Origin of the sequence: Flavihumibacter solisilvae, from assembly GCF_000814475.1 — a bacterium.
GTDB lineage: Bacteria > Bacteroidota > Bacteroidia > Chitinophagales > Chitinophagaceae > Flavihumibacter > Flavihumibacter solisilvae.
Map to the genome: position 1 here is coordinate 1 of NZ_JSVC01000029.1, position 42581 is coordinate 42581.

General features: G+C 46.1%; 34 protein-coding genes and 3 tRNA genes. 18 read left to right on the plus strand and 19 right to left on the minus strand.

Features of this window, described 5'->3' with window-relative positions; genetic code table 11:
* Positions 1-19 precede the first annotated feature (19 nt).
* The gene (locus OI18_RS24025) at positions 20-736 is read right to left on the minus strand and encodes an FkbM family methyltransferase (RefSeq protein ID WP_052273458.1); all 717 of its coding nucleotides are present in this window, start codon (positions 734-736) and stop codon (positions 20-22) included.
* A gap of 87 nt (positions 737-823) precedes the next feature.
* Between OI18_RS24025 and OI18_RS21160 the strand changes: the two genes are divergently transcribed.
* The 4 genes from OI18_RS21160 to OI18_RS24035 are packed head-to-tail and all read left to right on the plus strand — an operon-like array spanning position 824 to position 4507.
* A complete protein-coding gene (locus tag OI18_RS21160) occupies positions 824-1534 on the plus strand; it encodes a methyltransferase domain-containing protein (protein WP_052273459.1) in 711 nt (236 codons plus the stop codon).
* Positions 1513-2688: a glycosyltransferase family 4 protein gene (locus tag OI18_RS21165; protein ID WP_072039059.1), complete on the plus strand. Its 1176-nt coding sequence runs from the start codon at positions 1513-1515 to the stop codon at positions 2686-2688. The genes OI18_RS21160 and OI18_RS21165 overlap by 22 nt, the downstream gene beginning before the upstream one ends.
* On the plus strand, positions 2685-3569 hold the full coding sequence (locus tag OI18_RS24030) for a glycosyltransferase (protein ID WP_052273460.1): 885 nt from the start codon (positions 2685-2687) through the stop codon (positions 3567-3569). The genes OI18_RS21165 and OI18_RS24030 overlap by 4 nt, the downstream gene beginning before the upstream one ends.
* Positions 3566-4507: a glycosyltransferase family 2 protein gene (locus OI18_RS24035; RefSeq protein ID WP_052273461.1), complete on the plus strand. Its 942-nt coding sequence runs from the start codon at positions 3566-3568 to the stop codon at positions 4505-4507. The genes OI18_RS24030 and OI18_RS24035 overlap by 4 nt, the downstream gene beginning before the upstream one ends.
* Here the strand turns inward: OI18_RS24035 and OI18_RS21180 are convergent, their stop codons facing one another.
* The 3 genes from OI18_RS21180 to OI18_RS21190 are packed head-to-tail and all read right to left on the minus strand — an operon-like array spanning position 4508 to position 8758.
* Complete coding sequence (locus OI18_RS21180) at positions 4508-5293, minus strand: glycosyltransferase (protein WP_039143795.1); 786 nt, start codon at positions 5291-5293, stop codon at positions 4508-4510.
* A 2-nt stretch (positions 5294-5295) separates the two neighbouring features.
* Positions 5296-6219, minus strand: a complete 924-nt coding sequence (locus OI18_RS21185) for a glycosyltransferase (protein WP_039143797.1) — start codon at positions 6217-6219, stop codon at positions 5296-5298.
* Position 6220: 1 nt separating this feature from the next.
* Positions 6221-8758: a YfhO family protein gene (locus tag OI18_RS21190; RefSeq protein ID WP_039143800.1), complete on the minus strand. Its 2538-nt coding sequence runs from the start codon at positions 8756-8758 to the stop codon at positions 6221-6223.
* A 52-nt stretch (positions 8759-8810) separates the two neighbouring features.
* Here OI18_RS21190 and OI18_RS21195 point away from each other — a divergent pair, with 52 nt between their 5' ends.
* Both OI18_RS21195 and OI18_RS21200 read left to right on the plus strand, forming a co-directional pair.
* Entirely contained in the window at positions 8811-9101 is a 291-nt protein-coding gene (locus OI18_RS21195; protein ID WP_039143802.1) for a hypothetical protein, read from the plus strand.
* 2 nt (positions 9102-9103) lie between these two features.
* Positions 9104-9892, plus strand: coding sequence for a queuosine precursor transporter (locus OI18_RS21200; protein WP_039143804.1), 789 nt, complete (start codon positions 9104-9106; stop codon positions 9890-9892).
* On the opposite strand, the gene OI18_RS21205 is transcribed toward OI18_RS21200, so the two are convergent.
* Both OI18_RS21205 and OI18_RS21210 read right to left on the minus strand, forming a co-directional pair.
* Positions 9889-10389: a GNAT family N-acetyltransferase gene (locus OI18_RS21205; RefSeq protein WP_052273462.1), complete on the minus strand. Its 501-nt coding sequence runs from the start codon at positions 10387-10389 to the stop codon at positions 9889-9891. The two genes, OI18_RS21200 and OI18_RS21205, sit on opposite strands and share 4 nt — an antisense overlap.
* 3 nt (positions 10390-10392) lie before the next feature.
* The gene (locus OI18_RS21210) at positions 10393-11121 is read right to left on the minus strand and encodes a PrsW family glutamic-type intramembrane protease (RefSeq protein WP_039143806.1); all 729 of its coding nucleotides are present in this window, start codon (positions 11119-11121) and stop codon (positions 10393-10395) included.
* Positions 11122-11178: 57 nt separating this feature from the next.
* Between OI18_RS21210 and OI18_RS21215 the strand changes: the two genes are divergently transcribed.
* Entirely contained in the window at positions 11179-13992 is a 2814-nt protein-coding gene (locus OI18_RS21215) for a TolB family protein (protein ID WP_039143808.1), read from the plus strand.
* 47 nt (positions 13993-14039) lie between these two features.
* Here the strand turns inward: OI18_RS21215 and OI18_RS21220 are convergent, their stop codons facing one another.
* Positions 14040-16712: a valine--tRNA ligase gene (locus tag OI18_RS21220; RefSeq protein ID WP_039143811.1), complete on the minus strand. Its 2673-nt coding sequence runs from the start codon at positions 16710-16712 to the stop codon at positions 14040-14042.
* 125 nt (positions 16713-16837) lie between these two features.
* Here OI18_RS21220 and OI18_RS21225 point away from each other — a divergent pair, with 125 nt between their 5' ends.
* The 3 genes from OI18_RS21225 to OI18_RS21235 all read left to right on the plus strand — a co-directional run bounded on the left by OI18_RS21225 (position 16838) and on the right by OI18_RS21235 (position 21767).
* Complete coding sequence (locus tag OI18_RS21225; protein WP_039143813.1) at positions 16838-19318, plus strand: mechanosensitive ion channel family protein; 2481 nt, start codon at positions 16838-16840, stop codon at positions 19316-19318.
* Between the two features lie 35 nt (positions 19319-19353).
* A complete protein-coding gene (locus tag OI18_RS21230; protein ID WP_039143815.1) occupies positions 19354-20697 on the plus strand; it encodes an exonuclease domain-containing protein in 1344 nt (447 codons plus the stop codon).
* A 338-nt stretch (positions 20698-21035) separates the two neighbouring features.
* The gene (locus OI18_RS21235) at positions 21036-21767 is read left to right on the plus strand and encodes an esterase family protein (RefSeq protein WP_039143816.1); all 732 of its coding nucleotides are present in this window, start codon (positions 21036-21038) and stop codon (positions 21765-21767) included.
* On the opposite strand, the gene aat is transcribed toward OI18_RS21235, so the two are convergent.
* Both aat and OI18_RS21245 read right to left on the minus strand, forming a co-directional pair.
* Positions 21746-22387: a leucyl/phenylalanyl-tRNA--protein transferase gene (gene aat / locus OI18_RS21240; RefSeq protein ID WP_039143817.1), complete on the minus strand. Its 642-nt coding sequence runs from the start codon at positions 22385-22387 to the stop codon at positions 21746-21748. The genes OI18_RS21235 and aat overlap by 22 nt on opposite strands.
* A gap of 1 nt (position 22388) precedes the next feature.
* Entirely contained in the window at positions 22389-22688 is a 300-nt protein-coding gene (locus OI18_RS21245; RefSeq protein WP_152616913.1) for an ATP-dependent Clp protease adaptor ClpS, read from the minus strand.
* Between the two features lie 120 nt (positions 22689-22808).
* Here OI18_RS21245 and OI18_RS21250 point away from each other — a divergent pair, with 120 nt between their 5' ends.
* Positions 22809-24827 (plus strand): hypothetical protein, encoded by a 2019-nt coding sequence (locus OI18_RS21250; protein WP_039143818.1) that lies wholly within the window; start codon positions 22809-22811, stop codon positions 24825-24827.
* Between the two features lie 59 nt (positions 24828-24886).
* Here the strand turns inward: OI18_RS21250 and OI18_RS21255 are convergent.
* The 3 genes from OI18_RS21255 to mtaB all read right to left on the minus strand — a co-directional run bounded on the left by OI18_RS21255 (position 24887) and on the right by mtaB (position 26564).
* Positions 24887-24961, minus strand: a tRNA-Val gene (locus tag OI18_RS21255).
* A 101-nt stretch (positions 24962-25062) separates the two neighbouring features.
* Positions 25063-25137 (minus strand) — tRNA-Val (locus tag OI18_RS21260).
* 122 nt (positions 25138-25259) lie between these two features.
* Positions 25260-26564 (minus strand): tRNA (N(6)-L-threonylcarbamoyladenosine(37)-C(2))-methylthiotransferase MtaB, encoded by a 1305-nt coding sequence (mtaB, locus tag OI18_RS21265; protein WP_240312815.1) that lies wholly within the window; start codon positions 26562-26564, stop codon positions 25260-25262.
* Between the two features lie 31 nt (positions 26565-26595).
* Between mtaB and OI18_RS21270 the strand changes: the two genes are divergently transcribed.
* From OI18_RS21270 to murB, 4 genes are all read left to right on the plus strand, one after another.
* Positions 26596-26979 (plus strand): DUF4258 domain-containing protein, encoded by a 384-nt coding sequence (locus OI18_RS21270; protein WP_052273464.1) that lies wholly within the window; start codon positions 26596-26598, stop codon positions 26977-26979.
* A gap of 6 nt (positions 26980-26985) precedes the next feature.
* Entirely contained in the window at positions 26986-27756 is a 771-nt protein-coding gene (locus OI18_RS21275; RefSeq protein WP_039143820.1) for a lysophospholipid acyltransferase family protein, read from the plus strand.
* Complete coding sequence (priA, locus tag OI18_RS21280) at positions 27722-30223, plus strand: replication restart helicase PriA (RefSeq protein ID WP_039143822.1); 2502 nt, start codon at positions 27722-27724, stop codon at positions 30221-30223. The genes OI18_RS21275 and priA overlap by 35 nt, the downstream gene beginning before the upstream one ends.
* A gap of 78 nt (positions 30224-30301) precedes the next feature.
* Positions 30302-31327, plus strand: a complete 1026-nt coding sequence (murB, locus tag OI18_RS21285) for a UDP-N-acetylmuramate dehydrogenase (protein WP_039143823.1) — start codon at positions 30302-30304, stop codon at positions 31325-31327.
* Here murB and OI18_RS21290 read toward each other — a convergent pair.
* The 5 genes from OI18_RS21290 to OI18_RS21310 form a co-directional block, all read right to left on the minus strand.
* A complete protein-coding gene (locus OI18_RS21290; protein ID WP_039143824.1) occupies positions 31324-32862 on the minus strand; it encodes a magnesium chelatase in 1539 nt (512 codons plus the stop codon). The two genes, murB and OI18_RS21290, sit on opposite strands and share 4 nt — an antisense overlap.
* 54 nt (positions 32863-32916) lie before the next feature.
* On the minus strand, positions 32917-34011 hold the full coding sequence (locus OI18_RS21295; RefSeq protein ID WP_039143825.1) for a vWA domain-containing protein: 1095 nt from the start codon (positions 34009-34011) through the stop codon (positions 32917-32919).
* A gap of 133 nt (positions 34012-34144) precedes the next feature.
* Positions 34145-37183 (minus strand): glycosyltransferase family 117 protein, encoded by a 3039-nt coding sequence (locus OI18_RS21300; RefSeq protein ID WP_039143826.1) that lies wholly within the window; start codon positions 37181-37183, stop codon positions 34145-34147.
* Between the two features lie 134 nt (positions 37184-37317).
* The gene (locus OI18_RS21305) at positions 37318-38139 is read right to left on the minus strand and encodes an SAM hydrolase/SAM-dependent halogenase family protein (protein WP_039143827.1); all 822 of its coding nucleotides are present in this window, start codon (positions 38137-38139) and stop codon (positions 37318-37320) included.
* A 22-nt stretch (positions 38140-38161) separates the two neighbouring features.
* The gene (locus OI18_RS21310; protein ID WP_039143828.1) at positions 38162-38968 is read right to left on the minus strand and encodes an SDR family oxidoreductase; all 807 of its coding nucleotides are present in this window, start codon (positions 38966-38968) and stop codon (positions 38162-38164) included.
* A 257-nt stretch (positions 38969-39225) separates the two neighbouring features.
* Between OI18_RS21310 and OI18_RS21315 the strand changes: the two genes are divergently transcribed.
* A tRNA-Lys gene (locus OI18_RS21315) sits at positions 39226-39298 on the plus strand.
* 46 nt (positions 39299-39344) lie between these two features.
* Here OI18_RS21315 and OI18_RS21320 read toward each other — a convergent pair.
* On the minus strand, positions 39345-39806 hold the full coding sequence (locus OI18_RS21320) for an NUDIX hydrolase (RefSeq protein ID WP_039143830.1): 462 nt from the start codon (positions 39804-39806) through the stop codon (positions 39345-39347).
* A gap of 10 nt (positions 39807-39816) precedes the next feature.
* The gene (locus OI18_RS21325; protein ID WP_052273465.1) at positions 39817-40701 is read right to left on the minus strand and encodes an AraC family transcriptional regulator; all 885 of its coding nucleotides are present in this window, start codon (positions 40699-40701) and stop codon (positions 39817-39819) included.
* Between the two features lie 129 nt (positions 40702-40830).
* Here OI18_RS21325 and galK point away from each other — a divergent pair, with 129 nt between their 5' ends.
* Both galK and OI18_RS21335 read left to right on the plus strand, forming a co-directional pair.
* Complete coding sequence (galK, locus tag OI18_RS21330; protein WP_082038078.1) at positions 40831-42036, plus strand: galactokinase; 1206 nt, start codon at positions 40831-40833, stop codon at positions 42034-42036.
* A gap of 28 nt (positions 42037-42064) precedes the next feature.
* Positions 42065-42514: an RrF2 family transcriptional regulator gene (locus tag OI18_RS21335; protein ID WP_052273466.1), complete on the plus strand. Its 450-nt coding sequence runs from the start codon at positions 42065-42067 to the stop codon at positions 42512-42514.
* Positions 42515-42581 lie beyond the last annotated feature (67 nt).

The window sequence follows — 42581 nt, forward strand, 5'->3', positions numbered from 1 at the left end:
GGCGCTATCCATCGTTCAGCTAAACTGTCATCTGCGGCACTTCCTCCAGTTTGTAGTACTCATCGAATTTTCCATGATATTCCAGGAAAATCCGTTTGACATTGATAAGTTTTTCTTCAATGTCCTTGACTACTGCATATTCTGCGCCTTCAATATCGAGCTTAAGCATGTCAACTTCCCTGTTCAGCAGGTCCTTCAACCTAATCGCTTTTACCTGGAGTGCCGGCGCCTGGTCTCCGTTGTTAACTTCTTCTATCCGGCTCGCCATAGTGCCTTCGCTATGGAAATTAAGGGTGGTATTTTCGATCCATACAGCTTCCTTTTTTATGGTGACGTTATCCAGTTTCATTGACTTCACATTCTTTTCCAGGTAGCTGTAGTTGAAATCATCCGGTTCAAATGCAATTACCGTTGAGCCAGGATATTTCCACTTAAAATACACTACACTCATGCCGATATTGGCGCCGCAGTCAAGAATATAGGGCGTTTGATTCCCCTCAAAGTCGGTCGAATAAATTTCCTTCAGGAATATTTCGTCTATACTATGCAGGAACTCGTTGTGCCGGTAAAAATGCAGTTTCCCGCCCAGGAACGGGGTGTGATTCTCCCGGTTCTCCTCAAGGTTTTTCAGTCGTCTTACCTGCCACCAGCTGAGTCCTGTTTTATTGAATGGATTTATAAAAACCCGTACAGCCTTCTTCTTAGCCCCATTTAAAATATTATTAATTACTGGCATTTAGTAAGTTTTTATGCAGCTAGCCAGCATTGAGGCTATATTTGCGTAATTGCAAAAAAAGCACTTTTTTCGTTGATATTGTCTTCTATGATCAGTTCCGAATTCAGACCCAGTATATTTCATCCATATTTTTTCATCAGGAAGGGACTTTTAAATAAGATCACGCAGTACAGGCACCTGTTGCATGGAAAACTGCTCGACTTTGGATGCGGCTCAAAACCGTATAGGTCGCTGATCAATGTAAATGAATATGTTGGGGTCGACTTTGTAAACGAAGGGCATCCGCATGACAACGAACAAATAGATATTTTTTATGATGGGAAGCGTATACCTGTAGATGATGGCACGTTCGACTCTGCCCTGAGCAGTGAAGTTTTTGAACACATCTTTAACCTTGATGAAGTTTTGCAGGAACTTTACCGCGTTATAAAGCCTGGCGGAACCATCCTCATAACCTGCCCGTTTGTCTGGAAGGAACATGAACTTCCCAATGATTATGCCCGGTATACCCACTGTGCCTTGAAACACCTGTTTGAAAAGAATGGCTTTTCTATTAAGGAAATGGATAAAAGCGGCAATTTTATTGAAGTATTGTTCCAGTTGCAGGTGCTTTACTTCTATGACAGCTGGTACCCGAAAGTGAGAAAGATTCCGTTGGTCAACCTCATATTCCAGCTCCTGTTTATTACGCTTCCAAACATCGTCGGGGCTCTTCTGAGTAAATTGTTACCACAGAAAAAATCGATGTACCTGAATAATATTATAGTTGCCGAAAGATGCCCGGGAACAAACGCATAGATATAATTGTCCTGGGACATGAGGCGAGTCTTTCCGGGGCACCTCTCTTATTAATGAATTTGCTGGAGCTGTTGCAAAGGCAGGATTCTGTTCATATCCGGCTAAGTGTTCACCGCGACGGTCCCCTTGTTCAGACTTATGCAAAGTATTTTCCGGTTCTTGTTTTGAAGTCAGCTGACTATGGAAGGGAGAAAAATATTGCAAGAAAGATCAGCAATTTCATTCGAAACAAGATACAGTTACTGCGGTTGTTGAAGATGACATGGAATTCGGACCTTATTTTCAGCAACACAATAATCAATGGGAAAGTGCTTAAGGTGCTCGCCCTGGCAGGCAGGCCAGTGATCACCTACGTTCATGAGCTGGAAAATGTGATTGATCTTTATCTCAGGTACGGTGATGCCGGCTATTCTTTAAAACAGTCTTCAGTACTGGCGTACCCTTCACTTAAAGTGCGGAACACTTTGGTTGAGAAATATAAAGTAGATCAGCATCGGTTAATGCCTTTGAACTACTATTTTCCGGTCGACAGCCAACTACTTGGACAACAGGAAATGCGCGACCTGGCCATACAGTCTTTCCGGAACAGGTTTGGATTTTCAGCCGGTGATTTTATTGTTGGCGGAATGGGGCTTGCATCAGCGAGGAAAGGAACCGATCTTTTTATTGAAGTGTATCATGCAGTAAGGCGAAAGAACGCAGAAATAAGGTTTTGCTGGATTGGAGACTTTGAAACCGCAACCATCCGGGAGGAGCTGCTCCAGAAACTTAACCAGGGAAATCCGGATAACTTTGTGTTTACCGGTGTACTTCCACATAGTTATTTCAACCTTGCACCGTTTGAGATCTTCTTCCTGTCAAGTCGCGAAGATCCTTATCCACTTGTGATCCTGGAAGCAGCAATGATGAAAATCCCGGCAATCTGTTTTGCTGATTCAGGAGGTATTCCGGAATTTGTCGATAACGACGCGGGGTGGACAATACCGGGCTTTGATGTCAACTTTGTTTGTAACCTCCTTATTGATCTGTATAAAAACAGGTCCGCCATTGCTGCAAAGGGAAGCGTGGCCTATAACAAAGTGATGGACCGGCATACTGATGCATCACTTATTTTGCAACAATTCAATGACCTCATTAAAGGCATCCAGCGATGACAGGCAACAACCGATACGAGTCTGCTAAAAGCCTGGCCGGTGTTGTCGTGGTTTATAATCCTGACGATTCCGTCGCAGGAAATATCCGTTCATATCTTCCCTTTCTCGACCGGCTATATATCATTGACAACAGCAAACCCGATAATCGCAACCTGCCCGGCGACCTGCTTTCTGATGTGAAAGTGCATTATGTGTTCAAAGACATGAACACCGGTGTGTCTGCGGCATTGAACGAAGCAGCAGGTCTTGCGATCGGAGAAGGATTTTCCTGGTTGATGACTATGGACCAGGATTCATCTTTTGAAAACGGACAGTTGGAAGCCTATGCGGAAGCTTTTAAGTCGTTCAGCTCTATTCCCGGTATCGCTGTTGCGGGCGTGCAGCATGATGCCGGGCATATAAACCTCCAGGAAGTTGAGAAATGGAACCATACAAATGCCGTAATCACATCCGGGTCACTGGTCCGGTTATCAACCTGGGAAGAAATCGGCGGGTTTGATGCGAAACTTTTTATTGATGAAGTAGATCACGAATATTGCTACCGGTCTATCGTTCATGGATACGATGTCATCATTTTATCTTCGGTCGCGATAAAGCACAACCTGGGAAAAACCAGGAAAGCGGGATATCTTTCTGTTTTGTCCAGCCGGGGACGAATACTCCATTCTCCCCAAAGGGTGTATTTCATGGTAAGGAATTATTTGTATGTAAAACACAAATACGGGAAACACTTCCGCGAGGAATTCAGGCGAAGGGACAGGCAGGTGCTCGTGTCTCTCAAGAACAACCTGTTTTTTAACGGTCATTTCCTTGAAACGCTATCAAACATTTTCCAGGGATTTATAGATTACAAAAGGAATAATTTTACGCGGACTATATGAATCCTGCCATTTCCATCTGCATACCGGCTTATAAACGCATAGAATACCTTCAAAAGCTACTGGAGAGCATCAGTATTCAGACCTTCCGCGATTTCGAGGTTGTGATCACTGATGATAGCCCTGACCAGGAAGTGCACCAGTTGTGCCAGCAGTTTGAAAAGGTTTTTCCAATTATTTATTATAAAAACAACCCGGCGCTCGGTACTCCTGAAAACTGGAACGAAGGCATAAGAAGGGCAGGAGGGAAGTGGATCAAGATAATGCATGACGACGACTGGTTTACCGACGAGCATAGCCTGCAGAAGTTTTTCGACGCGACTGAGTCTTCTCCAGATTGCTCATTTTTCTTTGCTGCTTTCCGGAATGTAGATGAGGATTCAGGGAAAAAAGAAGTTGTACGTTGCAGTTTAACAGACATTCTACTGCTAAGGCAGAGTCCGCTTGCCCTTTTCCGTAAAGTATACGTGGGTAACCCGAGTTGTACCCTTATCAGGCGTGATGTTGGATTGTATTACGATTCGGATTTCAAATATGTGGTAGACTTTGAATACTATATCCGGTGCATCAGGAAAGTAAAGAAGTGGAAATACATCGATGAGGTGTTACTACAGATCGGATTTAACCAGTTGCAGGTTACCAAGTACACTTTCCTGGTTAAAGAAGTCCAGGTGCCTGAAAATCACAGGCTGCTGGAAAAACTTGGGGCGCGGATACTGAGGAATTTTCTGGTGTACGATTACTACTGGAGAATGTACAGGAACCTTGGTGTCAGGAGTGAGGAAGAACTGCTGGCTTTATATGGCCGGTCATTGCATCCTATTATAAAGAAGATGATCGGGTTTCAAAAGCATATTCCGCTGTCATTGCTGAAGGTGGGGATATTTTCGAAAGTGCTGATGACAGGCAGCTATATTGCGAGCCTCTTCACAAAGGCGTAATTACATGTTCTCCAGCCGCAGCAATACCTTGATCCGGTAGAGTGCATTTCCCAGGGGACTCTTTAATAAGAAGTTCAATAATTTCAGCCGCAGCTGCCAAAAGTCCAGCCGGAGATCTTTGCCAAAATAGCTTGTATATACCTGCCTGATCTGTTCAAGTGAGCGTAGATAATTTGACTGGCTGATGCCTCCTGCGGCAAACCTGATCATTGGCTTGTCAAGGAAAAGAAATGGTTCATTTCCAATCCGGCACAGGAAATCATAGTCCATCGCAATATCAATGTTCATATTATAGAGCCCATACTTTTCGTGTAACGGCCTCCTGACAAACATGCTCTGGTGCCATACAGAACGCATGCCGCGGTAAAGTTTATGGCGATCGAATGGTTTGCCTAATATTACGGTAACGCCTCCGCGGACAGTTTCCACTTTACTGTGCAGCCAGTTAATCTCCTTATTCGTCCCGAAAGTTTGTATTACTGTACTGATTACATCATCGGTCGCATACATGTCACCCGAATTGAGCATATTGACAATTTCACCTTCGGCGCGTAACACGCCTTTGTTGAATGCGTCCGAAATGCCATGGTCCCTTTCGCTTAACCATTTCCGGTAAACAGGCTGGGGATGTTCTTTGAGATAACTACTGATTTCCGTGTTGGTGGAACCGTCAATTACCCAGTGTTCATAAGGAAGGTGTTGCTGTCGGTCGACCGACTGCATCGTGTATTTCAACTCCTCCAGGTTATTGAAGCAGATGGTAATAACGGAGATCCTTGCTTCCATGGTCAGAGTTTGAATGGTTGAACCAATCCCTTAAGTGCATCAATCCTGAAACGGATGACCGGCCAGGATTTTGATGGGGTTCCTTTCACCGCATACCAGGCACCCAGTGCAACCGATCCGCCCAATTTATAAATGAATTCCAGGATCTTCATCCTGTAGGCATTTTCACTGATCAGTTTCGTCCGGACACGTTCGCCTCTCCCGATTCCTGAGGCGATCCTGTCAAGATATTCGGGTGTCAGTTTTTTCACCTCCACGATGTGGTGGACTTTCACAGACGGGTCATAAAAAACCCGCTTCTGTTTGTTTTTAAGGCGGAAAAAGAATTCTTTCCCTTCACCACAGATCCTAAGCTTCCCGACCACGCCGGGAATAGTTGTATCAAAACCATTGATGAGGAAAAAGTCATCCCTGCGGACAGTCATGTTAGGCTCATAAGGGTAGCGGGTTGGACTAAACTCCGTGACATGATCACTATAATCCAAATTAGCCACCAGCGAAGACACGAAACGTGACATCCACTTAGGTTCTTCGGGAATATATTTGGGAATGATCCGTCCGCCAAGTCCTGAAGCCTCCGGATGCATATCAAAAAAAGCAAGAATTCTTTCCAGGAAATCAGTAAATGCAACAGCATCATCATCCATGAAGGTAATCAACGGTGCTTTTGCGTTTACCGCACCGGCATTTCTTGCAAAAGATGACCCCTGTTGCTTTTCAAGGACATATTTGACTTTAAGGTCAGGATGTGAACTGATATACTGTTCACACAGTTGCCTCGTGTTGTCAGTGCTGTTATTGTCAACTACTATGATCTCATACTTTTCTTTTGGTATGGATTGATTGTATAGACTGTCTAACGCCTGAAGAATATAGTCCGCCCTGTTGTAGGAACTGATAATAACGGAAATACTAACATCTCTCATGTTAAACCAGCTTTTTCCTTTTCCACGACAAAAATGCGAGTCCTATCAACAGCAGGTAAACGATCGCCGAAGAGATCACTGTAATTGACTGGCTAAGTCTGATTACTGGTGGTTCAAACCTGAACTCTATGTCATGACTGCCTGCCGGGATACTCATTCCGCGTAAAATGTAATTGACCTTTACATAAGGAGCAGGCTTGCCATCGATATATGCATTCCAGCCATGATCATAGAATACCTCGCTGAATACCGCGAATTGATCGGAATTGCTGTTGGATTTATATTTTACGATATCATTCAGGTTTTCCAGCCACTGAATAGTTGCGGAAGAATCATAAACAGGTGCTTTACCGGCATTTGACCTATACCTCTCCTGGATGATTGCCGTTTCCTTCAGCGATGCACTGTCAAGGGCCTTCATTTCTTCATCGGCATTTTTTACAAACCTTACTTCGCGGACAAACCAGCTGGGGCCAAATGCCTCGGGATTTTGCCTTGGAACCGGCTGGCCGGTTGAGGGATCCTGCTGGATGAAATAGCGCGTATTCAGCATATTGAATACCTGCATATTTCCTTTGGCAAGCTGGTGGGTGATGATGTCCTGGTAAAGGCCAAGTTTTGCCGGGCTATAACCACCGATTGAATTGTGGAAATAGGAAGCTCTTGAACTTTCAAAAGGATTTGCGTTTTCTGACTGGTCGAAAACACGGAAAGGAAGTTGTGTGTCCTTTTTTATGGCGAGATCAGCAGCTGTTGGCTGAAAGGCTGCTTCGAACTCGTCCTTCTCGACAAAATTCCTGTAGTTCAGGTATCGTCCGGCAATTCCCAACAGGTCTATGGACGATGCGATCAACAGACCAATAAGCAATACCTGTTGTTTTATCTTCCCGGTCTTATAAAAATAAAACAGCCCTGCAGCGACCAGTATAAATATCACTGAGCGTAAGAGATCTGCTCCAAAAAGGCTCTGCCTGTCAGCCCGCAGTGAATTGACCATTGTTTGTGCGAAACCCTCTGCCTGTTGCTGTACATCCGGGGTTACCTGCTTTGCTCCGCCAAGCATTGAGCTAGTGAGCTGCTGTTTAAGCGAAGCGTCGCGCTCGCCGCTGTAGTCGGCCATGAAATAAAATGCGGCAAGAAGCAAGATAACAGCTCCTGCCGTCATCAGGGTCATCCTGAATTTTTTCTTTTTTATTTCATCCGTATCCTTGTCTTCAAGGAATTGCTGTATCCCCAATGCAGCCAGCAAAGGAAAAGTAAGCTGCGGTATAATCAGCGCCATCGAAGGAGCCCTGAACTTGTTGTACAGTGGCAGGAAGTCAAACAGGAAATAGTTAAGAGAAGAAAAGTTTTTTCCCCATGATAAAAAGATTCCGGTAATTGTTGCCGCCAGGATCCACCATTTGTGCCAGCTCTTAACGTAAAATAATCCCAGGATAAACAGGAAGCAGATCACTGCCCCAAAATAGACCGGGCCTGAGGTGCCGGGTTGCGGCCCCCAATACGCAGGCAATTGCTTCACAAAGCTGTTTGCCTGATCTTCCTGCATTCCGGTTTTCTCCATAAGAGTACCGGCTGTTTTGGTATTATCACCAAACTCGCTTTTCAATTCATTATTAACCATGGTCGCTGTACTTCCGCCATATGCGCGGGGCACCAGGAAGGTAGCAGATTCTCCAATCCCATAGCTCCAGCCAAATGCGTAGTCCTTATCAAGTCCGCCTTTGGTTTTATTGGTGCTGTCTGTTGCAACAGTCAGTTCCGATTTTCCGCCACGCATTGTTTCCTTGGCATAATCTTTCAGGGGATACCAGGAAATGGCATATGTGGCCAAACCGAGAATTCCGGCCAGCAGTGCTACACCATATCCGGTGAAGGCTGACTTCAGATCGCTTTCTTTAATGGATTTTACCAGGTAAGCGATACTGATGAGGATCATGACAATGGCAGTATAGTAAACGACCTGGATATGCTGCGTACTGGTTTGCAGTCCGAAAAATAATGCCAGCAGTGTACCTCCTAACAGGTACCTGCGCTGGAAAACAAGTAATAAAGAGCCGATTACAGCAGGTGCATACCCGATAGCAATCATTTGTGTGTTGTGTCCAACGGCAATGATTATAGGATCAAAAGTTGAGTAGGCATAGGCCAGGGCAGCCATAATACCTGCAAGCGGGTTAACCCGCAATACCATGGCAAGGAAATAAAAAGTTACACATGCGAGAAAGAAGAAACTCATCGGTTCCGGCAATGCCAGCGTAATCAGTGACTGGATATAAATAGTTTCAAGTGGTGCGCCGTTCGAAGTGAAGGTATACGCAGGCATACCACTGAACATACTGTTCGACCAAAGCGGAAAGTGACCATGTTGTTCCTTGAATTCAAAAGATTGCTGGGCCATTCCCTTCCAGCCCTGGATATCGTGTTGTTCAACAACCTTGCCCTGAAGTGCAGGCTGACAATAAATAACCGAAACAACCAGAAATATTAAAATTGCGATAATGTGTGGTGTCGCTGTTTTGAGCCAGGTTGACTTCATAATTCCTGTTTGACTTTTTCAGCTGGCAAAATAATACATATTTTACAGGTTTATGGTTTTTCAAAAGATCAATAAACTTGCATTCATTTGCAACCTGGCCTTCCTTACGGCAATGCTGATGCGGGTTTATCCATTTATGCAGGGCACAAAAGCAGAGTCGGTGATCCTTATTGCCGGACTGGTCATCTCACCGGTATCAAACCTCCTTGTGTCAATATTCTACTGGTGGTCCTATATAAGGAAGCCTGTTAAAGCGGACCTGGTATTCTGGTTCAACCAGGTAATGTTAGCTATCCAGGTGTTGCTTATCATTTCGGGAATATTATCTTTATCCAATATCTGATTATGATTCATAATATCATTAAAGACAAACCGACCCGCCTGTTTATCATCCTCGGCGGATTCTTTATTGCCAATGCGATTCTCGCTGAAGTGATAGGGGTGAAGATTTTTTCCCTTGAAGAAACCTTTGGTTTCCCTGATGCTACTTTTTCTTTGCTTGGTGAAGAAGGCCTGTCGTTCGACCTAACGGTAGGCGTTTTGCCATGGCCGATTGTGTTTATCATGACAGACATTGTGAATGAATACTACGGGGTCAGGGGAGTTCGCTTTTTATCGGTGCTGACTGCCGGGCTCATAGCTTTCGCTTTTGTAGTGTTTTATTTTTCGATCAGAACGGCACCTGCTGAATGGTGGCGTCTTTCGCAGGACAAAAACGGGGTGCCTGATATGCAGGCAGCATATACTCAGATACTTGGTCAGGGAATGAATATCATCGTTGCATCGCTTACTGCATTCCTGATCGGCCAGCTGACGGATGCGACAGTTTTCAGGCAGATCAAGAAGCTTACAGGAGAAAAAAGGATCTGGATGCGTGCCACGGTCTCCACATTGTTTTCCCAGTTCGTTGATACCGTCGTGGTCTCCTACATTTATTTGTATTTCGCACTCGGCTTCTCCTTTCCGCGGGTTACCGCAATAGCCATCGTCGGCTATACCTATAAGTTTGCCATCGCCATTCTATGCACGCCGTTTATTTACCTTATCCATGGAATGATTGAAAAATACCTGGGACACAAACAGGCAGCCGATATGAAGAAAGCTGCCCTTGAACTGCAGCCGGGAACCAGCTAAACATCTTTGCCCATCACAAAATCATCCATTACATACCCGTTACCAATATCGATCACTTCTTCCTTTTCAATATTAAATCCCATTGCCTCGTAAAAACTAATGGCTTTGTTTTGTTTGTTCACGTTCAGAACCAGGTGGGCTCCGTTATGTGTACGGACTTCCTCTTCCACCATATCCAGCAAAGCCCTGCCAACACCCTTGCCCTGCAACCCTGGTAACACGTACAGCTTATGCAGTTTCCATGTTGCTTTGTCGACAGGTCCGAATGAAGCAAAGCCGACTTCTCCCAATTCAATTTCCGCTATTATAAAGCGGTGATTGAGCTGGAGAATCTGGTTTTCCAGGGACTCGGGACTGTAAAACAGGTCCAGCATGTAATTCATCTGGTCTGATGAAAGAATGTCTTTATAGGTTACGGGCCAAACCTGGTGGGCCAGGTATCCGATCGTACCGATATCATCCTGGTCTGCACTTCTTATAACTAATGCCTCGCTCATATATCAGGCTGAATTGTTTGTGGTGTTGAAATATTTTTTGGACAGGCTTTGGTGCATTTTAATGGCTTTCCACGACAGCCTGATGGCAACGAGGTACGATAGAATCGCACTGGCGAACAGTATGCTTGTAGACGTATTCCTGGTAATGCTGCTGTCTGCCTGCACAAAAAGGAAAAGGTCAAAAAGGCCATGGAAAAAAACAGCGAGTAGCAATCCCCTTACCATCAATTGAACTGAATGCCCGCGACTTGTAAATTTAGCTAACCCTACATAATAGCCCATAAGAATTCCAAAAGTTGCATGTGCGGGAACTGACAGGAACATGCGAAGAAATCCAGTTTCATATCCCCTCTGCACTACATAAACAATATTTTCCACCGTCGCAAATCCCATTGCAACCATTACACCATATATAATGCCATCAAAGGGTTCATTGAAAAATTTTCGGGGAAAGGCATAGAACCTTAACATCAGGTATTTACAGGTTTCCTCTCCCAGGGCAACGACCAGGAACGCAAAGATGATATAATAGGTCCAACCTGTAGCTGACATCAGGTGATTGAGTAAAGTAAATCCTGCCCATTGTAAAATCATTGCAGGCAATGTAACTGCCATCCCCAACAGGAACGCTTTAACCAAAGCCCTGAATGGCTCTTTGTCATATTTATCCCTCAGGTAGATAAACCAGATAATAGCGATACCTGGTGCCAGTGCCAAAGCCAGCAATTCCATATTTTAGGGTTTGTTGCGCTGAAATTAGTGAATTAATATTGACAGAGAATTTACAGTATGCGTAAGACCCTGGTTGCTATTCTTTTCCTGGTTACGTTTTTATCAGTCCGCGCCCAGCAATTTGGTGGTCACCCGCCTTCTCAACGCTGGATGCAGATCAGGACTCCTTCAGTTCGCGTGATTTATCCACAAGGGTGGGATAGTTCTTCGCGGCGTATTGCGACAGTCGTGAACCTGGTAACATCGTTGCACGATAGTTCAATAGGCAGCAGGCTTATGCGCACCAACATAATTCTGCAACACCAGACTACCATTCCCAATGGGTATGTGGCCCTTGCACCTTTCCGCAGCGAATTTTATATGACCCCGCCGTCAAATCCCTTTGAGCTGGGCTCATTGGCCTGGGGCGACCAGTTAGCTCTTCACGAGTGGAGACATGTTCAACAGTACAGCAATTTCAATCGCGGACTTGCGAAGGTCTTCCGCGTACTGCTGGGACAACAAGGACAGGCATTTGCCAATGCGCTTACCGTACCTGACTGGTTCTTTGAAGGGGATGCCGTTTTCCAGGAAACGCGGATGAGCAGGCAGGGACGTGGCAGGCTTCCCTCATTCTTCAATGGCTACCGCTCAATCTGGGAGGCAGGAACAAATTATTCTTATATGAAGTTGCGTAACGGTTCATACAGGCATTTTGTTCCTGATCATTATGAAATGGGCTATCAACTTGTTGCCAATGGGAACGAACAATACGGGCCGGGCTTCTGGAAGAAGGTGTCTGAAAATGCTGCGGCCATGAAGGGGTTTTTTTATCCTTTTCAGAAAGCTGTAAAACGTTATAGTGGAATATCCTTTGCCAGGTTTGTGGACAGTTCCCTGCTGGCAAACCGCACAAGACTCGGCGTTCCGTCTTCTGCACTGCGGAAGGGTGGCCCTGAAGTGATTAACGAGGAGAACCCTGTTTACACAGAATCGGGTGATCTGTTGCTGGTACGTTCGTCATATAAACAGGTCCCTTCATTTTACCTGCGAACGGGGCAGAAGGACCATTTTATCCGGACCAGGGATATGTCATTGGATAACTATTTTGCTTATGCGAACGGCAAGATAGTTTATGCTTCCTTTCGTCGCGATACCCGTTGGAGCTGGATCGATTATAGCGAACTTCAGTTACTGGACTTACATTCAGGTAAACAACAGCGGATAACCGAAAAATCAAAGTATTTCATGCCTTCCCTTTCTGCCGGAGGGGATTCGATTGTGACAGTAGAGGCAAGTTCTGCAGGCAAATATGCCCTTCATATCCTGGATGTTTCCGGTGGGTTGGTTAAAGCCATACCCAATAAACAATCCCACTATTATTCTCATCCGATGTTTTACCAGGGGAAGATCATCACAGCTGCCAGGAATTCCGCAGGTGATATGTCTCTTCTCCTTGTGGATCCTGCTAACGGGAATGAGCATCCGCTTACGGAATGGAGTCAGAACCTGGTTGGGTATCCTTCCGGAAAAGGCGACACTATTTGTTTCACCATGACCAGCAATGGGCGGGACCGGAATTTTGCACTCGTTTTTTCGTCACGGCAATTACTGGAGTGGAAAGAGGAACGAGATGTGTCTGTCACGGGTGAATACCAGCCTTCGGTTTTTGGCAGCAGGCTGGTAAGCAGCAGGTTTACGGCCGGGGGATATAAGATCTCCGAGCAAACTGCCGGTGTTTCTCAATGGCAGCCTGTTGAATCAATCCGTCCGCTGACTGCTTTCGGATTATTAGCAGGTGACAAACCTTTGGTTGATGTTCTGGCAAAGGACACTGTGTTGAACCCCGGTACCAGCAACTACCGGAAGACGACGAAGTTCTTTAATTTTCACAGCTGGCTGCCATATTATGAAGATCCCGAACTGAGCTTCACCATATTCGGCCAGAATCTCCTGAATACAATGCAAAGTGAATTATACATTTTGTATAACAACAACGAAGGCTTTAAGGAAATCGGGTTCGCAGGAGTGTATGGTGGATGGTTTCCCTACATCAACGCCGGGTTGAGTTATACCCTCGACAGGCGGGCCAGGCTGGAAAATAAACAGGTTTACTGGAATGAACTGGAAGCACAAACCGGGTTCCAGGTGCCGCTAAACCTCAGTAAGGGCAGAAGCATCAGTAATCTTACATTCGGCTCCGACCTGGTTTATAATCATGCCTTCTTCCCCGAACCTCAGAAAACACAATATGGAATCGAGCCATATTTTTACCTGGATAACGACTTGCGGTTTAGTCACCAGGTACAACAGGCTAAGCAACATATCTTTCCAAGATGGGCACAGACAATGCGGTTGCAATACAGGGATGCGCTTAACCAGTTTGATTCCTGGCAGTTAATGGCCACCGGTAGTCTTTATTTCCCGGGATTATCAGTCAACCATAGTTTCAGCATGAACCTGGCAGCGCAGCAACGCGACAGCTCAACCGGTATCCGGTTTACCAATGATTTCCCATTTGCCCGTGGCTACAGTGATGAAAATCTTTTTCGCATGGGCAAGATCGGAGTGAATTACCAGTTGCCAATTGCTTACCCGGATGCAGGACTCTGGAACATTGTTTACCTGATGAGAATGCGGATGAATTTTTTCTATGACCATGCTGTCGCCAAAGATTCGCAAAGGTTCGCGACCGATGGCTTTGTAAACTTCCGTTCAACCGGCACAGAACTTTTTTTTGACACCAAATGGTGGAATCAATTGCCCGTCAGTTTCGGCATCCGGTATTCGAGGTTACTCGACGATGATGTATTTGGGGGGACGGGACGCGACAGGATTGATTTCGTGATTCCCGTAAACCTGATCCAGGCCAGGGGTGCAGGAAATAAATGAACTTCCAGATAAAAAGGGCTTCCTGTTAACGGAAGCCCTTTTACAATTCAGATCTTAGACAAACTGTCTTCTATCACTTTTATCTTACTGATGGTGTCTTCTTTTTTCTTCTTTTCCATTTCCACAACATCCGGCTTGGCATTCTGAACAAAACGTTCGTTACCGAGCTTCTTCTCTACACTTACCAGGAACCCTTTAAGGTATTCCAGTTCACGAACCAGTTCCTCACGGTGGTGACCGGAGTCGATTGGTTGTTCTGTTTCAATATAAAACTGGTCGCGGTCAATTACAGTAGCGATAGTATTCGGAACTGCAGCTTCCACAAAATGAAGGCTACCGTTTACCTGCTTTTCAAGTATGGACCTGATCATCGCATATATATCCTTGTTAGAGGTATTGACATGCACACTTATCGACTCCTTCGGTTTGATCTGGCTCCTGTTCCTGACGTCGCGGATGCCGGTAATCACATCTTTCAGTAATACGCCTTCGTCAAGAAACTTCACTGCATCTTTCCCATTGATGTCGCGCTCAAAGGTTTCAGGTTTGCTGAACTGGCGGATGCACAGGTCGTCTCCTTCCTTTCGGTCTCTCAACTGGTGGTAAATCTCTTCGGTAATGAAAGGCATAAAAGGATGAAGCAGCTGAACAAGTTCTTCAAAGAATCCTATTGCTGATTCCAGGTGATCTTTATTTACAGGCGCGTCATACGCTGGCTTGATCCACTCAAGATACCAACTGCAATAGTCGTCCCAGATAAGAGAATAAATCGTTTTCAACGCTTCGCTCAGGCGGAATTGCGTCATCAGCTGGTCAACTTCCAGGCGTGCTGCATTGAGGCGGCACCTGAACCAGTAGTTCGGCCAGTTGGTGGTATGATCCTGGTCATCATTAACCGTTGTTTCGGCTGCACGTGCCTTCCACATGCCGATCAGCTTCAGGGCATTCCACATCTTGTTGTTGAAGTTCCTTCCCTGTTCAATTGATGATTCGTCGAACAGCAGGTCGTTGCCGGCAGGAGAGAGGATCATTATGCCAAATCGAACGGCATCGGCGCCATATTTGTCAATCAGCTCGAGAAGATCCGGTGAGTTCCCCAGGCTCTTACTCATTTTACGTCCCTGCTTGTCACGAACCATCCCCGTGAAGTAAACATCGCGGAATGGAATCATTTTTTCATAATGCATCCCTGCCATTACCATACGGGCGACCCAGAAGAAAATGATATCCTGGCCGGTAACCAGCACCGAAGTAGGGTAGTAGTACCTTACTTCTTTATTTCCCGGATCGGTAATCCCGTTAAATACTTCCATTGGCCAGAGCCAGGAAGAGAACCATGTGTCCAACACATCATTGTCCTGGGTCAACTGGTCTATGGTTAATCGGGTCAGGTCAAAAGCCGGCTGGCTGATGATCTCTTCCCAGGCTTCTTCTCTTGTCGCGGCAACAACACAGGCTCCATCCGGGGTATACCAGGCGGGAATCTGTTGCCCCCACCACAATTGGCGACTGATACACCAATCCTTTACATTTTCAAGCCAGTACCGGTAAGTGGCCAGGAATTTGTCTCCCGGATGAATCCGGATGTCTCCTTTCAGGACCGCTTCCAGGGCGGGCGTTGCCATCTCTTTCATCTTCAGGAACCACTGGGTCGAGATTCGGGGCTCAACTACAGCGCCTGTGCGCTGGCTGTATCCAAGCCGGGTCTGGTATTCTTCTTCCTTTACCAGTGATCCGTTCTCTTTCAGTGCAGCAATCACCAGTTTCCGGGCTTTGAACCTGTCTTCACCGATGAAAACACCTGCGGCTTCACTGAGTGTTCCGTCTTCGTTGAGTGTATCAACTACTTCGAGGTTGTGTTTGAGGCCGAGGTTATAGTCATTGATATCATGCGCAGGAGTAACTTTCAATGCACCGGTTCCGAAAGCAGGATCTACATATTCATCAAAAATGATCGGGATCCGCCTGTTGACGAGCGGTACAAATGCATGCGCATTTTTAAGGTGGGCATACCTGGGATCATTGGGATTAACACATATTGCCGTGTCTCCCATGATGGTCTCAGGTCGTTGTGTGGCAATCACAATGCTTTCTTCAGATCCTTCAATTTTATAATTGACATGGTAAAGTTTACCATGAATGTCTTTGTATTCGACTTCCTCGTCACTTAAGGCAGTCTTTGCCTCCGGATCCCAGTTGATCATCCGCGCACCGCGATAGATCAGGCCTTTTTTAGACAGGTCAACAAATACCTTGATCACCGCCTTATAGTAGTGGTCATCCATGGTAAATGTTACCCGGCTCCAGTCAACACTGCAACCCAGCCGGTCAATCTGGTTGTAGATGATCCCGCCATATTTCTCCTTCCACTCAAAAGCATAACGAAGAAATTCTGCACGGGTAAGGTCAGACTTGTGAATGCCTTTTTCCTTTTCGAGCATCTGAACAACCTTTGCTTCGGTCGCGATAGAGGCGTGGTCGCTACCAGGTACCCAGCAGGCATTGAAACCACTCATCCGCGCCTTCCTGACGAGGATATCCTGGACGGTTTCATTCAATGTATGACCCATGTGGAGAACGCCGGTTACGTTCGGTGGCGGGATCACTACCGTAAACGACGGACGATGGTCAGGAGTGCTGTTAAAATATTTCCGGTCTGTCCAATGCTGGTTCCATTTTGGCTCGGCTTCAGCAGGTATAAAATTCTTGCTCAGTTCCATACAAAATTCTGATACTTATTACTTAGGGCTGCAAAAATAAGAAATCGCTACCTAGCTTCCCGTTCAAGCGAAGAGAAATGCTTAAATTGACCTAAGGTTCCGACTGTTGAATTCAACCGGATACTATGGCGACCCGATTTATCCTGCTTTTTATTGTTTTATTCCTGTGCCGACAGCTGAATGGGCAGCAAACGCCCGGAAATGACAGCCTGTTGCCGCGGGACAGTGTGCCCCCGGGCGACAGTGTCGGCCGGCAATTGGTGACCGGGGAACGACTGAGCTCCGACTCTGTTTCCTCCCAGGTAGTGGTGAAGCTGGAACAACTTACTTCCGCCCTGAACAAAGTGAACGGGTTCCTGAAAAGAGGGCTGGATACTGCGGAAATTCACCATGAATTACCCCGGATCAGGAACCTGCTGGATAATATTAAAACGGGACTTTATTCCAGTGAAGTGCCTCCTAACCTGAGAAGCCTTAATGCTTCCAAAACCATACTGACCCAGGCCGCAGCGCAACTTGACGGCTGGCAGGCAGACCTGGAAAAATACCAGTCTGTTCTCAGGGATCTAAAAAATGAAATCAGCAACATTGTAAATGATTCCGTATTTAAAAAACTGGCGGGTGATACCGCGTTGTTCAATTTTTACCTCTCACAGCTCACCGACCAGGGTAAAAAATGGACCGTCCTGCGTGAGCAATTCCGTGACCAGGTAAACAATATTTCCTTCCTACTTCACAATGTCGGCGTAACCTCAATTGAGGCAACGGACCTGATCGACGAGGTGAATTACCGGATGAGTATGTTAAAGCGGAAAATGCTGACCAAGACCGAACCTTTTATCTGGGAGGTTACTTCGGCCGGACAGGATGGTCTCCTGCGGTCCATTGCCAGGTCAGTATTGCCAAACTGGCGACTTGTCCGGTATTACCTGAAAGATCACTGGAGCGGACCCCTGTTCATGCTTTCCCTGACAGGCCTGTTTGCGTTGTGGGTCCGGGCTAACCTCAGCAAGGTCCGGAAAATTGCAGCCAGCCAATTTGCACATCCACTCAAGTACCTGGGGAGAAGTTACATTTTGTCATCCCTGATGCTCTTTTTCACAATTACACCATTTTTTTCTAGTAGTCCGCCTGCAGTTTACATTGAGATTCTCTGGGTAGTCATGATCCTTGTTGCCTCCCGGCTCGCCTGGCCTGACTGGTCCGTCAACTACCACCGGTACTGGCGCACAGTGGTGCTTGTTTTCCTGCTTGTCGGTTATGACAACCTGCTGATAAGTACTTCAGTGGGGGAACGATACGGAATGCTTGCGCTCAATATTGCTGCTATGGTTGCCGGCTGGCGCCTGTTCCGCGAAGTGAAACGGGAACCATTGCGGTACCCGGTTTTCCAGGATGAAGTTTTGTGGCTCTTTGTCGGAGCGAATGTGATTGCAATGATGCTTAATGTTTTCGGTCGTTTTACATTGTCGAAGCTGATCAGTAATGCTGCCGTGATCGGAATTGGTCAGGCATTGGCTTTCTACCTGCTCGTAGAGATCATTATTGAAGCGTTTTATCTTCATTATGAAGGTAACCGGCACAGTCGTACCGCGGCATTTTTCCTGCAACCCCGGGTAAAGGAAAAGTTCCGGAACCTCCTTGTTGTACTTGGAGTGATCTTCTGGCTGATGGCATTCCTGTGGAGCTTGAATATGATAGATACCACAACGGAACTCCTCAGTGATTTCCTGAGTACGTCCAGGAATATAGGCAGCATGGATTTTACGCTTGGCAGCATATTCATATTCATGCTGGTTTTCTATATTTCCATTGTCATTTCCAACCTGCTGAATTTTTTCTTCGGCGGAAGTGAACAACATTTTGGAGCTGCAAGGAAGAGTAAGGTAGGTTCCTGGATCCTGGTGATCAGGTTATTTGTTATTTCTGTCGGATTCCTGCTTGCCATGGGAGCAGCCGGAATACCGCTTGACAAACTGGCTATCATTCTTGGCGCACTTGGTGTGGGTATCGGTTTTGGTTTACAGAATATTGTGAACAACCTCGTCAGCGGTATAATTCTCGCATTCGAAAAACCTATGGATGTCGGGGATGTGATTGAGATCGGGACCAATTCAGGAAGGGTGAAAGAAGTGGGGATCCGCAGCAGCAAGATCAGCACATTTGATGGGGCGGAAATCATAGTTCCTAACGGAGATTTCATTTCGCAGCGCCTGATCAACTGGACGCATAGTAACTCTTACAGGCGCATCGACCTGACGATAGGAGTCGCCTATGGAACCGATCTCGATATCGCCCAGCAAACCATTCAGCAGGTTCTCGACGGGGAAAAAGACATTGTGGCCCAGCCAGCGCCTGCGATCTTATGGAATGAAATGGGGAATAACGCGGTAATGGTTAAGGTCTATTTCTGGACCAGTGATTTCGACAGCTGGGTCAACCTGAAAAGCAAGATGATCAAAGCCATTTACAACAGGTTTGGCGAAAAAGGAATCAATATACCTTTTCCGCAACAGGATCTTCACATCCGTTCGGTTGATATCGATGTATTGCGAAGGTGGCGGGAATTCGATGGAACAGAAGAAGAAAATGAAAATGCTAAATAATTTAGTCCGATCGTGTTGATTGTTATATTTGCAGTGTGTTCGCTATTGTCGACATAGAAACTACTGGTGGTTTTGCCACATCAAACGGGATAACTGAAATAGCCATCATTCTCCATAATGGGAGGGAGGTGGAAGGTTATTATTCCACCCTTGTTAATCCACGTCAGCTTATCCCAAGGTATGTGACAGCATTAACAGGGATAAATAATGATATGGTTGCTGGAGCCCCGGTATTTGAGGAAGTTGCAGAGACCGTTAATAACCTGCTCGACGGACGGATCTTTGTAGCCCATAATGTAAATTTCGACTACTCATTTCTCAAGCAGCAGCTTGAGAACTGCGGCTATCCGTTCCAGTTAAAAAAACTATGCACCGTCAGGATTGCGAGAAAATTATACTCCGGCCTTCCGAGTTACAGCCTGGGCAATCTTTGCAGGTCATTGGGGATTGATCTGCAAAACAGGCACCGTGCAGAAGGTGATGCAAGGGCTACGGCTACACTGTTTGAAAAAATGCTGCGTGATGATGAAAAGGGGATGATAGCATCTATGATGAAGGGAAGGAGTGCGGAACAATACCTGCCGCCAAACCTGCCGCTTGCTGATATCCAGGCTCTGCCATTTTCCCCTGGTGTTTATTATTTCGAAAATGAAAAGAAGGAAGTTATTTATATCGGGAAGGCTGTCAATCTTAACAACAGGGTAAAAAGTCATTTTTCCAACAATGATGGCGGTCGCCGTAAACAGGAACTGCTTCGCCAGGTGCACCACATCCGGTATACGGTCTGCTGCAGTGAATTGATGGCGCTCATCCTTGAAAGCCAGGAGATCCGGCGGTTATGGCCGGCGTTCAACCGAAGCCAAAAGAAATATCATCATAAATACGGCTTGTATTCATACGAAGACGGCAGGGGTTATCTGAGGCTTGTAATTGAAAAGAAACGGCCACATTTACCCGCCATTTATACTTTCGACTGGTTACCGGAGGGACAGGCATTTATCCGCAAACTTACAGCCGCGGCCTGCGGTGCAAATGAAGTGCAATCTCATGTGGAGGAACAGGTAATAGAAGAACCTGCTGAATCCTATAACAAGAGGATTAACGACGCCATATCAGACATGAAGAGGCAACTCCCGACATTTGTGCTGGTCGAAAAGGACCTGTTCGCCGGAAAGGACTACGCGGTTTATGTAGTGGAAAAAGGAAGATTTTATGGAATGGGATACACCTGCGATCCATTTGGGATCCCATTGACCATCGAGGAATGGAAAAAGAATATCGACCCGTCCGCAGATAACGACTATATACGCGGATTGCTTTACCAGTTTGCAGGTAAAAATTCCATCACCCGGTTAAATATTCAGGAAGCGAAGCCTTAACCAGGAAGTTCGGTTCTGCCGGCCGGGGTTAACTGTTTTCGATAACTATTTCCAGACGAAATATGTAATTGCTGCAATGGCTCCATACAAAGCCAGAACAATTAAAAACAGTTTGCCGGTACTGGCATGGGATAGGTCAAAAATACGTCTCATAGTAAACCATTTATGCGTGAAAAAATGATTGCACGGTAAAAATTATGGTTTCAAGGGATGTGTGGGTAGGGGGGATAAGGTTTTCTTATCTGCAGCCAATGTAGTTAAAAATGCGACAATTTCCAATTTTTCGCAAAAAAATTCTTTAGTGTAAAACGTTGTATTTTAGGCTAAAGGCATACGTTATGAACCGACAGCTAACATCCTGGTTTAGTCCCTCCCTTCAGAAAGAAATGCCACTCGCTGTTTATGGTCACTATGGATTTGCACTTCTCCTTATTCCCACAGCTGCAGCTGACTACCTTGAATACGAAAGATTCCAGCTGTTGGATTCAATTCGTCCCTATATAGAATCGGGTAAAGTGAAAGTATTCTCCATCGACAGCATAAATAACGAGAGCTGGATGAACAACAGCATGGACCCCCGGCATAAGTCCGTTCGCCATCAACAGTGGAATCAGTATGTTTACTCGGATGTCATTCCATTTATTAAAACGCAAACCAGCGAGGATACTGCCATCATTACTTCCGGCGCTTCATTTGGCGCGCTTCACTCTGCCAACCTGTTCTTCAAAAGACCGGATCTCATCAACGGATGTATTGCCATGAGTGGAGTATATGACCTTACCGAATATACCAAAGGATATTTTGACGAAGATGTCTATTACAACAGTCCATGCCATTACCTGCCGAATCTTACCGATCATGGCATTCTCGAACAAATAAGGAAGAGCAGCCATATCCACATTTTAAGCGGATCGGGCGATTATGAGGATCCTGATGCGGCAAGACGACTGTCCGGCATCCTGTATAACAAGGGTATTTGGTATGAGCTGGATATCTGGGGGAAGGATATGACCCATGACTGGCCGACCTGGCGTGCCATGTTACCGCATTATCTGGCTTCCAGGTTTTGAAGAAATGCTGACCTTGGAATCATTCTTGCGCCAAGGCTTTCGAGGTGTTCTGTATACACCTGGCAATCGATCAGTTGTACTCCTTCTTTCTGCAGGAATTTCACCCAATTGATAAAGGCGAATTTGCTTGCATTGCTCGTGTGTGAGAACATACTCTCCCCGCAAAACACTTTGCCAATCCGCAAGCCGTACAAGCCACCGGCAAGCTGGTCAGCTTCCCAGGCTTCTGCACTAAATGCATACCCCATTTCATGGAGCTGAGTGTAAGAGCGGATCATTTCTTCATTGATCCATGAGCCTCTCTGCCCGGTTCGTTTTACCTGGCGGCAATGTTTCATTACCTGTGAGAATGCTTCATTTATACTGAAACGAAAACGATTGCCATTCAGAACCGGACGCATACTACGGCTGATTTTAAGTTCAGCCGGGAAAAGCACAAAACGGGGATCCGGACTCCACCAGAGAATTGGTTCATCCTCATACCATGGAAATATTCCCTGTCTGTACGCTGCCAGCAGCCGTTGGGGGGACAAGTCACCACCGATAGCCAGGAGTCCGTCGGGTTCTGCCTGACTGACCGGCGGAAATTGAGGGGAGCGATCCAGGAAAACTAATGCCATATTATGCAGTGACTTCAATTGTTGCACCGATGCCCCGTTCGGTTATGGCATCACACATTGGTTTCAGTTCGTCAAATTCACCATTTTTCACTGCATATTTTCCCTGGGTATGAATTAGCAATGCACATTGCTCTGCCTGCTCTGAAGTATGTCCGCATACAGCGATAAGTGTTTCAATCACCCAATCAAAGGTGTTGACCTCATCATTCCACACAATTAACTGGAATGGTGTTGCTGTTTCGGTTAATACTTCCACCGATTCATTTACTTCATGTTCATGCTGTTCTTTATAATTCAACATCGAAAGGGCTTTCCTGCAAATTTAAAAATTCCTGCCAAAGCGCCTATTTTGAAGAATAAATTGGCAGGTTGAATTGTCAAGTCGTAGTATTTTTAGCATGGCATTAACCTGTTAATCAATATGAAGGAGCCGTTGACCGATGAGAAGGGTAATAAAGACAAAGCCCCTGAAAAAACAATAGTTCTGCCGGTTCAACTGGCAGAAAACGGACTCGATTTTCTAATTGAACTGGTAAAACAGATACGCCCGGCGTCTCCGCGCAGAATCGCTGAAGCTGAAAGTAATTTCCGTTCAATGCTTCATCAGCTTCAGCATGATGTTGGTACGCTGGTATCGATCAGGACCGCGATCAGGAACCTGTTTTTTAAAAGCGAATTGCTTCCGGCCCTGGTAGCAAGCGGACTCATTGGTTCCCGTGGATTTGTACAGGAGTTGGGTGGGAAACTTAAACATAAGATCCTTCCTGAGCTGCGACAGCCATCGGATTTCCTTTTTGTACTGAGCCGCGTATTTTACAAACCTACCGACTATATATGGGTAAGTGAAATTGACCGGGAACTTTGGAAAAGGTTTTTCAGGTTGCTGCGGGTTCACATCAGGATTAATGACCGGCAACTTACAGATCAGCTGCGACAAGCGTTGCTTATTCTTTCATTCAGGATCGCTACACTCGGTCTTGAAAAAGAAGTTGCCAACCGGCTCAGCGCCAACAAAGATGCAAACAGTCCTTTCCTTGAACAGAACAGGCTCGTGATCAGGTATCTCGATGATCCTGATGCAGACGAAAAATACATCCAGGTATTACTGAATAACCTGCAGGAACAGCTTTACAACTGCAGGCAAAGCATTGTATGGCTGCGTGATCAGCGGTTATATCATGGTACAAGTCTCGCACAGACTTTTCTTACCGTAAGAATTCTCCAGATGATCGACAGGATGCTGATCATTTCGGATGTGCTTGATCGTGACAACCATCTTAATGAAGACCGGTTCATTGAATATTTTATAACGGTTATCACGAATGAAAATAAGCAGAACAGCCTGCGTGGTTTCCTGTCAGACAACCTTGGCCTGCTTGCATACCAGATAGCGGAACACAAAGGAAAAAAAGGGGAGAAATATATCACTTCCAACCGCAGCGAGTTCAGGCAGCTGTATCGCAGTGCGGCGGGTGGTGGCTTTATTATCAGTGTAGTTGCGATAATTAAAAACCTTCTATCAAAACTTACCCTGGCGCCATTCTGGATGGGTTTTATATACAGCACCAACTATGCCGCAGGCTTTATGCTGATGGATCGCACCAATACCACCCTGGCAACCAAGCAACCTGCCTATACGGCTTCAGCAGTGGCAAGTTCGCTTGACAGTAAAAAGCTGAAAGGGAAGCCAGACCTGAAGAACCTGGCAATAACAATTGGCGATGTCTCCCGCAGCCAGATCGCTTCGTTCGCCGGTAACCTTGTTGTTGTGTTTCCATTTACTTACTTTCTTGTATGGCTGATGGACCGGTTCATGGGCTACAGGATAGTTAATGGTGAAGAAGCATTCAGTTTACTAGAGCAACAACATCCATTTCACAGCTGGTCATTGCTGTATGCCTGTTTTACAGGCGGATTCCTGTTTCTAAGTGGTATCATTTCCGGTTATGTTGAGAATCATATTGTTTACGGGCAGCTGACGGAGCGGCTGAGGAACCATCCGGTGCTTAGCCAAACCATGTCTGCAAGGCGATTGAACCGGATGGTTGATTATATGAATGTCTATTCAGGCGCATTTACGGGTAGTATTGCACTTGGATTTTTCCTGGGCATGTCGGCCGTAGTAGGAAAGATCTTCGGAATCCCTTTTGATATCCGTCATATCACCATTTCTTCCGGTAACGCAGCGATCGGCTTTTATGGCATTGAACAACCTGTTTCCTATGCCTACCTGGCCGCGGTGTTTCTCGGAGTACTGGGAATAGGTTTCCTGAATTTTTTTGTCAGCTTCTCACTCGCATTTTTTGTGGCAGTGAAATCAAGAGGTATTCACCTGAGGGATTATCCTGAACTGATTGGATTTATCTGGCGTTATTTCCGAAAGTATCCTATGGATTTCGTTTATCCGCCAGGCCGTCGCCGGGATACAAATGATATCTGATACATCCGCTGGTCAACTGCAAAAAAAAAGCCTTTTCATTTCTGAAAAGGCTTCATTTGTGGGAGCACACGGATTCGAACCGCGGACCCTCTGCTTGTAAGGCAGATGCTCTGAACCAGCTGAGCTATGCTCCCATTGATCACCGAAGCCTTGGCGTAGGTGATCTGTAAAGAACTTTATTGTCCATAAAATATATTTGGACTGTCCACCTACGCTAAAGCTTCGGTGGACACAGTGGGAGCACACGGATTCGAACCGCGGACCCTCTGCTTGTAAGGCAGATGCTCTGAACCAGCTGAGCTATGCTCCCAGATGAAAGTGACGTTGTTTTTGACAACTATTTCAAGAACTTTTCACTGCTTATCCGCAATGGGATTGCAAAGATAAGGGCTATTATTTTACAGCAAAATTTTTTGACAAAAATTACAAAATTCAGATCGCCCAATCAACCAGGCTGTTCACCCACTCTTCACGAAATGGAGTACTGATGCGGATATAATTGTCAGTATAACCTTCCATCATACCATTTTTTTCGTGGCCTTCAAACAACACTTTTCGTGTTTGCCCTGCATGAAGTTCCCGGAAATATTGTTGTTTCATGTAACTCAGGTTACGCAAGGCTTTGTTCCTTTCGTGCCGGGTATGAACCGGTACAACCGGTGTAATATCCAGGGCAACAGTATTTGCTCTTTCTGAATATGTAAACACATGGAGATAACTCACGTCGAGCGAGTGGAGAAAATCAAAAGTTTCGCGAAACAATTCTTCTGATTCGCCCGGAAAACCAACAATTACGTCTGCACCTATTGAACAATGCGGCATCAGTTTTTTAATCAGGGCCACACGGTCAGCGTATAGTTCCCTTTTATAACGTCTGCGCATCAGCGATAACAATGTGTTGCTGCCGCTTTGCAATGGAATGTGGAAGTGAGGCATAAACTTCCTGCTATTGGCAACAAATGCGATAATGTCATTTGTAAGCAGGTTGGGTTCAATAGATGAAATCCGGAATCGCTCGATGCCTTCCACGTCATCCAGTGCCCTGACAAGGTCATAGAAACTTTCTTCATGTTTCCTGTTTCCCTCCGGTCCTTTACCAAAATCGCCAAGATTAACACCAGTCAGCACAATTTCTTTGACTCCTTTGTCAGCCAGCATCCGTGCGTTTTCCAGGACATTGCTGATATTATCGCTCCGGCTCTTGCCCCGCGCCATAGGGATGGTGCAGAATGAACAGTTGTAATCACAGCCATCCTGCACTTTGAGGAAGGTTCTTGTGCGATCGTTTACTGACCAGGAACTATTGAAACCGGATACCTCTTCGATATCACAACTGCTGATCTTCGCGCTGTCACCCTTGGTGAGCTCAGCCAGGTGGCTGGCGATATTGAATTTCTCGGCAGCACCCAATACCAGGTCAACCCCGGGAATAGAGGCGATCTCTTTCGGTTTCAGCTGCGCATAACAACCGGTGATCACTACCATGCTTTCAGGCGACCTGCGTTGGATCCTGCGGACGATCTGGCGACATTCCTTATCCGCATTATCGGTCACCGAACAGGTGTTGATTACATACACGTCGGCATTCTCTTCAAACTCTCTCTTCTCGAAACCTTCCTGCTCCAGCATCCTGCCGAGGGCAGAGGTCTCCGAAAAGTTGAGCTTGCAGCCCAGTGTATGAAATGCAACTGATCTTTTTTCGGCCATAGGGCCGCAAAGATACGACCGATCAGGCATTTCAGCCATATTTTCAGTTAGATTTGGGCCCATGCGACGAAACCGTGTATCCCTTGGAATACTGCTGGCAATCCTTGTTGCCCTTGTACTCATTTTCCGGGGCAGAAGAACGCAAGAGTTTGAATATGAAGAATTTAAACTAGAAAACTCGGGCCTGCAATATACCAGGCATGCCCGTTGCAGGATGGAATGCCGGCAAATCAGCGAGAACGAGGTACGCGAAATCATCCAACAGGGCAAGATAAACAGGCGTAAAAGTGATCCGGCTGACAAGCCATGCCCCACCTATGCCCTGGAAGGCTACAGCAGCGGTGACCGGCAACACATCAGGGTAGTGGTAGCCCGCTGCGGGGATCTTACAAAAGTGATCACTTGTATTGACCTTGACAATGAATATTCCTGTAATTGCAAATAGCCTTTCATGAAGAAGTTGCTGAGATTCCTATTCAGTATTTATGGTCACCTCTGGTTCGTCATCCTGCTCCTGTTGCTGCTGCCAGGTTTTTTCATTGGTTCATTATTCGGAAGAATTAAAGGGGGAAACCTGATCTATCGTATCTGCAACTGGTGGTCGGATGCCTGGCTCTTCCTGATTGGAATCCGGGTTCCCGTGATCCATGAAGCGGAAAAAAGCGAACACAGGCCCTGCATTTTTGTGGCCAACCACATTTCCTACCTCGATATCCCTATGATCGTTAAAGTTATCCGCGAACCGGTGCGGGTGCTCGGTAAGCAGGAGATGGCAAAGATCCCGGTATTCGGTTTCGTTTACCGGAATGCTGTCGTTATGGTTGACCGGAAAGACACATCACAACGGGCGAAGTCCGTTAACATCCTTAAAAGGGTGTTGGGCAGGAACGTGTCAATTTTCATTTTTCCGGAAGGAACATTCAATGAAAGTGGCGCACCGCTGAAATCCTTTTATGATGGAGCATTCCGCATAGCTCTTGAAACCCGCACACCAATTCAACCGGTGATCTTTCCGGATACAGTGAAAAGACTTAACCATAAATCCGTGTTTTCACTAAACCCGGGAATCTGCCGTGCCGTATATTTACCGATGGTTAACACTGATGAGTACGCGGATAGTGATGTAAGGGTACTCAAAGCGAAAGTATTTTCAATGATGGAATCGGCCCTGGTCCGATACGGCCTGAATGAACAAAATATTGACAGAAACAACTACAGATAAAACGGCTTCGCGTGTAGTCGGCGAGAACTTCGTCGAAGTGCTCATACCACTTGCCCTTCCCAAAAACTTCACCTGGAAAGTGCCTGCAAGGCTATTGCCTGGGATTAAAGAAGGCATAAGGGTGGAAGTAATGCTGGGAAAGAGCAAGAAATATGCTGGGGTTGTAAAACGCCTGCATAACAACAAACCAGCCGCATTTGAACCAAAGGAAGTACTGAATGTGCTGGACGACGATCCGATCGTTCACCCCCTGCAACTCCAGTTCTGGCAATGGATGGCAAACTACTATATGTGCAGCGAGGGTGAAGTGATGCAGGCTGCATTACCAACTCATTTCAAGTTGAGCAGCGAAACTACTGTACTTCTCAACGATGACGCGGGTGACGATTTCAGCAGTCTTGATGACGATGAATTCCTCATTGCTGAAGCACTTACTATCAGGAAGGAACTGAAACTTTCAGAAGTGCAGCAGATCCTCTCCGCGGCACATGTGTATCCTGTGGTGAAACGCCTGATTGATAAGGGCATCTGCCTTGTCTGGGAAGAACTTAAACATACTTACAAAGAAAAGAAGGAACAGTTTGTTTTGCTGCACCCGGCGTACCACCAGGAAGAAAAGCTTGCAGACCTGATGAACAACTGGTCAAAGGCTCCGAAACAACTCGAATTACTTTTAGCATACCTGCACCTGGCCAGGACATCCGGTGAAGTGACCCAATCTGAGTTATTGAAGAAATCGGGAGCAACCGCGGCACAACTGAAGGGACTGGTGGAAAAAGCTGTTCTGTTGGTGGAAAAACGCAGTGTGGGCAGGCTGCGCCAGGAGGCAGCTGAAATAAATATTTCATTCACGCTGACAGACGCACAACAGTCTGCCCTCGAACAAATAAAAAGCACATTCCTTGAAAAACAGGTTTGCCTGCTTCATGGAGTTACTTCCAGTGGAAAAACACTGGTATATGTTAAGCTGATCGAGGAGATGCTGAAACAGGGAAGGCAGGTGTTATACATGCTTCCGGAAATTGCCCTGACGGCACAGGTAATCCGTAGACTGCAACAATATTTCGGTGGTCATATTGTGATATATCATTCACGTTTCAGCCAGAATGAAAGAGTTGAGCTGTGGAACAAAGTGAAGGATGGTTCGGCAAAGATCATTCTCGGGGCAAGGTCAGCAATTTTCCTGCCTTATGCAGACCTGGGACTTATCATTTGCGATGAAGAGCACGACCCTTCATTCAAACAACAGGATCCTGCTCCCAGGTATCATGCACGTGATGCCGCAATTTATCTCGGGTCACTGTTTTCTGCTAAAGTGTTACTTGGCAGTGCGACTCCATCATTGGAGTCATTTTATAACGCACAACTCGGGAAATACGGTCTAGTGCAGCTTACCTCAAGGTTCGGGGATCTTGCCCTGCCTGAGATCCGGTTTATTAATACGAAGAAGATCGTTACCCCGGATAAGTCAAGGGTAATAATTTCACCCGACCTGCAGGAAGCTATACAACAAAGTCTCGGGAAGGATAAACAGGTTATCCTCTTTCAGAACCGGAGAGGATATTCTCCTTACCAGGTTTGCCAGACCTGTGGCTGGATCCCGCATTGCAAACAATGTGACGTTTCACTTACATTCCATAAGATCCGTAACAAGCTGGTTTGCCATTATTGCGGAACGGTGTATCCACCCCTGACCACATGCGAAGCCTGCGGCAACCACCATTTTGCGCAGCAGAATTTTGGAACTGAACGAATTGAGGAAGAATTACAGGAGATGTTTCCCAAGGTGAGAACGGGAAGAATGGATGTTGATGCCATCAGGGGAAAACATGCGCATGATACGCTGATCCAACTATTCGAACAACAACGCATAGATATCCTCGTTGGTACCCAGATGGTGGTGAAGGGTCTTGATTTCGAACATGTATCACTTGTAGGTATCCTTGACGCCGATGCCATCCTGGGTTTTGCCGATTTCAGGGTTTACGAACGTGGTTTTCAACTTATGGAACAGGTGAGTGGTAGGGCTGGCAGAAAAGGAGAACAGGGAAAAGTGCTCATCCAGGTAAAGAATACCTCGCATCCAGTTTTACAGTTTGTACAAAACCACGATTACATTGCTTTTGCTGAAGCTGAGTTGTCAAATCGGCGGCAATTTGCTTATCCACCCTTTACCCGCGTTATCCAGCTTCAATTCAGGCATCGCGAACTCGAGAAGGCTGCAGCTGCAGCAAGGCAGATGGCCGACTGGCTCAAACCGAAATTCGGACCTTACCTGGTTGGACCCGCAGCACCTGTAGTGGGCCGTGTCCGGAATATGTACCTGATGGAACTATTGATCAAATTACCTAAAGACGCACAACTGCTGCAGCAATGCAAGGAGCAGATCCATTTGCTGACGGCGCACCTTCACCATCAACCACCATTCAAATCTGTTATCGTAACACCTGATATTGACCCGTTATAGTAGTCGTAATCAAATTTCCTCCGGTTGCACCTGACAGTGTTGCCTTTCTGCCCATAACTTTGAAATATTATTTGACTTATGCAAATCCAGGAAAATATTTCGCTCCGGCCATTCAATACCTTTCATATTGAAGCAAAGGCAAGGCACTTTGCAACTTTTTCCAACGTGGATGAACTTAAAGACCTGCTAACTGCATTCAAGCAATCTCCAATTGCCAAACAGCAGTTACTTATTCTGGGTGGTGGTAGTAATATACTATTGACCCATAACTATGATGGCTGGGTTCTTAAGAATGAAATCATGGGTATAGAAGAATTGCATGAAGATGAAGAGTTCGTATATGTCCGTGCAGGAGCAGGAGAGAACTGGAATGATTTTGTTCAATATTGCCTGGCAAAAAACTGGGCGGGACTTGAAAATTTATCCCTGATTCCGGGAAATGTAGGCGCGTCGCCGATGCAGAACATCGGGGCCTATGGTGTTGAAGTGAGGGACGTGTTCTGGGACCTGGAAGCTTATAATTTAAATGACCATACCGTACACACATTTACTGAGGCAGACTGTCAGTTCGGTTACCGGGAAAGTGTGTTCAAGAATAAATACAGGAACCAGTTTGTCATCCTGAATGTGACGTTCCGCCTCAGGAAGAAACCGGTATTTCACACAAGCTATGGCGCTATCAGCCAGGAACTGGAACGGATGGGAGTTAGCACCCTTTCGATCCAGGCGATCTCCCGTGCCGTGGTTAATATCAGGCAATCAAAACTTCCCGATCCCGATAATCTCGGGAATGCAGGCAGCTTCTTTAAGAATCCAATGATTCCTAAGGAAAAATTCAATGAATTAAAAGCGGCCAACCCGGACATCGTCGGATTTTCACTGCCTGGAGGATCAGTGAAACTGGCAGCAGGCTGGCTGATCGAAAACTGCGGCTGGCGGGGTTTCCGAAAAGGGGACGCAGGATGTTACGAAAAGCAGGCCCTCGTCCTTGTCAATTACGACAAAGCCACGGGTGTGGAACTACTTTCCCTCAGCAATGAAATTGCGGAAAGCGTCACAAAGCGCTTCGGTGTTCACCTGGAAAGGGAAGTGAATGTTATTTAATTGAAGTCTTCGGAATCGAAATCTTCATCCCTGAATGTAGAACTGCTGCCAAGGTTTACCATCGAACCGATGAGGTCCTTGAACTCTATCCTGTTCTCAATGATCTTCTTGCTGATCATGGAATAGGCGGAGAGGCCATGGAGTACAAATTCCATCAGGAGGGCAGTTTCCTTTTCATTGGCTTTCGGAAAATATTTCCTGACAACCGCCTGCAATCCATCGACCTTGTATAACCGAAGCAGCTTTTCCTTGTCGGTAGTATTGAAGAAGATATCAAGCTGGTTACCTGCATCAAACCAGCGGGTAATAGCTTTATATGGATTTTCTTCCTCCCGCAACGAATCCTTTCCTGTATTCTTACGCTTTTTTAAAGTTTCGGGATTCGGGAAGTAGGTAATGAATTGTGACCGCACGGCTTTATCGAGCAGGTTCATGGCAACCTGGAATGGTCCTTCCTGTTCGCCTTCATACACAAGTTCGATCTTCCCCGTAAGTGACGGAATAATACCTATGAGGTCGTTTACCCATACCTGGGTCTGCTTTTCTTTATTCAGAATGGCCCTGCGTTCTGCTGAACTGATCGCATTTTCATAAGCGCTGATGGTCAGCCTGGCAGACACGCCACTTTTTTTGTCAACATATTCATTATTCCTTGCTTCAAATGCCACCTGTTCGATCAATCTTTTGATCAGGTCGCTTGCTGTAACTACAGCAAGCTGTTCTTCGGCGATCTCCGCTTCCTGTTCTGTAATAGCAAGGGAATGCTCAATCGTCTTGGGGTAATGTGTAAGGATCTGGCTCTCTATCCTGTCTTTCAGCGGTGTTACTATGGAACCACGGTTCGTGTAATCTTCAGGGTTAGCTGTGAAAACAAATAATATATCGAGCGGCATCCGAAGTTTGAACCCGCGGATTTGCACGTCGCCTTCTTCCAGGATATTGAAAAGGGAAACCTGGATGCGTGCCTGCAGATCCGGTAATTCATTAATGACAAAGATGCCACGGTTACTGCGTGGAATGATCCCATAGTGAATGACCATTTCATCAGCGAAACTCAGGCGGAGGTTAGCTGCCTTGATGGGATCGATATCACCGATAAGGTCGGCTACACTTACATCCGGCGTGGCCAGTTTTTCCCCATAACGCTCGCTGCGGTGGATCCAATGTATCGGAGTTTCATCTCCATGTTGTGCAATCATATCTTTTGCAAACCTGGAAACCGGCTTCATGGGGTCGTCATTGATTTCGCTTCCTGCAACTATGGGAATGTATTCGTCGAGCAGGTTGGTCATCTGCCTTGCCATCCGCGTTTTTGCCTGGCCGCGTAAGCCAAGAAACAGGATGTTGTGCCTGCTCAGCAAAGCCCTTTCGGTATCAGGTATCACCGAGTCTTCATAACCTATGATACCCTTAAATGCCTGTGATCCGTTGTTCAGGTGTTGCAACAGGTTTTGCCTGATCTCTTCCTTGACTGATTTGGGCCGGTATCCTGAAGTCTTTAATTCTCCCAGTGTTGTTATAGTATTTATATTCATCAATTCTTTTATTAATTATTCGAAAATCCTCTTTCTCTCGTCAGTATCAGACTCTCAATAAAGGGTCTTTCTTTTTCCGCTTTCGAAATCCTTGAAAATAAATGTGCCAAGGTGATCGAGCGAAGCAAAAAATGCCTTACCCTGGTTTGTCTCGGTGAACTCATTTACAAAACGCTGCAGGTAGGGATCCGATGCTATCATAAAGGTGGTGATCGGGATCTTTAGCTTCTTGCATTGAGCAGCAAGGTTCAGACACCGGGTCGTAATCTTGCGGTCAAGTCCAAAGCTGTTCTTATAATACCGCTTACCCACTTTAAGACAGGTCGGTTTTCCGTCTGTGATCATAAAGATCTGCTTGTTAGGGTTTCTTCTTTTCCGCAACATATCCATCGCCAGTTCAAGGCCGGCGACTGTATTGGTATGATATGGACCAACCTGCAGGTAGGGTAGGTCCTTGATCTCCACCGGCCATGCATCATTTCCAAAGACTACAATATCCAGTGTGTCTTTTGGATAGCGGGTTGTAATAAGTTCACTAAGCGCCATAGCCACTTTTTTTGCAGGCGTAATCCTGTCTTCGCCATAAAGGATCATGGAATGTGAAATGTCGATCATCAACACCGTTGATGTCTGTGCCTTGAAATCTGTCTCCCTGATCTGAAGATCATCTTCCTGGATATTGAAAGCCTCAATGCCATGATTGATCTGCGCATTGCGGATGCTTTCAGTGAAATCGATTTGTTCAAGCTGGTCTCCGAAACGGAATGGCCTTGTTTCGGGGTTGATTTCATCACCCTGGCCGGGCTTAAAAGTGGTATGGTTCCCCTGCCTGGTTTTTTTTAGTTTGCCAAAGATTTCTTCGAGTGACTTTTTCCTGATGCCCTGTTCCGTTTTGGGTGTGATCTTAATAGTGCCGGATCCTGGGTCTTCGTCGATATATCCTTTCGTTTTCAGGTCGTCAATGAAATCACCCATGCCATACTCTTCATTTGTCAGTTCATATTCGCGGTCGAGCTGGTTGAGCCATTGTAATGCTTCCGCAACATCGCCATTGGTATATGTGAGTAACTGGATAAATAACTCCAACAACTGATCAAATACTGATTTCCCTTCCCCCGGTTTATAGCCTGTAAATAAGTATCCCTTCATGTTATGTCTCCTCCTCCTGTTCAAATTACAACTAAATGGTCAAAACAGGATTGGCCTTTTTAGACTCTCCTCATAACAAAAAAGTGCCCCCATGGTTGAATGGGGGCACTTCAATATTCCAGGTTGGAAAATATTACGGGGTATCAGGTTTTGCCGGACCTACCGGAATGGAACCTTCCAGGGAAGGCTGAATGGTACTGCCGGTTTTGTACTGGTTGTCCAGCATATTCAGCATCTGTTTCATTTGCTGGGCACTGGCTATTTCACTGCGCATTGCTTCCTGCTTGCTGTCGCGCAGCTGGCTGTAATAGCTGATTTGCTGGTCCAGGTCTTTATGAATCGCCTTTGAAACTTTATCCGCCATTTCCTTATAACCGGCCTTGTACGATGCTTCAAGGAATTTCAGGCTGAAATAGTTATGCTGGTTGTTGCGGCTGACCATTGCATAAGGCATATTTTCCTCCAGAATTCCCTTATCAGCCATGTCGAGCATTTGTTTTGCCTCGTCTTTGCGGTTCCGGTCAGCGAGACCGGCCGCACCGTCAGCATATGTTGCCCTGATGGTATTGAGGTGACGCCTGTTCTCCTCGTCAAAATATACGCCTTTGATATTTGCACTGCCGAACCCGAACTTGGTGCGCAGCTTTTCAACCATCCAGTCGACATTCACACCGGAGTTGTTGGAAATGGGCACAAGCCTGTATGTGAGGCCGTCTTTCCGCACATAATTTCCGAACCCGAGTTCTGAAGCGGTAAAAGGAGCCGTAAAACAAATTGGGCGTTTCCATTTATTGGCTGCGATGATATTCAGGATTGCCAGGTCATTCTTCAACAATGTGTTCCTGTTTTCGGGGATGATCACCGGCATTTGCGACAGTACACTGTCTTCTTTATTTATGGTACCGTTTGACCTTACCAGTTGCTCATCAACCGGAATGACATACTTCCTGGCAGGCAGATAATTTATCGACTCGCCACCCTGCAGCGCTACTTTAAACGCCGGGTCTTCACTGCCTACCACATTTTTCATTACGTCGTACAGGTCATAGAATTTTTCCTGGTTTACGTCAGGCCGCGGGTTGTACACAACGTAGTCCCTCTTCCGTCCCCGGATCTGCTCTGCAGACCAGATCACGTCGATAGGAGCGCTTTCATTGATCTTGTAACGAAGCTGGTTGATATACCAGTCGATTCCAAGCAGGCTGTTGTTGATTACCCTGATATCCGGGCGGATCCCTTCAACTTCCTGGGCATACCATAACGGATAAGTATCGTTATCGCCATAAGTGAAGAGGATGGCGTTTGGTGGACAGCTCTCCAGGTAGTCTTTCGCGAGGTCGCGCGCAAGCACTTTCTTGCTGCGATCGTGGTCATCCCATTCCTGGAATCCCATGAGGACCGGAACAAGCAGCAGGCATACCAGGGCGGCTGCCGGGTTTGCCAGGGATTCCTTTGTCTTGCGCATGAGCCATTCCCTTATCTGCAAAACTCCCAGGCCGATCCAGATCGCGAACGCATAGAACGATCCAACAAAGGCGTAATCACGCTCACGGGGCTGGTTACCTGCCTGGTTGAGGTAAAGCACAATTGCAATGCCCGTAAAAAAGAAGAGCAGTCCCGCAACGAGGAAATCCCTGCGATTGGCGAAATACTGATATACTACCCCAATCAGTCCCAGAATCAGGGGCAGTGCAAAAAGTTTGTTGTTTGCCTTGTTGTTTTTGATACTGTCGGGTAAAGTGTCCTGGTCGCCGAGTCGGAAGTTGTCAAGCGGTCCAATGCCGGTTTTCCAGTTTCCGTCCCGTACGTTACCGGGACCAAAGCCCTGGATGTCATTCTGCTTGCCGGCGAAGTTCCAGAGGAAATAGCGCCAGTACATCCAGTTGAGCTGGTAGGTCCAGAAGAAATAGATATTCTGCGCCATATTCGGCCTTTCTCCTTCCGCTAGTCCCAGCCAGTCTTTATAAAATTCAGCGTGTCCCTGGTCATTGCTGGCATCCCAGACCCTGGGGAAAAGCATTTTGTCTTCGGAAGAATATACCGGCTTGATATCGTAACCAACTTCCTCGTAACTCTTTTCACCTTTGGTATATTTCATGTTCGTCTGCGCATAGTCATTCGGCGAAGCCGTGAACACCTGTCCGTACAGGAGCGGAAAGTCACCATACTGGTCACGTCCCAGGTATCCTACAAGCGAATTAGGGTTGTCGACATTATACATATCCACAGCCGGATTCGCATTTGAACGGATCATTGTCGTGATATAGCTCGAATACCCCAGAAGCATGAAAATCACACACCAGGTTCCGAGTCTAAGGAAATTCCAATGGTTTTTTGCAGCCATCCGCAATCCCAGCCAGAGCAGGAAACCCAGCAGCACGAAGAAGAATATAAATCCGGAGAAGAAAGGCAAGCCAAAATTATTGACAAACCGGATATCAAACCATCCGGCAAGTTTAACTGACCATTGGATCACTACTACCTGCACAAACCCGGTAATCAGGCAGCCTGTGATGAAAGCCCAGAAAGTACCTGCACGGGTAACCTGGTAACGTTTGAAATAATACACCATTACGATGGCCGGAATGGTAAGCAGGTTAAGCAGGTGAACACCGATTGAGAGTCCCATCATAAAGAAGATGAACACAATCCATTTGTCTGCACCGGGTTCGTCAGCGCTGTGTTCCCATTTCAGGATCGCCCAGAATACAAGTGCAGTGAAGAGTGAGGAAAGCGCATAAACCTCGCCTTCAACAGCGCTGAACCAGAATGAATCGCTGAAAGTATAGGCCAGGGCACCAACAACACCTGAACTGATAATGGCAAATGTCTGGCTCGCTGTTGGCGTAACGTTAAGGGGCGCAACCAGTTTTTTGGCAAAATGGGTAATGGTCCAGAAAAGGAACAGGATCGTGAAGCCACTGCTGAGCGCACTCATGATGTTCACAGCTTTGGCAGGATTACTGCCGCCAAAAAGAACGATGAAGATCCTACCGAGAAGGATAAACAGCGGGGCACCAGGGGGGTGGGGGACCTGCAGTTTGTAAACACTTGAAATAAATTCTCCAGTATCCCAGAGACTGGCTGTGGCTTCCATTGTCAGCAGGTACACCGCGCAGGCGATGGCACAAATGATCCAGCCGGCAATGTTGTTCACTTTTTTAAATGTCATAATGCGTTGGTTTAGAAAAAGGCGAAGCAAATATAAGATTCTGGCGTTCCCAAAGCCGTAACGCGCAAGGTATTGCCTTACTTTTTTAATGGTTAAATAAAAAAATGTGAAAATAGTCCATCAGCAAAAGCCCATTACCCGAAGAACACCTTTACTGTCTGGTAGAACAGCCGGTTCTGCAGGTACGTGTTCTGGGCCTGCTCAAGATAACCCTGCAGGCCGAATAATCCTGCGGCATTTCCTTTATTTATAGCAATCTCAAGGTAGCCGGCGGAATTGAACAGGGCCAGTTTCTCCCCTTCAGGAACATCCGCATATGTTTCGGAGATCTTTTCTATCACTTCGTCCCGTTTAAACACTATTGAAAAGGTTCTCCCTTTTCGCTGCAATTCAAATTGTTCCCGGGTTATATTAACTACCACATTCTCGAAATTGTCAATATGAATGATCTGGCCTTCGATCCAGGATTCGCTTAGCAGGGGTTTCAATGGATTCTTCTCCACGTAACTGCTGTCCGGTATGCCGATATCAGTTAATCTTTCACCCCTGTTGATCGCAGCAATTGCATTCCCGAAAACTTTACAGCAATGCAGTGTGTTCCGCAACTGCGACGACCCGGAAGGGAGTCCGATCAGCAGTTCCGGTGGTTCCTGCAAAATCATCGGGAGCAGCCCGTTGTCTGCACATAAAATGTATTGTTCCCTGTGATATGCAAGAAGTAACTGGTCTGGCTTCTTTTCAAACAGGTTTACAAGAACAATATGAAAGGTGTGGCTGGGAAAATTTGAAAATGCATTCCGGCAGATGTAGGCAGCCTGCGGATAGTTGAATGGACTGATCTGGTGCGATATGTCAATGATCCGGAATTCAGGATCAATATGCAGCAACTGTCCTTTCACAGCACCTACGAGATAGTCCTGCATGCCAATATCAGATGTCAAGGTCAGTAATGCCATGAATGCCCGTGCGGTTAGGGTGCTATTTTACCAGCTTACCTGATTTGAAAAAAAACTGGTGTGTAAGTTTGTCAGCCCACGAAGGGAAAAAACGATTCATCAGCACAGTGCGTTTGCCCGTAAACGTTAGTACCACACTTCTCTTCCGCTTTTCAATGGCCTGGAGTATCAACTGTGCACATTCGGCAGCAGTCATCATTTTTGACTCATCCATTGGGGTTTCGCCGTGCGATTCTGACTTTGCATTCAGGGCAGCATGACGAATGTTTGACGCCGTAAAGCCCGGTGATACCCACATTACATGAACCTGTTTATCGATCAGTTCGGTCCTCAGTGCTTCAAGCCAGCCCTGGAGGGCAAATTTTGACGCGGAATAAGCACTGCGACCTGGCAATCCACGATAGCCGGCAATGGAACTGATGCCCACGATTACTCCCCGGCGGCTGATCAGCGACGGCAATGCGAAGCGCGTACAGTACACGCTGCCCATGAAATTTACATCCATCACTTTTCGAAAGACACTAAGATCAACGTCTTCAAACAAAGCGCGCATGGAAATGCCCGCATTGTTGATCAGTATATCAATGCCACCAAATGTGTCGATCGTTGACTCAATGAATTTCCTGCAATCCTGTTCCTCGCTCACATCTGCCACCACGGTGTGCATCATCACATTGGTATATTCCATCTGCAGGTTGTAGAGCTTATCGTAACTGCGGCCGCATGTAGCTATTTTCGCTCCGAGTGGAACCAATGCATCAATGACCGCTTTCCCGATTCCCTCACTTCCGCCGGTGATGGCAACTACTTTATTAGTAAAGAAAGACATAAAGGAGAAACAAGTTGTTTAATGAGCAAACGTAGTTAAAATTCAAAAGTAAAAAGGGAAAAGTAAAAAGCGTGCGGGAGTTATACATTAATCTAAATTCAAAATTTGCAACTCAATTATCACGATGAAATTGCAGATGGGAGCGGCTTGAATTTTTTTCGAAAAAAATTAGATAAAAATTTGGGAGTAACTGTTTTATCCCTATTTTTGCACTCCCAAAACGAACGATACACAGTTCAAAAGTTCTTAAAAATGTTGATTCCGTAGCTCAGTTGGTAGAGCAATACACTTTTAATGTATGGGCCCTGGGTTCGAGTCCCAGCGGGATCACAGAATGCAAAAACCGTTCAGAATCAATCTGAGCGGTTTTTTGTTTTTATAGCCCCAGCATTTTTTCCAGTTCATTTAAAAGCGGAACCTGTCCAGGGATTATTTTTATCCTCGCCTCTTCCATTGTAAACCAGGAAGCCCGGTCGGCTTCCGGAAAATTCTTCTTCTTTCCCGAGTGTGGCGGCCATTCCATTTCAAATGAGTTACTGACCATTCCTGCCGGATCATGATCCTGTTGTACGGCCCATGCCTTTATGATCTTTCCTGATTTTTGCTGAACCGGGGTAAGCGGAATAAAAGTTCCTTGCGCATCCCAGCCTGTTTCTTCCTTCACTTCCCTGGTTGCTGCTTGCAGCGGCTCTTCACCGGCTTCAATTTCACCCTTTGGAATTGACCACGCACCGGCATCCTTTTTTACCCAGAAGGGACCACCCGGATGCACGAGCAATACTTCCGGCTGATTAAACCTGAAACGAAAAAAGATTATGCCTGCGCTTGTTTTTGGCAATGCTTTGATGCTACTTCACCGCCCCTGAATAAGTATGACTATGTTCCCGGTATTTCTTTGGAGAATGCCCGGTTGTTTCCTTGAACAGTTTGTTGAAATTGGAAATGGTTTTATAACCGCAGTTGTATGCAATTTCAGAGATCGTCCAGTCGCTGTCGAGCAGCAGCCTGCATGCGTTACTGATCCGCACCTGGTTAAGATATTCCACGAAATGAATCTTATTCCTTTTTTTGAAAAGCCGGCAGAAGCTCTGGGGAGTCAGGTTGGTGAGCCTGGCAACATCTTTCAATTGGATGTCGGAACGGAAGTTCTCATTCACGTACCTGTAAACTTCACACAACCTGTCCTTTTCCGTTACACTTTCATGGTTCAGCAACTCTTCAGAATTGATGTGCTCAATATCAGATGAAGAGGAGAGCAGGTGCAGGATTTCCAACAGCCCCAAAACTTTTTCAAAGCCAGAAGCATTCAGGAGGCTTTCCATCTTGGAAGCAATAAGTTTCCGTGTATTGTGCTGAATGTAAATGCCGGATTTTGATTTCTTCAGCAGGTCATTGATCATCCCGGCTTCCGCCAGGGAAAAAATGCCTGATTCAAAAAGGCAGGGATGAAAGTAAACGATAATCGCCTTTGCCCGTTGATTGGTCTTGCCACTCACAAACTCATCGTCGTTCATCCATATATGGGGCAGGTTTGGACCAATAAGCACCATGTCGCCTGGTGCAAAAGTCTCAATAAGGTTGCCGACTATTCGCTTGCCGGAACTCTCTTTTACATATACCAGTTCATACTCAGGATGAACATGTAATGGCGAACTGAAAAAAGACTCATCTCTCTCCACCACCGTAAACAAGCTATTCAGTTTAATAGCAATTTCAGTTTGCAGGATTTTCATACAACAAGCTATTAAGTACAAAACCTTAATTGTAAAACACCTGAAAAATACGCTGTCCATTTCAGAAATGAACAAAGCAGGAAAAAAACTTTCCCTTAATTTAGTCCATCTATTAGCAATCAACGATTCATGACCCCTTCAGCCAAGTCACCGAAGGTGCCCAGCTTATTGACTTCACAATCTGCTGTGGCACAAAAGTTTAGGGAAAGATTTAAGTCCGATCCCACTATTATAGTAAGTTCTCCCGGCCGTATCAACCTGATCGGCGAACACACCGACTACAACAATGGTTTTGTACTGCCGGCCGCAATCGACAAAACGATTTCACTGGCTGTTTCCCAACGCGACGACGATCAGTTGCACTTTCTCGCTGCAGACTTTAATGATATTCATGCCGGAACATATACGGATTTTCGAAAATCTACAAAGCTCTGGCCTGACTATATTAATGGAGTGTTACAACAATTACAGGAAAGAGGTTTTCCGCTGACCGGGCTGAATATCGCTATTGGCGGAGATATTCCTTCGGGGGCCGGACTTTCATCATCTGCTGCGCTGGAATGCTCGGTTGTATTTGCGGTAAATGAGCTTCTCGGGTATGGACTCTCAAAAATGGATATGGTGCGTATTGCACAGGCGGCTGAGAATCACTTTGTGGGGGTTAAATGCGGGATAATGGACCAGTTCGCCAGCATGTTCGGAAAAAAGAACCATGCTATCCTGCTCGACTGCCGCAACCTGAAATATGAATATGTCCCTTTTGACCTTCACCAGTATGCAATCCTCCTGCTCGACACACAGGTCAAACACTCGCTCGCTTCAGGCGAATACAATATCAGGCGCGAACAATGTGAAATGGGAGTCAGGGCACTCCGCAAAATCTATCCGCAGGTGGAAAGTCTTCGCGATGCCAACCGGGCAATGATAGAATACACCCTCAGGGATATGGTGCCGGATGTAGTCTACAACCGATGTAAATACGTGGTGGAAGAAAACCTGCGCTTACAGGTAGGTTGCGAAGCCTTGAGAAGAAACGACCTGGTGGGTTTCGGTAAAAAAATGTACGCTTCGCATACTGGTCTCAGCAAGCTGTACGAGGTAAGTTGTCCTGAATTGGATTACCTGGTCGAACTTGCCCGTGAAGAGCATGCCATTATTGGTGCAAGGATGATGGGGGGCGGTTTTGGCGGCTGTACCATCAATCTTATCCGCAAACCTTATATCAATGAAGTTGTTCAAAGGTTGGGCGACGCGTTTGCCAACAGGTTCGGGCAAAAACCACTTTCGCATATATGTAACCTTTCTGACGGAACGCATGTGGTTTCCGCAGGATAAAAAGAAATAGTATTTTGCCCTCCATTATATGTTATCCGCTAAAGCTCAATATGCCATCCACGCACTTACCTACCTGGGTGAGCATTACCAGCGGGGTTTTATTCCCATAAACGTGATCGCCGAAAAACGAAAGATCCCGGCAAAATTCCTGGAAGCTATCCTCCTCGAATTCAGGAAAGCTGGTGTGCTCGGAAGTAAGGCCGGCAAAAACGGGGGCTATTACCTGCTTAAACACCCGAGCAAAATCCAGATGGTACAGATCCTGCGATTGATGGATGGTCCCATAGCGTTGCTTCCCTGTGTGAGCAAGATGTTCTATGAGCCCTGCAGGCTTTGTCCTTACCCGGAATCCAATTGTAACATCAGGCAGATTTTCTTTGAAGTCCGCGATGCGACGCTCCAGGTCATTGAAGGCAAGACCCTCCAGGACCTTATGCAGAAAGGTAGTGCCGGCTTTGATACAGACTTCATGATTTAGTAAGAATCTGTCACTTTAATCTAATATTTAATAGTATTTTGATTGATTTTCAGCTACTTGTTTACGC

Coding starts and splice junctions, on each gene's coding strand:
- OI18_RS24030 (WP_052273460.1), top strand. CDS start 2,685: ATGACAGGCAACAACCGATACGAGTCTGCTAAAAGCCTGGCCGGTGTT.
- OI18_RS21165 (WP_072039059.1), top strand. CDS start 1,513: ATGCCCGGGAACAAACGCATAGATATAATTGTCCTGGGACATGAGGCG.
- OI18_RS21185 (WP_039143797.1), bottom strand. CDS start 6,219: ATGAGAGATGTTAGTATTTCCGTTATTATCAGTTCCTACAACAGGGCG.
- OI18_RS21220 (WP_039143811.1), bottom strand. CDS start 16,712: ATGGAACTGAGCAAGAATTTTATACCTGCTGAAGCCGAGCCAAAATGG.
- mtaB (WP_240312815.1), bottom strand. CDS start 26,564: ATGCCTGATCGGTCGTATCTTTGCGGCCCTATGGCCGAAAAAAGATCA.
- OI18_RS21180 (WP_039143795.1), bottom strand. CDS start 5,293: ATGGAAGCAAGGATCTCCGTTATTACCATCTGCTTCAATAACCTGGAG.
- OI18_RS24025 (WP_052273458.1), bottom strand. CDS start 736: ATGCCAGTAATTAATAATATTTTAAATGGGGCTAAGAAGAAGGCTGTA.
- OI18_RS21245 (WP_152616913.1), bottom strand. CDS start 22,688: ATGTTGAATTATAAAGAACAGCATGAACATGAAGTAAATGAATCGGTG.
- OI18_RS21275 (WP_039143820.1), top strand. CDS start 26,986: ATGAAGAAGTTGCTGAGATTCCTATTCAGTATTTATGGTCACCTCTGG.
- OI18_RS21300 (WP_039143826.1), bottom strand. CDS start 37,183: ATGACATTTAAAAAAGTGAACAACATTGCCGGCTGGATCATTTGTGCC.
- OI18_RS24035 (WP_052273461.1), top strand. CDS start 3,566: ATGAATCCTGCCATTTCCATCTGCATACCGGCTTATAAACGCATAGAA.
- OI18_RS21305 (WP_039143827.1), bottom strand. CDS start 38,139: ATGGCATTACTGACCTTGACATCTGATATTGGCATGCAGGACTATCTC.
- OI18_RS21250 (WP_039143818.1), top strand. CDS start 22,809: ATGAAGGAGCCGTTGACCGATGAGAAGGGTAATAAAGACAAAGCCCCT.
- OI18_RS21195 (WP_039143802.1), top strand. CDS start 8,811: ATGGTTTTTCAAAAGATCAATAAACTTGCATTCATTTGCAACCTGGCC.
- OI18_RS21210 (WP_039143806.1), bottom strand. CDS start 11,121: ATGGAATTGCTGGCTTTGGCACTGGCACCAGGTATCGCTATTATCTGG.
- murB (WP_039143823.1), top strand. CDS start 30,302: ATGCAAATCCAGGAAAATATTTCGCTCCGGCCATTCAATACCTTTCAT.
- OI18_RS21200 (WP_039143804.1), top strand. CDS start 9,104: ATGATTCATAATATCATTAAAGACAAACCGACCCGCCTGTTTATCATC.
- galK (WP_082038078.1), top strand. CDS start 40,831: ATGACCCCTTCAGCCAAGTCACCGAAGGTGCCCAGCTTATTGACTTCA.
- OI18_RS21215 (WP_039143808.1), top strand. CDS start 11,179: ATGCGTAAGACCCTGGTTGCTATTCTTTTCCTGGTTACGTTTTTATCA.
- OI18_RS21160 (WP_052273459.1), top strand. CDS start 824: ATGATCAGTTCCGAATTCAGACCCAGTATATTTCATCCATATTTTTTC.
- OI18_RS21325 (WP_052273465.1), bottom strand. CDS start 40,701: ATGAAAATCCTGCAAACTGAAATTGCTATTAAACTGAATAGCTTGTTT.
- OI18_RS21205 (WP_052273462.1), bottom strand. CDS start 10,389: ATGAGCGAGGCATTAGTTATAAGAAGTGCAGACCAGGATGATATCGGT.
- OI18_RS21310 (WP_039143828.1), bottom strand. CDS start 38,968: ATGTCTTTCTTTACTAATAAAGTAGTTGCCATCACCGGCGGAAGTGAG.
- OI18_RS21290 (WP_039143824.1), bottom strand. CDS start 32,862: ATGAATATAAATACTATAACAACACTGGGAGAATTAAAGACTTCAGGA.
- OI18_RS21235 (WP_039143816.1), top strand. CDS start 21,036: ATGAACCGACAGCTAACATCCTGGTTTAGTCCCTCCCTTCAGAAAGAA.
- OI18_RS21225 (WP_039143813.1), top strand. CDS start 16,838: ATGGCGACCCGATTTATCCTGCTTTTTATTGTTTTATTCCTGTGCCGA.
- OI18_RS21190 (WP_039143800.1), bottom strand. CDS start 8,758: ATGAAGTCAACCTGGCTCAAAACAGCGACACCACACATTATCGCAATT.
- priA (WP_039143822.1), top strand. CDS start 27,722: ATGAACAAAATATTGACAGAAACAACTACAGATAAAACGGCTTCGCGT.
- OI18_RS21335 (WP_052273466.1), top strand. CDS start 42,065: ATGTTATCCGCTAAAGCTCAATATGCCATCCACGCACTTACCTACCTG.
- OI18_RS21270 (WP_052273464.1), top strand. CDS start 26,596: ATGCGACGAAACCGTGTATCCCTTGGAATACTGCTGGCAATCCTTGTT.
- aat (WP_039143817.1), bottom strand. CDS start 22,387: ATGGCATTAGTTTTCCTGGATCGCTCCCCTCAATTTCCGCCGGTCAGT.
- OI18_RS21295 (WP_039143825.1), bottom strand. CDS start 34,011: ATGAAGGGATACTTATTTACAGGCTATAAACCGGGGGAAGGGAAATCA.